The sequence below is a fragment of the Domibacillus sp. PGB-M46 genome (assembly GCF_022668875.1).
Lineage (GTDB): Bacteria > Bacillota > Bacilli > Bacillales > Domibacillaceae > Domibacillus.
Map to the genome: position 1 here is coordinate 1 of NZ_JAKGCR010000015.1, position 57671 is coordinate 57671.

56 protein-coding genes, 1 tRNA gene, 1 pseudogene and 3 riboswitches (1 of these 61 running past the window's edge) are annotated in these 57671 nt (G+C 46.6%); of the genes and pseudogenes, 42 read left to right on the forward strand and 16 right to left on the reverse strand.

Annotated features, from left to right (window positions below):
• Nucleotides 1-77 precede the first annotated feature (77 nt).
• A tRNA-Lys gene (locus L2D08_RS15760) sits at nt 78-150 on the forward strand.
• 131 nt (nt 151-281) lie between these two features.
• On the opposite strand, the gene L2D08_RS15765 is transcribed toward L2D08_RS15760, so the two are convergent.
• Nucleotides 282-431: an aspartyl-phosphate phosphatase Spo0E family protein gene (locus L2D08_RS15765; RefSeq protein WP_242235055.1), complete on the reverse strand. Its 150-nt coding sequence runs from the start codon at nt 429-431 to the stop codon at nt 282-284.
• A 154-nt stretch (nt 432-585) separates the two neighbouring features.
• Here L2D08_RS15765 and sigW point away from each other — a divergent pair, with 154 nt between their 5' ends.
• From sigW to L2D08_RS15815, 10 genes and pseudogenes are all read left to right on the forward strand, one after another.
• Nucleotides 586-1149 carry an RNA polymerase sigma factor SigW gene (gene sigW / locus L2D08_RS15770; RefSeq protein ID WP_242235058.1) on the forward strand — a complete coding sequence of 188 codons (564 nt, stop codon included), beginning with the start codon at nt 586-588 and terminating at the stop codon, nt 1147-1149.
• 18 nt (nt 1150-1167) lie between these two features.
• The gene (locus L2D08_RS15775) at nt 1168-1764 is read left to right on the forward strand and encodes a zf-HC2 domain-containing protein (RefSeq protein WP_242235060.1); all 597 of its coding nucleotides are present in this window, start codon (nt 1168-1170) and stop codon (nt 1762-1764) included.
• Nucleotides 1765-1874: 110 nt separating this feature from the next.
• Nucleotides 1875-2714, forward strand: a complete 840-nt coding sequence (cdaA, locus tag L2D08_RS15780) for a diadenylate cyclase CdaA (RefSeq protein WP_242235069.1) — start codon at nt 1875-1877, stop codon at nt 2712-2714.
• Nucleotides 2707-3672, forward strand: coding sequence for a CdaR family protein (locus L2D08_RS15785; protein ID WP_242235070.1), 966 nt, complete (start codon nt 2707-2709; stop codon nt 3670-3672). The genes cdaA and L2D08_RS15785 overlap by 8 nt, the downstream gene beginning before the upstream one ends.
• A gap of 31 nt (nt 3673-3703) precedes the next feature.
• On the forward strand, nt 3704-5053 hold the full coding sequence (glmM, locus tag L2D08_RS15790; RefSeq protein WP_242235072.1) for a phosphoglucosamine mutase: 1350 nt from the start codon (nt 3704-3706) through the stop codon (nt 5051-5053).
• Between the two features lie 151 nt (nt 5054-5204).
• Complete coding sequence (locus tag L2D08_RS15795; protein ID WP_242235074.1) at nt 5205-6410, forward strand: MFS transporter; 1206 nt, start codon at nt 5205-5207, stop codon at nt 6408-6410.
• Between the two features lie 329 nt (nt 6411-6739).
• On the forward strand, nt 6740-8542 hold the full coding sequence (glmS, locus tag L2D08_RS15800; protein WP_242235076.1) for a glutamine--fructose-6-phosphate transaminase (isomerizing): 1803 nt from the start codon (nt 6740-6742) through the stop codon (nt 8540-8542).
• A gap of 266 nt (nt 8543-8808) precedes the next feature.
• Complete coding sequence (locus L2D08_RS15805; protein WP_242235078.1) at nt 8809-10410, forward strand: amidohydrolase; 1602 nt, start codon at nt 8809-8811, stop codon at nt 10408-10410.
• A gap of 87 nt (nt 10411-10497) precedes the next feature.
• A pseudogene (locus L2D08_RS15810) lies at nt 10498-11733 on the forward strand (MFS transporter).
• 156 nt (nt 11734-11889) lie between these two features.
• Nucleotides 11890-12753 carry a PPK2 family polyphosphate kinase gene (locus tag L2D08_RS15815; RefSeq protein WP_242235080.1) on the forward strand — a complete coding sequence of 288 codons (864 nt, stop codon included), beginning with the start codon at nt 11890-11892 and terminating at the stop codon, nt 12751-12753.
• 30 nt (nt 12754-12783) lie between these two features.
• On the opposite strand, the gene L2D08_RS15820 is transcribed toward L2D08_RS15815, so the two are convergent.
• Nucleotides 12784-13545, reverse strand: a complete 762-nt coding sequence (locus L2D08_RS15820; RefSeq protein WP_242235082.1) for a MerR family transcriptional regulator — start codon at nt 13543-13545, stop codon at nt 12784-12786.
• Nucleotides 13546-13949: 404 nt separating this feature from the next.
• Here L2D08_RS15820 and L2D08_RS15825 point away from each other — a divergent pair, with 404 nt between their 5' ends.
• The 6 genes from L2D08_RS15825 (at nt 13950) to L2D08_RS15850 (ending at nt 17469) form a co-directional block, all read left to right on the forward strand.
• Nucleotides 13950-14291, forward strand: a complete 342-nt coding sequence (locus tag L2D08_RS15825) for a zinc ribbon domain-containing protein YjdM (protein WP_242235084.1) — start codon at nt 13950-13952, stop codon at nt 14289-14291.
• A 132-nt stretch (nt 14292-14423) separates the two neighbouring features.
• On the forward strand, nt 14424-14849 hold the full coding sequence (locus tag L2D08_RS15830) for a DMT family transporter (protein ID WP_242235086.1): 426 nt from the start codon (nt 14424-14426) through the stop codon (nt 14847-14849).
• An 18-nt stretch (nt 14850-14867) separates the two neighbouring features.
• Nucleotides 14868-15578 carry a Crp/Fnr family transcriptional regulator gene (locus L2D08_RS15835; protein WP_242235087.1) on the forward strand — a complete coding sequence of 237 codons (711 nt, stop codon included), beginning with the start codon at nt 14868-14870 and terminating at the stop codon, nt 15576-15578.
• 16 nt (nt 15579-15594) lie between these two features.
• A complete protein-coding gene (locus L2D08_RS15840; protein WP_242235088.1) occupies nt 15595-16065 on the forward strand; it encodes a DMT family transporter in 471 nt (156 codons plus the stop codon).
• On the forward strand, nt 16062-16766 hold the full coding sequence (locus L2D08_RS15845; RefSeq protein ID WP_242235089.1) for a YjjG family noncanonical pyrimidine nucleotidase: 705 nt from the start codon (nt 16062-16064) through the stop codon (nt 16764-16766). Before L2D08_RS15840 ends, L2D08_RS15845 begins: the two co-directional genes overlap by 4 nt.
• A gap of 241 nt (nt 16767-17007) precedes the next feature.
• Nucleotides 17008-17469, forward strand: coding sequence for a hypothetical protein (locus tag L2D08_RS15850; RefSeq protein WP_242235091.1), 462 nt, complete (start codon nt 17008-17010; stop codon nt 17467-17469).
• Nucleotides 17470-17564: 95 nt separating this feature from the next.
• Here the strand turns inward: L2D08_RS15850 and gsiB are convergent, their stop codons facing one another.
• Complete coding sequence (gene gsiB, locus L2D08_RS15855; RefSeq protein WP_242235093.1) at nt 17565-18017, reverse strand: KGG domain-containing protein; 453 nt, start codon at nt 18015-18017, stop codon at nt 17565-17567.
• A gap of 187 nt (nt 18018-18204) precedes the next feature.
• A complete protein-coding gene (locus L2D08_RS15860; protein ID WP_242235095.1) occupies nt 18205-19938 on the reverse strand; it encodes an ABC transporter ATP-binding protein in 1734 nt (577 codons plus the stop codon).
• Nucleotides 19939-20108: 170 nt separating this feature from the next.
• Between L2D08_RS15860 and cypC the strand changes: the two genes are divergently transcribed.
• The 4 genes from cypC (at nt 20109) to L2D08_RS15880 (ending at nt 25037) form a co-directional block, all read left to right on the forward strand.
• Nucleotides 20109-21368: a CYP152 family fatty-acid peroxygenase CypC gene (cypC, locus tag L2D08_RS15865; RefSeq protein WP_242235097.1), complete on the forward strand. Its 1260-nt coding sequence runs from the start codon at nt 20109-20111 to the stop codon at nt 21366-21368.
• 5 nt (nt 21369-21373) lie between these two features.
• Entirely contained in the window at nt 21374-21937 is a 564-nt protein-coding gene (locus L2D08_RS15870) for an O-acetyl-ADP-ribose deacetylase (protein ID WP_242235099.1), read from the forward strand.
• A gap of 114 nt (nt 21938-22051) precedes the next feature.
• Entirely contained in the window at nt 22052-22966 is a 915-nt protein-coding gene (locus L2D08_RS15875) for a LysR family transcriptional regulator (protein WP_242235101.1), read from the forward strand.
• A gap of 268 nt (nt 22967-23234) precedes the next feature.
• Nucleotides 23235-25037 carry an ATP-binding protein gene (locus tag L2D08_RS15880; RefSeq protein ID WP_242235103.1) on the forward strand — a complete coding sequence of 601 codons (1803 nt, stop codon included), beginning with the start codon at nt 23235-23237 and terminating at the stop codon, nt 25035-25037.
• Between the two features lie 66 nt (nt 25038-25103).
• Here the strand turns inward: L2D08_RS15880 and L2D08_RS15885 are convergent, their stop codons facing one another.
• The gene (locus L2D08_RS15885) at nt 25104-25688 is read right to left on the reverse strand and encodes an LOG family protein (protein WP_242235105.1); all 585 of its coding nucleotides are present in this window, start codon (nt 25686-25688) and stop codon (nt 25104-25106) included.
• Between the two features lie 165 nt (nt 25689-25853).
• On the opposite strand from L2D08_RS15885, the gene L2D08_RS15890 reads away from it, so the two are divergent.
• The 8 genes from L2D08_RS15890 to L2D08_RS15925 all read left to right on the forward strand — a co-directional run bounded on the left by L2D08_RS15890 (nt 25854) and on the right by L2D08_RS15925 (nt 32142).
• Entirely contained in the window at nt 25854-26342 is a 489-nt protein-coding gene (locus L2D08_RS15890; protein WP_242235106.1) for an SRPBCC family protein, read from the forward strand.
• Between the two features lie 183 nt (nt 26343-26525).
• Nucleotides 26526-27365 carry a KPN_02809 family neutral zinc metallopeptidase gene (gene ypfJ, locus L2D08_RS15895; RefSeq protein WP_242235108.1) on the forward strand — a complete coding sequence of 280 codons (840 nt, stop codon included), beginning with the start codon at nt 26526-26528 and terminating at the stop codon, nt 27363-27365.
• 222 nt (nt 27366-27587) lie between these two features.
• Nucleotides 27588-27905 (forward strand): thioredoxin family protein, encoded by a 318-nt coding sequence (locus L2D08_RS15900; protein WP_242235109.1) that lies wholly within the window; start codon nt 27588-27590, stop codon nt 27903-27905.
• Between the two features lie 165 nt (nt 27906-28070).
• Nucleotides 28071-28505, forward strand: a complete 435-nt coding sequence (locus tag L2D08_RS15905) for a MarR family winged helix-turn-helix transcriptional regulator (RefSeq protein ID WP_242235112.1) — start codon at nt 28071-28073, stop codon at nt 28503-28505.
• 136 nt (nt 28506-28641) lie between these two features.
• Complete coding sequence (locus tag L2D08_RS15910) at nt 28642-29673, forward strand: NADH:flavin oxidoreductase/NADH oxidase (protein ID WP_242235115.1); 1032 nt, start codon at nt 28642-28644, stop codon at nt 29671-29673.
• Nucleotides 29674-29803: 130 nt separating this feature from the next.
• Nucleotides 29804-30589: an enoyl-CoA hydratase-related protein gene (locus L2D08_RS15915; RefSeq protein ID WP_242235117.1), complete on the forward strand. Its 786-nt coding sequence runs from the start codon at nt 29804-29806 to the stop codon at nt 30587-30589.
• 73 nt (nt 30590-30662) lie between these two features.
• Entirely contained in the window at nt 30663-31379 is a 717-nt protein-coding gene (locus L2D08_RS15920; RefSeq protein ID WP_242235119.1) for a YebC/PmpR family DNA-binding transcriptional regulator, read from the forward strand.
• Nucleotides 31380-31512: 133 nt separating this feature from the next.
• Nucleotides 31513-32142, forward strand: a complete 630-nt coding sequence (locus L2D08_RS15925; RefSeq protein WP_242235121.1) for a LysE family translocator — start codon at nt 31513-31515, stop codon at nt 32140-32142.
• A gap of 33 nt (nt 32143-32175) precedes the next feature.
• On the opposite strand, the gene L2D08_RS15930 is transcribed toward L2D08_RS15925, so the two are convergent.
• Nucleotides 32176-32472, reverse strand: coding sequence for a hypothetical protein (locus L2D08_RS15930; RefSeq protein ID WP_242235123.1), 297 nt, complete (start codon nt 32470-32472; stop codon nt 32176-32178).
• Nucleotides 32473-32632: 160 nt separating this feature from the next.
• Here L2D08_RS15930 and L2D08_RS15935 point away from each other — a divergent pair, with 160 nt between their 5' ends.
• Entirely contained in the window at nt 32633-33067 is a 435-nt protein-coding gene (locus L2D08_RS15935; protein ID WP_242235125.1) for a DnaD domain protein, read from the forward strand.
• Between the two features lie 34 nt (nt 33068-33101).
• On the opposite strand, the gene atzF is transcribed toward L2D08_RS15935, so the two are convergent.
• The 5 genes from atzF to L2D08_RS15960 all read right to left on the reverse strand — a co-directional run bounded on the left by atzF (nt 33102) and on the right by L2D08_RS15960 (nt 41500).
• A complete protein-coding gene (gene atzF, locus L2D08_RS15940; protein ID WP_242235126.1) occupies nt 33102-34847 on the reverse strand; it encodes an allophanate hydrolase in 1746 nt (581 codons plus the stop codon).
• Nucleotides 34807-38463 (reverse strand): urea carboxylase, encoded by a 3657-nt coding sequence (gene uca / locus L2D08_RS15945; protein ID WP_242235128.1) that lies wholly within the window; start codon nt 38461-38463, stop codon nt 34807-34809. The genes atzF and uca overlap by 41 nt, the downstream gene beginning before the upstream one ends.
• A 13-nt stretch (nt 38464-38476) precedes the next feature.
• Entirely contained in the window at nt 38477-39130 is a 654-nt protein-coding gene (locus tag L2D08_RS15950) for an urea amidolyase associated protein UAAP2 (protein ID WP_242235131.1), read from the reverse strand.
• Nucleotides 39130-39858 (reverse strand): urea amidolyase associated protein UAAP1, encoded by a 729-nt coding sequence (locus L2D08_RS15955; protein ID WP_242235133.1) that lies wholly within the window; start codon nt 39856-39858, stop codon nt 39130-39132. Before L2D08_RS15955 ends, L2D08_RS15950 begins: the two co-directional genes overlap by 1 nt.
• A gap of 84 nt (nt 39859-39942) precedes the next feature.
• Nucleotides 39943-40049: riboswitch (guanidine-I (ykkC/yxkD leader) on the reverse strand.
• An 89-nt stretch (nt 40050-40138) separates the two neighbouring features.
• Nucleotides 40139-41500 (reverse strand): APC family permease, encoded by a 1362-nt coding sequence (locus tag L2D08_RS15960; protein WP_375337598.1) that lies wholly within the window; start codon nt 41498-41500, stop codon nt 40139-40141.
• Between the two features lie 65 nt (nt 41501-41565).
• Nucleotides 41566-41661, reverse strand: a riboswitch (guanidine-I (ykkC/yxkD leader).
• A 184-nt stretch (nt 41662-41845) separates the two neighbouring features.
• On the opposite strand from L2D08_RS15960, the gene L2D08_RS15965 reads away from it, so the two are divergent.
• From L2D08_RS15965 to L2D08_RS15975, 3 genes are all read left to right on the forward strand, one after another.
• Nucleotides 41846-43021 carry an MFS transporter gene (locus L2D08_RS15965; protein ID WP_242235138.1) on the forward strand — a complete coding sequence of 392 codons (1176 nt, stop codon included), beginning with the start codon at nt 41846-41848 and terminating at the stop codon, nt 43019-43021.
• A 14-nt stretch (nt 43022-43035) separates the two neighbouring features.
• Entirely contained in the window at nt 43036-43251 is a 216-nt protein-coding gene (locus L2D08_RS24320; RefSeq protein ID WP_309241382.1) for an ASCH domain-containing protein, read from the forward strand.
• 503 nt (nt 43252-43754) lie between these two features.
• Nucleotides 43755-44819, forward strand: coding sequence for an ATP-binding protein (locus tag L2D08_RS15975; protein WP_242235140.1), 1065 nt, complete (start codon nt 43755-43757; stop codon nt 44817-44819).
• A gap of 67 nt (nt 44820-44886) precedes the next feature.
• Here L2D08_RS15975 and L2D08_RS15980 read toward each other — a convergent pair whose 3' ends face one another.
• Together L2D08_RS15980 and L2D08_RS15985 are read right to left on the reverse strand one after the other, a co-directional pair.
• Nucleotides 44887-45537: a DsbA family oxidoreductase gene (locus L2D08_RS15980; RefSeq protein WP_242235142.1), complete on the reverse strand. Its 651-nt coding sequence runs from the start codon at nt 45535-45537 to the stop codon at nt 44887-44889.
• 134 nt (nt 45538-45671) lie between these two features.
• Nucleotides 45672-45938, reverse strand: a complete 267-nt coding sequence (locus tag L2D08_RS15985; protein WP_242235144.1) for a YiaA/YiaB family inner membrane protein — start codon at nt 45936-45938, stop codon at nt 45672-45674.
• A gap of 157 nt (nt 45939-46095) precedes the next feature.
• On the opposite strand from L2D08_RS15985, the gene L2D08_RS15990 reads away from it, so the two are divergent.
• The 6 genes from L2D08_RS15990 to L2D08_RS16015 all read left to right on the forward strand — a co-directional run bounded on the left by L2D08_RS15990 (nt 46096) and on the right by L2D08_RS16015 (nt 52763).
• A complete protein-coding gene (locus L2D08_RS15990; RefSeq protein WP_242235146.1) occupies nt 46096-46836 on the forward strand; it encodes a sulfite exporter TauE/SafE family protein in 741 nt (246 codons plus the stop codon).
• A gap of 58 nt (nt 46837-46894) precedes the next feature.
• Nucleotides 46895-46982: riboswitch (cyclic di-GMP riboswitch) on the forward strand.
• Nucleotides 46983-47025: 43 nt separating this feature from the next.
• A complete protein-coding gene (locus L2D08_RS15995) occupies nt 47026-47901 on the forward strand; it encodes an amidase (RefSeq protein WP_242235147.1) in 876 nt (291 codons plus the stop codon).
• A gap of 196 nt (nt 47902-48097) precedes the next feature.
• A complete protein-coding gene (locus L2D08_RS16000) occupies nt 48098-49279 on the forward strand; it encodes a galactokinase (RefSeq protein WP_242235149.1) in 1182 nt (393 codons plus the stop codon).
• Nucleotides 49276-50277 carry a UDP-glucose 4-epimerase GalE gene (gene galE, locus L2D08_RS16005; RefSeq protein ID WP_242235151.1) on the forward strand — a complete coding sequence of 334 codons (1002 nt, stop codon included), beginning with the start codon at nt 49276-49278 and terminating at the stop codon, nt 50275-50277. Before L2D08_RS16000 ends, galE begins: the two co-directional genes overlap by 4 nt.
• A complete protein-coding gene (gene galT / locus L2D08_RS16010) occupies nt 50274-51752 on the forward strand; it encodes a UDP-glucose--hexose-1-phosphate uridylyltransferase (RefSeq protein ID WP_242235153.1) in 1479 nt (492 codons plus the stop codon). The genes galE and galT overlap by 4 nt, the downstream gene beginning before the upstream one ends.
• 18 nt (nt 51753-51770) lie before the next feature.
• Complete coding sequence (locus tag L2D08_RS16015; protein ID WP_242235154.1) at nt 51771-52763, forward strand: LacI family DNA-binding transcriptional regulator; 993 nt, start codon at nt 51771-51773, stop codon at nt 52761-52763.
• Between the two features lie 33 nt (nt 52764-52796).
• On the opposite strand, the gene L2D08_RS16020 is transcribed toward L2D08_RS16015, so the two are convergent.
• Both L2D08_RS16020 and L2D08_RS16025 read right to left on the reverse strand, forming a co-directional pair.
• Nucleotides 52797-53318, reverse strand: a complete 522-nt coding sequence (locus L2D08_RS16020) for a type 1 glutamine amidotransferase domain-containing protein (protein ID WP_242235156.1) — start codon at nt 53316-53318, stop codon at nt 52797-52799.
• Nucleotides 53319-53535: 217 nt separating this feature from the next.
• Nucleotides 53536-53862, reverse strand: coding sequence for a winged helix-turn-helix transcriptional regulator (locus L2D08_RS16025; RefSeq protein WP_242235159.1), 327 nt, complete (start codon nt 53860-53862; stop codon nt 53536-53538).
• 251 nt (nt 53863-54113) lie between these two features.
• Here L2D08_RS16025 and L2D08_RS16030 point away from each other — a divergent pair, with 251 nt between their 5' ends.
• Together L2D08_RS16030 and L2D08_RS16035 are read left to right on the forward strand one after the other, a co-directional pair.
• Nucleotides 54114-55319 carry an MFS transporter gene (locus L2D08_RS16030; RefSeq protein ID WP_242235161.1) on the forward strand — a complete coding sequence of 402 codons (1206 nt, stop codon included), beginning with the start codon at nt 54114-54116 and terminating at the stop codon, nt 55317-55319.
• 58 nt (nt 55320-55377) lie between these two features.
• A complete protein-coding gene (locus L2D08_RS16035; protein ID WP_242235163.1) occupies nt 55378-56217 on the forward strand; it encodes an aldo/keto reductase in 840 nt (279 codons plus the stop codon).
• 54 nt (nt 56218-56271) lie between these two features.
• Here L2D08_RS16035 and L2D08_RS16040 read toward each other — a convergent pair whose 3' ends face one another.
• Complete coding sequence (locus L2D08_RS16040; RefSeq protein ID WP_242235166.1) at nt 56272-56574, reverse strand: DUF3817 domain-containing protein; 303 nt, start codon at nt 56572-56574, stop codon at nt 56272-56274.
• A gap of 204 nt (nt 56575-56778) precedes the next feature.
• Here L2D08_RS16040 and L2D08_RS16045 point away from each other — a divergent pair, with 204 nt between their 5' ends.
• Nucleotides 56779-57671, forward strand: partial view of an NAD(P)/FAD-dependent oxidoreductase gene (locus tag L2D08_RS16045; RefSeq protein WP_242235168.1) — the 5' portion only. 157 nt of this gene lie beyond the right edge of the window; 893 of the gene's 1050 nt are visible here — the first part of the coding sequence; it begins with the start codon at nt 56779-56781; its stop codon lies off the right edge, out of view.

Below are 57671 nucleotides of genomic sequence, written 5' to 3' on the forward strand. Positions count from 1 at the left end.
GGCTATAGCCAAGCGGTAAGGCAACGGACTTTGACTCCGTCACGCGAAGGTTCGAATCCTTCTAGCCCAGCCATTTTGAGCCATTAGCTCAGTCGGTAGAGCATCTGACTTTTAATCAGAGGGTCGAAGGTTCGAGTCCTTCATGGCTCATTTTTATGAAAAAAGGCATTTCATGTATATGCATGAAATGCCTTTTTTCGTCTATTTTTTCGTTTTTCGACAAAAAAACTGCTATAATTAGAAATAAAAGGGAGCAACGTCTAAAAAAAGAGGTTGCTTTTTTATTTACGGATGGACCATTCATTTAAAAGCTGATCCAGCTTTTGACTGATTTCAATGACTTTTTGATCATTAAAAGATGTCAGCATGGCTTGGGAGATCATTTCAGAACGGTACTGCTCAATCGTTGTTTCGAGTTGAATGGACTGCAACAGATGATACCCCCTATCCATAAATAAATTATACATACAAAAGAGTTACCCACTTAATGGAAGTGTAAACCTGAAAAAATAATTTTTATTTCTTTGAAACCTTTATGTACGTGCATCCGTATAAACACATACCGCGAGGGCGGAGGGAGAGAAAATGGATTTAATTGTACAAAGACGAATTAAACAAGTTGTAAAAGGAGACCAAAATGCATTTGGAGAAATTGTCGAGCTTTATAAGGACAAAGTATACCAAATCTGTTTTCGGATGCTCTGGGACCGCCATGAGGCAGAGGATGCGGCACAAGAAACTTTTTTGAAAGCTTTTTTGAACATTCATACGTATAATCAAAACAAAAAGTTTTCAACATGGCTGTATCGAATTGCCACCAATTTATGTATTGATAAAATCCGTAAAAAGAAACCGGATTATCATTTAGATGCAGAAATTGCCGGAACAGAAGGATTAAATATGTACTCACATCTGGCCTCAGGCGATCAGCTTCCGGAAGATGAAGTCGAGAGTCTTGAATTGCAGGCATCGATTCACAAGGCAATTTTATTGCTTCCAGAGAAGTATCGTTCCGTTGTTGTGTTGAAATATATTGAAGAACTGCCGCTGCAGGAAATAGCAGATATATTAGAACTGCCCCTTGGAACGGTAAAAACACGTGTACACAGGGGGCGTGAAGCCCTGCGAAAGCATTTGCGGCATTTGTGAGAAAGGGTGCGATGAACGATGACATCTTGTCCGAAACGGATTGTTCATTATATGCATGAGTATCTGGATGGGGATATTCAAGAAGAAGCAAAAAAAGAGTTAAAAGACCATATAGAAACGTGTAAGAACTGCAGACAGCATTTTGCTGAATTAAAGAAAACCATTGCACTTGTTCAAAGTGCTTCCCATATAGCAGCGCCGGCAGGCTTTACGGGTCGTGTAATGGCGCTGCTTCCTCGAGAAGGGAAAAAGGTCGGGATAGAGCGATGGTTTAAAAACCATCCGTTTTTAACGGCAGCAGCGTTGTTTCTGCTGTTAATGAGCGGGGGCTTTGCTTCTTTTTTCAGTCAGGAAGACAATCAGTTTGCTTTTACGAAAAATAGTGCGCTAAAAGTAGAAAATGAGACCGTCATTGTACCGGCTGGAACCGTTGTTGAAGAAGATATTGTCGTGAAAAACGGCGACATTCGAATCGAAGGCTCTGTCGATGGAAATGTCACTGTGATTAATGGAGACCGCTTTATGGCATCTGCTGGTAATGTCACAGGAGATATTGAGGAGATAGATGCATTGTTTGGTCGAATTTGGTACGAGATAAAAATGGTGTTTCAATAAGAAGCTGACGGTAATCGTCTGCTTCTTTTTCGCTTGTATGTTATAATGGACAGGTTAAGTAAGAGAGTGATTTCTTCACGGCTCCGTAATTCCAACCTGGAGGATCTAGTATGCCGTTTACGACTTATTTTCAAGATTATACGTTTATTGATTATTTATCGAATACGATTGATATACTGCTTGTTTGGTATGTGATATATAAGCTGCTTATGGTCATTAGAGGGACAAAAGCTGTCCAGTTGTTAAAAGGAATTTTTGTTATAGTCATTATACGCGCCATAGCAGGTTTTGCCGGCCTTGATACGTTAAGCTGGATTATGCAGCAGGCACTCACCTGGGGCTTCCTGGCTGTGATCATTATTTTCCAGCCGGAAGTAAGGCGTGCATTGGAGCAGCTGGGACGCGGGCGCATTTTTTCCCGCAGTGCCATACAGGAAGACGAGGAACAGCGTAAGATTATTGACGCGCTCGTTAAGTCGATCCGTTACATGGGGAAGCGCCGGATTGGTGCACTTATTTCCATTGAAAAAGAAACAGGCCTCAACGACTATATTGAAACGGGCATTCCGATGCAATCCGTCATTACATCAGAGCTGCTGATTAATATATTCATTCCCAACACGCCGCTGCATGATGGAGCTGTTATTATTCAAAAAGATCAGATTGCTGCTGCCGCCTGCTATCTACCCTTATCGGAAAACCCGTTTATTTCAAAAGAGCTGGGCACACGGCACCGGGCAGCGCTTGGTATTAGTGAGGTCACAGACAGCTTGACGATTATCGTATCGGAGGAAACAGGCGCTATTTCTGTAACCCGAAACGGTGATTTGTACCGTGATTTAACGGAAGAGGAATTTCGGGACATTTTAGAGCATCAGCTGTTGACTGGCATCAACAAAAATGAGTCTTCCAACCGCTGGATGTGGAAGGGGCGCAGAAACAATGGATAATTTTGTGGAAAGCAAATGGTTTGTACGCATTGTGGCTTTCTTACTGGCTTTTTTGCTTTACATGACAGTGAATTTTGGTGATTTTGAATCAGTTAAGCAGGCAGGAAACGGTGCACTTGATACAACCGAGGTATTGACGAACGTACCGTTGAAGACATATTATGATACAGAAAATTTATATGTGTCTGGTGTACCGGAACAGGTGAGGGTGGAGATCTCCGGTCCGAAGAGTATCATTGAATCAACAAAGCGCCTGCGTGATTTCGAGGTGAACCTCGACTTAACGGATTATGAGATTGGAAAGCACCGGGTAGCTATTACGCACAAAAACTTCTCTGACAAGCTGGATGTGTCAATTCAGCCCGCTACGGTTGATGTAAATATAGAAGAGAAAGTAACCACTACGAAAACCGTCACACCTGAATTTAATGATTCTGCGCTTGCAGAAGGCTATCAGGTCGACAACGTAACGGTTGCCCCAAGAGAAGTAAAAGTAACAGGGTCTGAGTCGGATATTGAGAAAATTGCATTTGTCCGCACAGCTCTGACCGGGGAAGACGAAATCGATGAGGAAACGACTGCAACCGCAGCGGTACAGGTACTCGATGGGAATCTAAACAAGCTTGATGTAAAAGTTGAGCCTGAAACGGTCCAAGTGTCGATCGCGGTAAAAAATCCAAGTAAAAAGGTGCCGCTCAATCCGGTAGCAAAAGGCACGCCAGCTGATAACATGAAGATTTCTTCACTCCAGCCGGATGTAGATGAAATCACGATTTATGGAAAAGAATCAGCGCTGCAGGAGTTAAAGGAATTTTCTCTTCCGGTTGATGTAAGCGGGATAACAAAGGATACAACGCTTACCGTGCCGGTGAACTTGGGAGAACAGTTTAATTTCTCATCACCGCAGGAAGTAAAAGTGAAAGTCACAGTGGAAAAATCGACGGAAAAATCTTCATAAAGCCGTTTTGATAAAAGGAGAGAAACAATAGATGGGTAAGTATTTTGGTACAGATGGCGTCAGAGGCGTGGCAAATACAGAACTGACACCGGAACTTGCGTTTAAGCTGGGCCGGTTTGGCGGATATGTGTTAACGAAAGATGCGGAGCGTCCAAAGGTATTGATTGGACGGGATACCCGCATTTCAGGTCCAATGCTTGAAGGAGCACTTGTAGCAGGACTTCTTTCTATTGGAGCGGAAGTTATGCGCCTTGGCGTCATCTCCACACCAGGAGTTGCGTATTTAACAAAAGCCATGGATGCGCAGGCAGGTGTCATGATCTCAGCCTCGCACAATCCTGTTCAAGACAACGGCATTAAATTTTTTGGTTCTGACGGTTTTAAGCTTTCTGATGAACAGGAAGCAGAAATCGAAGCACTTTTAGATCAGGCAGAGGATACACTGCCGCGTCCGGCAGGAGCAGATCTTGGCTCAGTGAGTGATTACTTCGAAGGCGGCCAAAAGTACATTCAGTACTTAAAGCAGTCTGTTGAAGAAGATTTTGATGGCATTCACGTGGCACTGGATTGTGCACACGGAGCGACCTCTTCACTTGCTGCTCACTTGTTTGCCGATCTTGAAGCAGATATTTCAACAATGGGCGCTGCGCCAAATGGCTTAAATATCAACGACGGTGTTGGATCAACCCATCCAGAAAAGCTTGCGCAATTCGTTAAAGAAAAAGAGGCGGATATCGGCCTTGCCTTTGATGGTGACGGTGACCGTTTGATCGCAGTAGACGAAAACGGCAGCATCGTGGATGGCGACCAAATTATGTTTATTTGTGCACGCTATATGAAAGAGCAGGGGCGCTTAAACAACAATACGATTGTTTCAACCGTTATGAGTAACCTGGGCTTTTACAAAGGTATCGCCGAGCACGGCATTCAAAGCGAACAAACGGCTGTCGGTGATCGATACGTAGTAGAAGCAATGAAAAAGTACAATTATAATCTTGGCGGCGAACAGTCCGGCCATATTATTTTCCTTGATTACAATACGACAGGTGACGGCCTGCTCAGCGGTCTGCAACTTGTCAACATTATGAAAGCAACAAAAAAATCGCTGTCTGAACTTGCGGCAGAGATGAGAAAATTCCCGCAGACGCTTGTCAATGTGCGTGTAACGGATAAGCATCATGTGACAGAAAATGAAAAAGTTAAAGCAGAAATCGAACGTGTGGAAGCAGAAATGGCCGGTAATGGCCGAGTTCTTGTTCGCCCATCCGGTACAGAGCCTCTCGTACGCGTGATGGTGGAAGCGGCGACAGAAGAGCAATGCCGTTCATACACAGACCGCATCGCAAAAATTGTTGACGAAGAAATGGGTCTTCGCGTATAAGAAAAAGAAGTCCGGACGCTGGTGAAATACTGGCAGGCCGGGCTTCTTTTTTTATTTGCCCCGCCCTTTCAAATCATAATAGTTGAAATGAAGAATCATCTGCACAATAATAGTCAGAAAGCGTTCACATAAAAAGGGGGCAGCTTGAAGAGTGGAAGAATACATAGAAAAGAAACAGCCCATTGTCGGGCGCCGCGATCATGCGTACTTTTTAGCAGCCGTATTTTGTTTTTGGCTGGCTACGTACATTTATGCACCCGTTTTTGGTGTGTACCTTCAGGAAATCGGCTATCGCTTTTCAGCTATTGGCATCATTTTAGGCGCGTACGGTATTACGCAGGTTTTGCTGCGTTTCCCGCTCGGCATCTTGTCGGACTTTCTGCAGAAAATCCGCAAGCATTTATTTGTGGGCGGCTTTATTGCAGCGCTTCTCAGCACCCTTATGCTTATTTTCTTTGATTCATTCGCGATGGTGCTGACGGCACGTCTTTTAGGAGGTGTAACTGCATCGATGTGGGTGATGGCGACGGTGCTTTACTCCCATTATTTCAGTGCCGGCCGTGCTTCCAAGGCGATGGGCATCATGCAGTTTGTCACAGTAGCCACACAGTTTTTCAGCATGGCTGTCAGCGGCTGGCTTGTTCACCAGTTCGGCTGGACTTTCCCTTTTTGGGCAGGGGCTGCTGCTTCTATTTTAGGTGCTTTTTTCGCATGGAGAATTAAGGAGATACAGCCATCAGAGAAACCTGCTGCCCACAGAAGTGCAGCGCTTCATATAAAAGAAACGATCCGGCTGCCGCATCTGAAAGGACTGACGTTTCTGTCCATGATCGCACATGCAGCTTTGTTTATTACGATATTTGGCTTCAGTCCTATTTACGCGGCTGCACTTGGCGTGGAGGAGCAGTCTTTTATTTGGCTGACATGTGCTTTTTTCATTCCGCATGCGGCTGCTTCGCTCGGTCTCGTCTTTTATCGTCTTGACCCGCGCTGGAACAAACCCGTACTTACGATCTGCTTCATTCTTACTGCGGTTTTTTTATTTGCGGTTCCATTTACGCATACACTTGCATCTCTTAGTAGTGTGCACATATTTATTGGTCTGGCACTTGGCTTTATTTTTCCTCTTTTACTCAGCGAAGTAGTGCTGGCCAGCCCGCCGACATTTAAAATGTCAGCCATGGGCTTTTTTCAGTCTTTTTACGCGCTGGGCATTTTTCTCGGTCCGCTTGCAGCCGGTATGATAGCAGATCAAATGGGCCTGGATGCAGTCTTTATGACTACCGGCTTTCTGTGCGTGGCTGCTGCCATTTTTGTCCTGCTGTCTGCAGGCAGAAGAAAGTCAGTTTTTGATTGACTCAAGGATGAAAACACGGTATGATTATCGTGTTTTTATTCCTAAAAAGAAAGGAGCTATAGAACGACTGTTTTACCCCAAAGCGCCTGAACTGAGCGGGACGACCATACGTTCAGTTGACGAGGAGGAGGTTTATCGATGTTTCGGCGGATACCTCCCGGCTGCTGGTACACAGCTGTTACGTTCATCCTTAAAACGAGAGGGCAACTTCTCGCACAAAGGGAGCGGACATGTGCCAATCATAAATATAAAATTTAACGAAGCGCGACGGGCAGGTGCCTTAGCCGGCGCTTGTTTGTCGGGGCCTTCAATCAGGAGGAAATCTATTTATGTGCGGAATAGTTGGATATATTGGCAGTGAAGATACAAAGGAAATTTTATTGAAGGGGCTTGAAAAGCTCGAATACCGCGGTTATGATTCAGCTGGTATTGCTGTGCGCAACGAAGAGGGTGTGCACATCTTCAAAGAAAAAGGACGTATCGCTGATTTGCGTGCGGTTGTGAACGAAGAGGTACAATCACACGTAGGAATCGGCCACACACGCTGGGCTACTCACGGTATTCCAAGCCGTTACAATGCGCATCCACATCAAAACGAAGACAGCCGCTACACACTTGTGCACAACGGCGTTATCGAAAACGACGAACAATTAAAAAGCGAATATCTTTCAAATGTTGAGCTTCAAAGCGATACAGATACAGAAGTGATTGTACAAATGATCGGCTTGTTTGCGAAAGATGGCTTGTCAACAGAGGAAGCCTTCCGCAAGACGCTTGGTCTGTTAAAAGGCTCTTACGCGCTTGCCCTTCTAGACAAACAAGATGAAAATACAATTTACGTGGCGAAAAACAAAAGCCCGCTTTTAGTTGGTCTTGGTAAAGACTTTAACGTTGTCGCATCTGATGCAATGGCAATGCTTCAAGTAACAGACCAATTTGTAGAATTGATGGACAAAGAAATGGTGATCGTGACAAAGAACGCCGTGACGATTAAAAACGCACAAGGTGAAGTGGTAGAGCGTGCGCCATACACAGCGGAGATCGACGCTGGTGATATTGAAAAAGGCACGTATCCGCACTACATGTTAAAAGAAACGGATGAGCAGCCGTTCGTTATCCGCAAAATTACACAATCGTATCAAAATGAGCAGGGAGAGCTTCATGTAGACGAGGAAATCGTGAATGCAGTAAATGAAGCAGATCGCCTGTACATCGTTGCATGCGGCACAAGCTACCATGCGGGCCTTGTCGGCAAGCAGTACTTGGAGCAAATGGCGAATATTCCGGTAGAAGTGCACGTAGCGAGCGAATTCGTTTACAACATGCCGCTTCTTTCGAAAAAGCCGCTCTTTATTTTTATTTCCCAAAGCGGAGAAACAGCGGACAGCCGTGCTGTACTTGTAAAAGTAAAAGAACTTGGCTTCAAAGCGCTGACGATTACAAACGTACCAGGCTCTACGCTTTCACGCGAAGCGGATTATACGCTGCTCTTACATGCAGGCCCAGAAATTGCCGTAGCGTCTACAAAAGCATATACAGCGCAAATCGCGGTGCTTTCTATTTTGGCAGAAGCAGCAGCGAAGAAAGCGGGCATCGACATCGGCTTTGATCTTGTACATGAGCTTGGAATTGTGGCCAATGCGATGGAAGTGCTTTGTGATGCAAAAGAAGAATTCGAGCAAATCGCCAAAGAATATCTGGCGACAACACGCAACTGCTTCTTTATCGGCCGCTCTGTTGACTATTATGTCGGCTTAGAAGGTGCCTTGAAGCTAAAAGAAATTTCTTATATCCAAGCAGAAGGCTTTGCCGGCGGCGAGTTAAAGCACGGCACAATCGCCTTGATCGAAGAAGGTACGCCGGTTATCGCTCTTGCGACGCAATCAGGTGTAAACTTGAGCATCCGCAGCAACGTGAAAGAAGTGGCAGCGCGCGGCGCCAACACATGCATCATTTCCTTGAAAGGCCTTGAGCAGGAAGGCGACCGTTTCGTTCTTCCAGCCGTTCACGAAATGCTTGCACCGCTTGCAGCTGTTGTACCATTCCAGCTGATTGCATACTACGCCGCTCTTCACCGCGACTGTGACGTGGATAAGCCGCGTAACCTTGCAAAATCTGTAACAGTAGAATAAATTGGAAAGCCGCCCGGAAATGGGCGGTTTTTTTGTTATACTATAAATAAACTGGTTAACATTAAGACTAGGTCTCCAAAGAGAAGATTCAGCTTTACGGAACGAGTTATGAAAATATGTACATAAGCAGAACTCGATTTTAGAAACCATTGTGATTATTCTTTATCCAAAATGGTTTCTTTTTAATAGCTGTTAATATGCAGCCTCACGTGTTGTTTATAAGTATCAGGATGAAACAGAATAGAAACGGCAGAAAGGATCTTTTTATGAAACAACTTTGGCACGGCGGAATGATCTATACGATGGAACGAGAAAATGAGACGGTAGAAGCGGTGTTAGTAGAAAACGGATGGATTGTCGCCACAGGCCCGGCGGATGAGTTGAGGAAAGAAGCAGCGGAAGAGATTGATTTGCAGGGAGCAGTTATGTACCCGGGCTTTGTAGACAGCCATCTGCACATGATCTTTCAAGGAGAAACGTTTGTCCGGCTTGATTTGTCGTCAGCTTCTTCAGCGGAAGAAATGCTGGAAATGGTCAAAGAAGCCGCCCGAACGACGCCTGCGGATAAATGGCTGTTTGGGGAGGGCTGGGATGAAAATACATTTTCTCATCCGCGCATCCCGACGATGGAAGAGCTCGATGCGATCCGGACAGAACCCATTCTGTTAACGAGAGTGTGTCATCACGTAGCGCTCGGCAACAGAGCCGCTCTTTTGGCTGGCAGCATTGATGAGAAAAGTGAATCTCCGGCCGGTGGTGACATTGGGCGGAGTGTGGATGGAAGGTTAACGGGGCTTCTTTATGACAAAGCCATCGATCCAGTTACGGCGGCGATTCCAAGAAAAGGAGAGGCATACATTGATTATTTAACAGATGTGCTGAACCGGACGGTGGATCAAATGCTGTCGTATGGACTAACGGGCGGCCATACAGAGGATATGCATTATTTCGGGGATTTTGCCAATCCGCTGACGGCCTTTCAGCGTGTGATTGGGGAGAAGCATCATTTCAGAGTAAACCTGCTTCGTCATCACGCTGTCTTCGAAAAGATGATGAAAGCGAATGCCGTATTTGATGAACCGTTTATTGAGCCGGGAGCAATGAAAATCTTTGCGGATGGTGCACTGGGCGGATCAACCGCTGCTCTGTCTACGCCGTATACGGACCAGCCTGATAACGAGGGGCTGCTTATTCATACGGATGAACAGCTAGAAGTATTAATCCGGCTCGCTCGTCAATATAATGAAGCGATTGCGGTGCATATCATTGGGGATGCGGCGGCGGAACAGGTTCTTCATTTTATTGAAAAATATCCGCCGCCAGAAGGCAAGAGGGACCGCCTTATTCACGGCTGCGTATTGCGCAAAGATTTAATGGAGAGAATGGCAGCATTGCCCGTCGTGGTGGATGTGCAGCCTGCTTTTGTTCCATCCGATTTTCCATGGGTAATGGACCGCCTTGGCGAAGAGCGGCTCTGTTACGCATACCCGTGGAAAACGTTGTTAGACCATGGAATTATGTGTGCAGCGGGAACGGATGCGCCGGTGGAGAATATTCATCCGCTGGCTTCCATTTATGCGGCGGTTGAACGCAAAAAGCCTGGGGAGGCGCATGAAGGGTATCTGCCTGAGCAAAAGCTTTCCCGTTTCCAGGCCATTCAAATGTACACGCTCGGCAGTGCCCAGGCGATTTGTAAAGAGCATGAGCGTGGACTCATTAAACCGAATTATGTAGCGGATTTTTCAATTTTTGACCGGGATTTGTTTGTCGGAACATCGGAAGAAATGCTGGCTGCCAAAGCAGTGCAGACAGTTGTAGCAGGACGGATTGTATACGATAGAAAGAACAAATCAAAAACAATCAAATAAACGTAATCTGAAGAGAATGGACAGGAGGAAGAGCCAATGATTCTTCAAGACGAACGTGCCAAAGAGGCAGCCCGCCATCCTGCCCGGCTGCAGCCATACCTTGATTCTCCCGAAAAGTAAAAGCAGCTATATAAGAAAACAATTTTGATTGTGATTCTTTCGCAAATCTTTGGGGGAGCAGGCCTGGCAGCAGGTATTACAGTAGGAGCCTTGCTGGCACAGGATATGTTGGGGACGGATAGTATGACCGGTTTTCCAACAGCTCTGTTCACATTAGGTTCTGCTGCATCTGCTCTTTTGGTGGGCCGGCTTTCACAGCGGTTTGGCCGGCGTACGGGTCTGGCAGCGGGATTTTGGGGCGGTGCTGCCGGAGCGGCCGGTGTGGTTGCGGCAGCCGTCACAAACAGCATCGTCCTGCTGTTTGCTTCCCTGTTCATTTATGGAGCCGGTACAGCAACAAACCTGCAGGCGCGCTATGCAGGAACGGACATGGCTGCTTCAACCCAGCGGGCTATGGCGGTCAGCCTGGCGATGGTGTCGACCACATTTGGCGCTGTGGCCGGTCCAAACTTAGTAGAGATAATGGGGGAGTTTGCCCACTCGGTCGGCATCCCCACTCTCGCCGGCCCGTTTATTTTGGCCGCGGCTGCTTTTAGTTTAGCAGGGCTGGTGCTGTTTGTTTTTCTCCGGCCGGATCCGCTTATAGTAGCAAAAGCTATCGCGGCCGAACCCAAAGAAGAGAATGCCGTACATTTGGCTGTCGAACCGGCTGTAAACAAGCGGGGAATTGTGGCTGGCGCATCTGTCATGGTGCTCACCCAGCTGGTGATGGTGGCTATTATGACAATGACGCCTGTTCATATGGGCCATCATGGCCATGAGCTTGGAGACGTTGGACTGGTAATTGGTTTTCATGTTGGAGCCATGTATCTTCCTTCCCTCATGACGGGTGTTCTCGTTGATAAAGTGGGGCGGACAGCGATGGCGGCTGCGGCCGGTGCGGTTTTGCTTGCAGCCGGTCTGGTATCTGCTTTTGCACCGGCTGACTCCATGATGCTTTTGGTGATCGCGCTCGTTTTGCTCGGGCTTGGCTGGAACTTTGGCTTGATCAGCAGCACTGCGATCATCATTGATGCCACGCGTCCGTCCAGCCGGGCGAAAACGCAGGGATCTGTTGATATGCTCGTTGCTCTGGCCGGTGCGTCTGGAGGAGTGCTGTCCGGGGTTGTCGTTGCTCATTCAAGCTATGCTGCACTGTCTCTTTCCGGCGCCGTTTTGCCCTTATTGCTTATTCCAGCGGTAATATGGTCTCGCCGAAGTTAAATCAACATCTTTAAAATACAAAATGCAGGCAGGCCCGCTGGAACGGGACCTGCTTTTTCGGTGTGTTGTCCATCTTTTCTCTCGTTTGCTCCTCGCATCAGACGGGTAAGAAAAAAGAAACCTGATTTGTGGGATTATGAAAAATAGGAGGATGGCATGGACACGGGAAAATATCTAGTAAAAGCCGATCAAGAACTGGATCTGCGACATTATGCGACATCGGAAAAAGGCGGTATCGAGGAACGAGAACTGTTGGACAATGAGATTCCTGAACGTGTGAGCCGGCTGAAGGAGCTGCACTGGAAGCTTTATGCGGAGGAGAAAAAAGGAATTTTGGTTGTACTGCAGGCGATGGACGCAGCCGGAAAAGATGAAGCCATCAGTTATATTTTCTCGAATTTAAATGCGCAAGGATTGAAAACGACGACACTGGGGAAGCCTTCTGCTGCGGAAATGAGCCATGATTATCTTTGGAGAATTCACGAAGCGCTTCCGGCGAGAGGGCAGATCGGCATTTTAAACCGGTCTCATTACGAGGAGGTCATCGCGACACGCGTTCATGATTTATTGGGAGAGGAAACCATTCCGGATCATTTAGAGAAAGAAGAAGATATTTGGCCGGTGCGGTTCCGGCAAATTAACGATTTTGAACGCTATATGGTGGAAAACGGCTTTTATGTAGTAAAGTTTTTCTTCCACGTATCGAAAGAAGAACAGCGAAAGCGGCTGCTGGAAAGGATGAAAGACCCGAAGAAAAATTGGGAATTCTCCTTCAATGATGTAAGGGAGCGGGAGCATTGGGATAACTACCAGGAGATTTTTACCGATATGCTGCGCCATACATCAACCGAGCATGCTCCGTGGTATGTTCTGCCTGCAGATGACGAATGGTATTCACGCTACATTATTACGGAAGTGATGATCGAGCTGCTGGAAAAGATCGATCCGCAATTCCCGGTTATTTCAGATGAAGACCGGCAAAAGCTGGATGAATATATTGAAAAGCTGGAAAACGAGTAAAAGAAGCCGCACATCTGTGTGGCTTCTTTCTTACTTCATCCCTGTGTAAACCAAAATTGCATCCCGTAAAAATTGGGCGCCGCCCTTTACACGGGCATCATAATAAGCTGCAAACCGTTCATCTGCAATATACATTTCAGCGAGTCCCGCATGTGCTTCTTCGGAATAGCCCGGCCAGGAATAAGTGAGCCACTCCTTATGCTTGGCAGCCAGCTTCTGCGCTTCATGTGAGGCTGGATCACCTGTAGCGGACGCTTTCTCAAGCAGGATGAAAATGTTCTCCGCAAGCTGGTTCATTGCATCAAAATCCTCTTTTGACATATTCATCAGCTTGGCGTTGCTGGTGTCAACTTTTTCATCTCCGTATCGGGCGCGAATTTCGCTTCCGTATTTTTGTTCGTTTTTCTCGACCATCTTTTCTTTCAGCCCTTCAAACTTTTCTTCATCCTGCATGAGGATATCTCCTTCTTTGCTGGCGATCGTTTTTTTTACTGTCGCCATTATTTTTTCAAGTTGGGCATGTTTTGCGGCCAGTTTTTCGTAATAGCTTTTCAGCGCAGCAACCTCATCAAAGTCCGGCTTTTGTAAAATAGCCGCAATATCATCCAGGCTGACGCCAAGCTCCCGATAAAAAAGGATGTGCTGCAGCAGATCAATTTCTTTCTGGCCGTAAAGGCGGTAACCAGATGAATTGATGCGCGCCGGTTTTAAAAGGCCAATTTGGTCATAGTAGCGGAGTGTGCGCGTGGTCACGCCGGACATTTGTGCCATTTTGTTGATGGTGTATTCCATAAGCAGCCCTCCTGATAGCTCTTATCCTACACGCTGACGCTGCGTAAAGGTCAAGCGGTTATCATTTTTTGATAAAAAATTTTTTCGGAAAATCTATTCTTTCTTTCTGACTGAGCATTTATTGTTTTGCTTCATTAAACGCTGTCACCGGAAAGAGAAGGAATGGCGTTTATATGCTTCCCAGCCAGCGGCATTAGCCTGCTTTCTTACTTTGTCTGCACTGTCAAGCTGTCTTCAAGCGAATAGATGTGTTGCTTCTGGAGGACTGAAAGCCGGATAAGCCGCTTTTGGACTGGATTACTAATAGTGACGGCCGACTCAAGTAACAATCCAGCCGTGAGCTTACGATTTTCCTGGATTCATTGTATACTGGGAAGAAACAGTGAAAGCAGGAGGAAATACGAATGACAGAACTGCCAAATTGCCCCGAATGCGGCTCGGCGTATACATATGAAGACGGAAATATGCTTGTTTGTCCGGAATGCGCACATGAATGGACGCCTGGCACAGCGGCCGAGAGCAGTGAGGATCGTAAAGTAGTAAAAGATGCGAATGGAAACATCCTGCAAGATGGAGACTCTGTTTCAGTAATTAAAGATTTAAAAGTAAAAGGCACTTCATCCGTCATTAAAATTGGCACAAAAGTAAAAAGCATTCGATTGGTGGATGGAGATCATGACATCGACTGCAAAATCGACGGGTTTGGCGCGATAAAGCTGAAGTCGGAATTTGTGAAAAAGATTTAAGAAGAGGAATTCATTTTGAAGCGCTTTTCAAAGTGAATTCTTTTCTTTTTTAATGATTGAGGACATATGTCCTTTTCAGCGTCTGCCTCTTTGTTTTTTAATAAGAAAAAACAAAGAATGAGGAGAAGCAGGATGAAAGGGATTTTTTTTGCTTTTTTAGGCGGAGCATTTATTACATTGCAGGGTGTAGCCAATACACGAATTAGTGACGCCATCGGCACATGGCAGGCCGCTTCATTGACGCAGCTGACCGGTTTTCTGGCAGCGCTGCTCGTTTTTCTGATTGTCCGGGATGGAACCTGGGGGCAGTTTAAGCAGGTAAAGCCGCTTTATTTGGCAGGCGGCGCCCTCGCTGCCATCATTATTTTCGGCAATGTGACGGCCATTCAGCATGTAGGCGTAACGTTAACGATTGCGGTACTGCTTATCGCGCAGCTTCTGTTTACCTTTATCATTGATTTGAATGGATGGTTTGGCGTCGTCAAACAGAAAGTCAGGCTGCCGCAGGTGATCGGCATTATGATGATGGTCGCTGGCGTGGTGATTTTAAAGCTTTAACCGAATGGGGGAAAAAAGGTGAAAGAGCAGACCAACCGCAAGCAGCTGAAAGATTATTTGCGTATGCATCACATTGAGTCTGTTTTTCCGGCTGAGCTGCAGCCGTATTTATCTTTATATCATTTTGATCCGGGAGAATGGGTGTGTTCTCAAGGTGAAGCACTCGAGAATGTCTACGTGCTCGTTAAAGGGAAACTGAAGGTTTATACCACTTCTGCTGAAGGAAAAACGCTCATTCTCTCATTTCAAAAGCCGCTTGCTGTTATTGGCGATATCGAGTATGTACAGGGAATAGACATCATTAACACAGTAGAAGCTGTTTCACCGGTAGTAATGATTGGTGTGCATCATCATCTGCTGAAGCGATGGGCGGGCGATCATCCGCCGCTTTTGCAATTTTTGCTTTATATCATTACAGAAAAGTTTTATATGAAGTCTACATCGTTAAACTTTCATTTTATGTATCCGGTAGACGTACGGCTGGCGAGCTATTTATTATCGGTTTCCTTTGATGAGTCTCATGCACTTTTTGAAGGAAAACTGAGTACAGCCAGTTTAAGAGACGCGGCTAACTTAATTGGCACAAGCTATCGTCATATGAACCGGGTGATTCAGTCATTTTGCGCTCAAGGGCTTGTGGAGAGAAAAAAAGGATGTATTATAGTCAAGGACCGGCAGGGGCTTCAAGCACTGGCAGGACAAAGCATTTACGAGCCGCCAGGCAGATAGGAAGGGAGAAGAAAGGATGGCAATGGGTTTATTGTTTGCACTTGTGGCCGGTACACTGGTCAGCGTGCAAAATGTCTTTAACAGTAAGGTAAATGAATGGGCAGGCCGATGGGCAACGACTACGCTTGTTCTCGGGATGGGCTTTGCGGCATCTTTTTTGATGGGTCTGCTGTTTGAAGGCGGAAAGCTTTTACAGCCTAAGCCAATGGAGCCATGGTTTTGGTTCAGCGGCTTAATCGGTGTAGGAGTGGTAACGTGCCTTGTGCAGGGGATTAAGCTTTTGGGCCCGACATATGCAGTAGCGGTTGTGCTTACTGCACAGCTGGGCTTTGCGCTTTTATGGGACTCGTTTGGCTGGCTTGGCCTTGACCGGGTACCATTTACGCTTCAGCAGCTTGTGGGGGTATTAGTCATTGTTGGCGGAATTGTGGTATTTAAGCTGGGTGGAGAACACAGTGCAGAAAAGAAAATGGAGGCATTTGAATGAAACACTACCGAACATTGTTATTTGATATTGATGACACGCTTTTAGATTTTCGCGCAGCAGAGCAGGCAGCGCTGGCTTTGCTTTTTGCCGAGCAAAATATGCAGCTCACGGATGAAATAAAAGAAAGATATAAACAAATCAATCAATGGCTGTGGAGTGAGTTTGAAGAAAGCCGCATCACGCGTGAAGAAGTTATAAACAGCCGTTTTTCTCTTTTGTTTCAAGAATACGGGTACTCAGTGGATGGAGCTGTGCTGGAAGCAAAATACCGCGGCTATCTGGAGGAAGGCCACCAGCTTATAAAGGGCGCACTGGAACTGGTGACGGGTTTGCAGCCGTACTATGACCTGTACATTGTGACAAATGGAGTATCAAAAACACAATATAAACGCCTGTTGGATTCAAAGCTTCATGCGCTTTTTAAAGGTATTTTTGTTTCTGAAGATACAGGTTTTCAAAAGCCGATGAAGGAATTTTTTGATTATGTGTTTGCACGCATTCCTCATTTCAATACAGAAGAAGCATTAATTATTGGAGATTCATTAAATGCGGATATCAAAGGGGGACAGCAGGCTGGGATTGATACGTGCTGGTTTAACCCGGGCCTGAAGCCGAAGAAAGCAGGGATTGAGCCGACTTATCAGATTCAAGCACTCGCAGATTTGTCGCACATTCTTTTGAGGGAAAAAGAGCCGGTATAAGGGAGCCACTACATTCGCAGGATAAAGAGAAGAATGAAAAGCACCGTGTTTTCCCGGTAAATGATTAGGTCTTTTATGAGGAGGAATACACGGACAGCAGGTGATTTATTTCTTTAAGTTGTTCTCATATACGAAAGAAGCCCGAATATCGTATAATAGTAAAATAACTTGATTGTTCAATTTTTAACATGTTTCCTCCGCCTATAGAGAAAAATTTAAGGATCAGGGGTAAAGAGAAAAAATGAGAGAAATGGAACTTTATAAGAGAGAAGACGGGCTTCCGGCAGTCGTTCAACACCTTCTTGACCGATCCGGCAGCAGTGTTTCTGTTGAAATTCATGATTCGGAAGGCCGCCATACGATCGCTGGCGGCAAATACAGCCTGGCTCAGCATAAAATTACGCTTTATTGGGATGGTATTCAGGAACAGTGCCGGACACTCTACGGCTCATTGAAGCCATTTGAACAGCATTTAGCCGCTGTGTTTGCCCATGAACTTGGCCATGCGGAAGACCGGGAGCTGGAAGAGCTGGCCGAACAGCTTGACCGCACGGGTGATCCGCTTGAGAAAAAACGGATCGCTCTGCGGATTGAAACAAACGCATGGAGTTACGCGAGCCGTCTTTTACAGGAACACAACAGTGAATTTTTACATTTCTTGATGCATATGTCGCTAGAACCGTATCACGATGGTGCGGCTTAAAGTATTTATACACGAAAAGCCCGCGGGCAACATCTTCAAAGAAGATATTGTCCCCGGGCTTTTTTAACGTTATTGAAGGAGCCTCAAGCATCCTTTTAACGGCGGCTTTTTTGTCCGCCTTTGCGTCCTGCTTCTTCACGGCTCATTTTGCCATCGTTGTCATCATTTTCGGAATTACGGCCTCTGGCTTCTCCGCCCTTTTGTCCGATTTCCTGATAGAACTCTTTGTCATGGCTTTCAGCGGTAGCTTCTCCGCCTTTTTGTCCGATCTCCTGGTAGAATTCTTCACCATGATTTTCAGCGGTAGCTTCTCCGCCTTTTTGTCCGATTTCCTGATAGAACTCTTTGTCATGGCTTTCAGCGGTAGCTTCTCCGCCTTTTTGCCCGATTTCCTGGTAGAATTCTTTGTCATGGCTTTCAGCGGTAGCTTCTCCGCCTTTTTGTCCAATCTCCTGGTAGAATTCTTTATCGTGATTTTTTGCTGTTGCTTCTCCACCTTTACGTCCTGCTTCTTCTCGACTCATTTTATCATTGTTATTATTAGCCATCGAAAATTCCTCCTCAGTAAATTTGGATTTTGCTTACGGTTGTATGTTACCCGGCTCTCAATCAATCAAACTGAATTTGTAAAAAAAGATCGAAAGAACTAAAAAGGCGCTTTCAAGCGCAGGAAAAAGCCTCTTCATCTATTCTTTTATTCTCAGTTCTTTATGAAAACCTTGCAGTACCTCCATGTTATGCCAGCTGCTGTTCAGCAAATTCACGGTACAATTTATGAGACTCGAGCAGCTCCTCGTGCGTTCCCATTCCCGTAACCTGCCCTTTTTCAATGAAAATAATTTGATCGGCGTTGACAATCGTAGAAAGCCTGTGAGCGATCACAAAGGTGGTTCGGCCTTCCATTAATTGCACCAGCGCTTCTTGGACAATCCCTTCTGATTGACTGTCAAGGCTGGCTGTTGCTTCATCCATCATTAAAATTTTCGGTTCCCGCAAAAAAGCGCGGGCAATCGCAATACGCTGTCTCTGGCCGCCGGACAGCTTCACACCGCGTTCGCCTACTTTTGTATCCAAACCGTTCGGAAAGCTTCTAATAAACTGGTCGGCATAAGCCATTCTCGCTACTTCCCACAGTCGTTCATCCGGAATTGTTTTGCCGCCTGCCAGCCCATAAATCAAGTTTTCCCGAATCGTGCCAGCCATCATGGCACTTTCCTGGGATACATAGCCGATTTGACTGCGCCACGAAGCCATTGATAAGTCCGTAATAGGTGTTGAGCCAATTCGAATTTCACCGGAAGACGGTTCATAAAATCGCTCAAGCAGACCGAACATCGTCGTTTTGCCGCCGCCGCTCGGTCCGGCGAAGGCAATCATATCACCTGGCTGTGCTGTAAAAGACACTCCTTTTAAAACAGGCTCTTCTTTGCCGTAGGCGAACGATACGTTGTCTACGTGGATAGGTTCGTCCTTAATATCCATGGCTATTCCATCCTGTCCAGGCTCCGGCGTCAAATCCAGAATCGTGATAATCCGTTCAGTGGCTCCTTTTGCTTTTTGAAGCTGGGTGAAAAACATCGCGAATGAGGTAATGGGCATAATAATTTGAAACAAATAAAGCAAAAAGGCGACAAGGGCACCGGTTGACATAGTTCCGTTTGACACACGTATGCCGCCGTAGCCGATAATCATCACAACGACGATCATGACAACAAGGTACATAACCGGCGCGATCAGGGCGAAAATCCGTGCTTCCTTCAATCCAAACTGAAAGAGTCTTTCAATTCCCGCTAATCCCTTCCTTTCTTCGCTTTGTTCAGCCGTTGAAGCTTTCATTAAGCGAATTTCACCGAGCGTCTGCTGCACGTGTCCGGTAAAAGCGGCTGTTTCATCCTGCAGCCCGCGCGAGATTTTCGCCATCTTTCGCCCAAGCGGAAACATAATGGCGATCGTCAGCGGCACAGAGGCGAGCATCAGCATCGTCATTTTCCAATCCATTAAAAGTAAAATGATCACAGCACCGACAATCGAAATGATGCCAGAAATAAATTGAGGAAATCGGTTAGAAATCAAGTCCTGTACGACACTTGTATCATTTACGACCCGGCTGACGGTTTCTCCGCTTGACTGCCGATCGAAATAGGAAACAGGCAGCCGGATCAGCTTCATCCACATCCGGTCACGCAGGCTTGAGACAATCTTATAACCGACAACGCTGAGCCAGTAAATCGAGAGGCCGTTAATGACAGCCTGGGCAATAAAGGCAAGGGCGATGGCAGACATGAGGGGTACACTCAAGGAAGAAAGCGAAAAGCCATCGACCAGGTTTTTGGTCAGTAAAGGAACGACCAGCCCGGCAGCTGTCGTCAGCACGCTTGCTGCCAGTCCGGCAACAAGCAGCCGCTGTGGAAACTCGGACGACAAAAGAAGAGAAACAAAAGGCTTTAAGCTGTTCGGTCGGTTTTCCACCAGAATAAACTCCTATCTATACTCGTTTTTCTTTTAGTATACTCTCTTAAGAAATAAAACAGCATGGCCAAAGCTTTGCAGGGAACGGAAGCCTTTTTACGAAAAAAAGCTATATTTCCGGCAAAAGGGGGAAAACAAAGAGGAGCATAAAACATAAAGGAGAGATGTGGATGTCCGGACAAAACGAAATGCCGCATGAAGAAGGGCTGGATCAAAGCTTAAGCCTGCTTAGAGAAGGATACATGTACATACCAAGCCGGCGCAGGTCTTTTCAATCCGATTTGTTTGAAACGCGTTTAATGGGGAAGCCGGCGATTTGTATGGGCGGCAAGGAAGCGGCTGCTTTGTTTTATGATCCGGCAAAGTTTCAGCGGGAAGGGGCAGCGCCGAAGAGAGTCGTTAAAACGCTGTTTGGAGAAGGCGGCGTTCAAACACTTGACGGGGAAGCACACCGGCAGCGCAAAGCGGCTTTTATGTCTTTAATGGCTCCGAGACACATTGCCCGGCTGAATGGCATCGCCGAAGAACAGTGGAAAGAGGCAGCAAGGAAGTGGACACAGCAAAACGAGATCGTTTTATACAGAGAAGCCAAAGAACTGCTGTGCCGGATTGCCTGCCAATGGGCCGGTGTGCCGCTTGAGGAAGAGGAAGTACAGCAGCGGACAGAGGAATTGAGTGCTTTGTTTGAATCCGCCGTTTCAGCCGGACCGGAATACTGGAAAACACGCCGATCCAGACGAAAAGCTGAAAAGTGGGTAGGCGGCCTGATTGAAGAGGTGCGGGCTGGAAAGCTTCATCCGCCGGAAGAATCAACGCTGTATGTGTTTTCTCATCATCAGGAGCTGGGTGGTGAAGTATTAGATACAAAAACAGCCGCTGTAGAAGTGGTCAATATTTTAAGGCCGATTACAGCGGTGTCCATTTACCTTGCTTTTACAGCACTGGCGCTGCATCAGTTTCCAGAGCAAAAACCAAAATTAACGCCTGCCAATGGTTCCTATACAACATGTTTTGTGCAGGAGGTCCGCCGCTTTTATCCGTTTTTTCCTTTCACGGGCGCTAAAGTGAAAAAAGATTTTGAATGGCGGGGCATGCACTTTAAGGAAGGAACGTTAGCGCTTCTCGATTTATACGGCACCAACCATGACCCGCATCTATGGGAAAATCCGGATTTGTTTCAGCCGGAACGGTTTGAAGAGTGGGACAAAAGCCCGTTCGATTTTATTCCGCAGGGCGGCGGCGACTATCATAATGGGCATCGCTGCGCAGGAGAATGGATTACGGTCGGGCTGATGAAAGTAAGTGTTGATTTTCTCGTTAACCGTTTGTCTTATGAAGTACCTGAGCAGGATATCAGTTTCAGTATGACCAGCATGCCAAGCATGCCGAAAAGCGGCTTTATCATGCGTAACATTCAATTAAAGGAGTGAAGATAATGAAAACACAAATCAATGATAATGTTCTTGAACTTATGGTCGGAGACATTACTGAGCAGGCAACAGAAGCGATCGTTAATGCCGCTAATGGGTCACTGCTTGGAGGCGGCGGGGTAGACGGAGCCATTCACCAGGCAGCAGGGCATGCACTAATGGACGAGTGCAAAAAAATCCGTACTGAACAGCTGAACGGGGAAGAGCTGGCAACAGGTAAAGCCGTTCTGACAAAAGGGTACGAGCTGCCGGCTGAATATGTGATTCACACAGTAGGCCCTGTGTGGGGCGGCGGATCAGAAGGAGAAGAAGAAAAGCTTGCTTCCTGTTACCAGAATACCTTAATGCTGGCAGCGGATAACGGGATTAAAAGCATCACATTCCCATCCATCTCGACCGGTGTATACGGTTTTCCGATCGAGCAGGCAGCGGTTGTCGCTCTCCGCACGGTCATCGATTTTCTGGAGAAGCAGGCATTTGGCTATGTAGCTTTTACATTGTTTTCAGATCACGACTACCGGATTTATGAAGCGGCTATGAACCGCGTTATGCAGGAAGAAGGCCGCTGAGCAAGCTCGGCGGTTTTTTTGTGCGTGCTATCCCTTGTTTCACAAAGCGGTCATTGTTTGGCATAATAGGGGTTTAGAAAAATAGATCAATATGTAAAGTAAAGAGGTAGAAAGATGACTCTGCAGCAGTTGAAGTATGTGATTGAAATTGTACACTGCGGTTCGATTAATGAAGCAGCACGCCGGCTTTTTTTGTCACAGCCGAGCTTGTCAAAAGCCGTAAAAGAGCTGGAGGCTGAACTTGGTATTACTATTTTTATACGGACACCAAAAGGCATTACACTGTCCACAGATGGAGCGGAATTTTTAGGCTATGCACGCCAGGTAGTCGAGCAGGCAGAACTGCTTGAGCGGCGCTATTTAGGATCCCCGCCGGCACGCCAGCTTTTCTCTGTTTCCACACAGCATTATGCATTTGCCGTCAATGCATTTGTAGAAATGATTAAAAAGCATGGAGCAGATGAGTACCAGTTTACACTGCGTGAAACGAGAACCTATGAAATTATCGAGGACGTGAAAAACCTGCGCAGCGAGATTGGGATTCTTTATATCAGTTCTTTTAATGAAAAAGTGATGGGACAGCTGCTGAAGGAAGAAGGGCTTTTGTTTCATCCTCTATTTGAAGCGAAACCGCACATTTTTGTCAGCGCTCAAAATCCACTGGCCGGCCAAGCCTCCGTTACACTTGAAGACCTGGAAGAATACCCGCGCTTGTCGTTTGAGCAGGGGGAATTCAATTCCTTTTATTATGCAGAAGAGCTGTTCAGCACGCTTCCGCGCTCTAAAAGCATTCAGGTGAGCGACCGGGCTACGCTGTTTAATTTATTGATTGGATTGAATGGATACACGATTTCTACCGGTATTTTAAGCGAGGATTTAAACGGCTCGAATATTGTGCCGGTACCGCTTGAGGCAGATGAAGCGATTACGGTCGGCTGGATCGCACATGAAAAAACACAGCTTGGCCGGATGGCGCACGTGTATCTCCAAGAGCTTCAAAATATCATCGAAGCTCATTTGGCTCCGTGATATAACTTTTATCTATAGCGGAAAATCTATTTTAACCGTTATGCTATACCTTTGTTTCATAATGATACATACAACTTAATGAACGAAGGGAATTCATACAAACGACCGCACAAATAAAAATCCTTTTAGGTTGTTGGGGGTCGAAAAAACAGGGGAGATCTTTCCCTGTTTTTTCTTTAACTTTTCTAGAGGGCTGGCGAAAAATGTTCGAAACATGAGCCGGTTTCCTGTAGGATAGAAGAAACAAGTATATTTTACAGGTGATGACATGGCATTTTTATTAATGGTCTTTTTTTCGCTTATTCCGCTTACAACGTTTGTCATTTTGTTTCGCCTTAAGTATCAGCGTATCACCTATCCGCTTGCTGTTTTTTACTTAGCGGTTTCAATGTGGCAGATGAGCATTGCTGTTCTCTACGGTGAGGACTGGCTGAATCAGGGAACGATTGAAAGCTTGTTCCGCTTTTTTAGAATGGGAACAGTTGTTTTTGCTCCGCTTTTATTTTATATGGTCTATCAGCTGCTTTTTTTTGAAGAACTGCAGTTTGATGTCCGGAAAAAGAAAATACTTCAAAAGATGATCAATCGCTTTTCCTATATTGGGATGCTCATTTGGACTATTGTCGTTTATATAATCAGCTGGACACGGCTTGGGATTGCCGGTTTTGATCGCCATTCCATCCCGCCGTTTAACGAAGAGTTTTACTATCCGGTGGCGGGCCCGCTCGGCTGGACGTTCTCGATTCATATTTTATTGATTATTGTGATGGATTTGCTCGCTATTTATTTAACATTTAAAATCGTCGACAAGCATCGCCGCACGTTCTTAAGAGTCTTTTTTGTTTCTCTTTTATTAGCGTACTCATTCGGGGTAATCAATTTATCATCGGACAGCCCTTTGTTTCAAGCGATTTTGGCTCTTATTATTTTAGTAATGGGCATTTTCACAGCATACGTAAAATTGATTTACAACAAAATGGAGGAAGTAAACGGACAGCTGTTGATTCAGCAGCTTTTTCTCCGAAGAGTCATTGATGCGAATCCGAATTTTATTTATGCAAAAGACCAGTACGGGCGCTTTACGATGGCGAACGCCGCCATTTCTGCTTTATATGGCGTTTCTTCTGAACAAATGCTTGGAAAACGGGAAAGCGATTTTTATGCAAATCCAAAGCAGGCAGAAGAGATGGCAAAGGAAGATATGTATCTGCTGGAGAAAGATGAAGCAAAGATACAAGAAAAACAGTACTTGCAAACGCCGGATAACCGTATTTACACAGTACAAATAACGAAAAAACCGCTCTTTTTTTCAGCAGGGCATAAGGAACTGCTTTGTGTAGCGACGGATATTACCGAAATGGAGCAAAAGGAAGAATATATACGAAAAACAGAAAAGTTGAATATTGTCGGTCAGCTGGCCGCCGGCGTTGCTCATGAGATTCGCAATCCGCTCACTTCCTTAAAGGGATTTATTCAGCTGATTGATCAGGAATATTCCATTGATCCGAAATATACGAAGATTATGCTTGATGAGCTTGAGCGTATTGAGTTCGTTTCGAGCGAGATGCTCGTTCTTGCTAAGCCTGAAGTCATCGTGAAACAAAGCATTACCTTGAGCCATTTAATGAGAGACGTTGTTGACCTTTTAAATATGCAGGCTATCACCCAAAGCATCAATATTCAAATGGAGCCGTTTAAGGAAGAGGTTGAGCTTGAAGGAAATGCAAATCAGCTTAAGCAGGTATTTATTAATGTGTTGAAAAATGCGGTGGAAGCCTCGCCGAAAAATAGTATCATTGCCATTGACCACGAGCAAATCTATAACAGGCTGGCCGTTTCTATAACAGACCGGGGAATGGGCATGCCAAAAGAGCGGCTGGAAAAGCTCGGGGAACCTTTTTATACGAGTAAGGAAAAAGGCACGGGACTTGGACTGATGGTCAGCATGAGAATTATAAAGGAGCACGGCGGCGATATGACATTCCAAAGCCGTGAAGGAAAAGGCACAAAGGTAACCGTTTGGCTGCCGATTAAAGCGGGTGAGAAGGAAGAGAAAAGCGCAGGCGCCTGACTTTCGTCCGAAAAAAAAGAAACCGCCCAAAAAGCATGCTTCCATAGAAAAGGAAGCATGCTATTTTTAATAGATGGTTTTTTCTTTTTTATATGTTTTCACAGCCGGCGGTTCGTACGCATGAAACGAGCGGATCAGCTGTGCTGCCGAATCATGGACTAAGAGCATGGAACGGTACTGATCCTGTAAAAATTGTTCAGTGGTCATATGATCAAAGAAGGAAACGAGCGGATCAAAATAATTCGCAGCATTCAACAGGCCGATCGGCTTTTGATGAAGGCCGATTTGCGCCCACGTAAACACTTCAAAAAACTCTTCCATCGTGCCGGCGCCGCCCGGCAGTACAATAAATGCATCAGCAAGCTCGGCCATTTTCGCTTTTCTTTCATGCATCGACTCCACAACATGCAGTTCGGTAAGCCGGGTATGGGCAATTTCCCGCTCCTTCAGCAAGGTTGGAATCACGCCGATTACTTCGCCGCCTTCCCGCAAAACCGTGTCGGCTACTGTCCCCATGAGGCCCGCGCTCGATCCGCCATAAACAAGGCTGATACCCCGCTTGGCTAGTTCTTTTCCGAGTGAAACAGCGCTGTCTGTATAGCTTATTGATGCGCCGCTTGCCGAACCGCAAAAAACTGCTATTCTCTTCATCCACTTAGCCCCGTTTCTTTTCTTTTTCTTCAAGTATACTTTGTTTGTTAGGAAAACAGAACAGCAGAGTCCCGATCTTTACAGTAGATTTACATCGGCCATGTACAATCCTCTTTATGTGACGTATAGTCAATAGAAGGACGTATTATGAAAGGGGATTGGGAGATGAACGTAGTTATTACAAAACAAGTACATGCACCGCAGGACCTTGTGTTCAGCATGTGGACAGATGGAAACCATTTGCTGCACTGGTGGGGATCGCCGGGTGTGAAGCTTGATGTTGTATCGATTAACGTGAAGCCAGGCGGGCTGTTTCACTACAAGCAGACACTGCCGGATGGACAAGTGGTGTACGGAAAATTTACATATCATAAAGTGGAATCACCGAACAAGCTTGCTTTTACCAGTTCATTTGCGGACGAACAAGGGGGGACGGTCCGTGCGCCATTCAATGAAAGCTGGCCGCTTGAAGTTTTAAATACGCTCAGTTTTTCGGAAGAAAACGGCGAGACGACGATTGAGATAGAAGGACTGCCGTTTAATGCGACAGAAGAAGAAAGAGCGGTGTTTCAATCCGCCGAAGAAGCCATTAAAAAAGGGTTTTTCGGAACATTTGCACAGCTTGAAGACTATATAGAAAATATCCGATCATAAAGAAACTTTTATAAGGGACGATTCGTTTTTTGGATGAAAAAGACGATCGGTCCCTTTTTTATATGTTATTTCCACACTTTTCTATTAACCCGCAGGCGAAAATGTCTTTTTTCACAGTCTAACGCTTCTCTCCGCTGGGTATAACACTAGTACGATCAAGGTTTTTCTGGAGGAGGAAATACAGTGAAATGGCAGGGAAGAAGAGGCAGCTCAAACGTGGAAGACCGGCGGGGCATGGGCGGAAAAGCGGTGCTTGGCGGCGGGATTGGTGGAGTTGGCTTAATTATAGTGCTTATTTTTACGCTGCTTGGCGGTGATCCGTCTCAATTACTTGGCGGTATGTCGGGCACCAATACGGTTCCTTACGAAGAAACTGAACAAGATCAGGAGCTTGCCGAGTTTGTGTCTGTTGTGCTGGCTGATACAGAAGATGTATGGACCAAAGTATTTCAGGAAGAAGGCATGGTATACGAAAAACCGGTTTTAGTCTTATATTCAGGCAGTGTAGACTCTGCCTGCGGAACCGCCACCTCAGCGGTCGGTCCTTTTTATTGTCCGGGTGACCAGAAGCTCTACATCGATTTAAGTTTTTATCAAGAACTGCAAAGCAAGTTTCAAGCACCTGGAGACTTTGCAATGGCGTATGTGATCGCCCACGAAGTCGGGCACCACGTTCAAACACTGCTGGGCACCTCTCAAAAAGTACATGCTTTGCGGGAGCAGCTGAGCGAAGAAGAGTACAACAAATATTCGGTTAAGCTGGAACTGCAGGCCGACTACTATGCGGGCGTCTGGGCTCATCATGCCCAGGGAATGGATTTGCTTGAAGAAGGTGACGTAGAAGAAGCATTGACTGCGGCAAGCGCCGTCGGAGATGATACGATTCAAAAGCGTTCACAAGGATATGCTGTACCGGACAGCTTCACGCACGGTACGTCAGAGCAGCGGAAAAAATGGTTTTACCGCGGTTTTCAATCCGGTAATTTAGAAAACGGAGACACATTCAACGCAAAGGATTTATAAAGGGCTTAGGCAAGGTTATGAATAACAGGCCGGATGATTCTGATGCATAGCCGGAAAAAGCTTTTACTGGCCCGGCAGCAGAATAACTTGGCTCATTATAAAAAATCCAGAAGAGGCACAATAAAAGAAGAGGTTTTAACGGCCGTTGAAACCTCTTCTTTTTTCTTTCGCTTAAAAAGTCGTATAATGGGTTGTACATGAAAAAAGCTGGAGGGAATCATGATGGAAAAATTGCAATCAATGGATCAATTTGAGCAGTTGAAAAAAGAAGAGCGCGTTGTTTTAATGTTTTCAGCGGACTGGTGCCCGGACTGCCGGGTCATTGAGCCGATCTTGCCGGGTATTGAAGCGGATTACCCGGAGTATCAGTTTATTTATGTAGACCGGGATGAGTTTATTGACTTGTGCGGTGAGCTGAATGTATTTGGTATTCCGAGCTTCGTCGCTTACCATAGCGGAGAAGAAGCGGGCCGATTTGTCAGCAAAGACCGGAAAACACAGGAAGAAATCGAAGCGTTCCTTAACAGTTTATCCGCTTGATTGTCTTATGCCGCTGCTCTGATTTGAGCAGTGGTTTTTTCGTGGGCGCAGCCCGGCGGTAAAAACGAAACGGCCTGCTGTTGAAGGAAGAAGCGGACATAGTATAATGAAGTATACTGCTTCATGCACAGGATGATTATTTTGCAGAAATAGGTGAACGTGAAGATGGAAAACGATCAAAAGGCGCCGCTGTTTAACGGGTGGCTCGCCTTGACTAGGATGCAGGCGGCTGTTGCTCAGGATCTGGAGGGGGCACTGCAGCAGGAGCACGGCCTTTCGCTAAATGAATGCTATGTACTGCTGTTTTTATCAGAAGCTCCTGAGAAAAAGTTAAAATTGTATCAGCTGCAGGAAATGGTCGGGTTAAGTCAAAGTGCGATGTCCCGCCTGGTAAACCGGCTGGAAGAAAAAAACTGCCAGGTTCTCAGGCGCCATAGCTGCGAGGATGACCGCCGTGCCATTTACGCTTCGCTTACAAAAGAAGGGGAAGAAAAGTTGAAAAAGGTATTAAATACTTTTTGCAAAACGCTTGAGTCCGCTTTTTCAAGCTCGGCTGTTCAAGAAAGTCTTCAGTCTGCATTTCGCCAGCTGAAAAGATAACTGTGTTTAGAAAGCTTTCCATTTGGGGAAAGCTTTTTTGTATGCAAGGCGCATTGTTTGACAGGTAAGTTTCAGTAAGAGATAATTTACATGCACGCGCATACATATAAAATGTGAAGAAAAGGAGAAGAACAGCATGGAGCATTTGTTTACACCTTACAAAATAAAGGGACTTGAATTAAAAAATCGTGTCGTGATGCCGCCAATGTGCCAATACTCGGTAGAGGCAAAAGACGGAATCGCAAATGACTGGCACTTTGTTCACTATGTCAGCCGGGCGGTTGGCGGAACAGGCTTTATTATTATTGAAATGACCGACGTAGAGCCGGATGGCCGTATTACAGACTTTGACTTAGGTTTATGGTCAGACGAGCAAATTCCAGCCCTAAAAAGAATTATTGAGGCTGTTCACCAGCACGGGGCAAAAGTGGCGGTTCAAATCGCTCATGCCGGACGCAAAGCAGAAGATGCGGAGCAGCCGGTGGCACCATCTGCCATCGCTTTTGACGAGAAGTCTAAAACACCAAGAGCATTATCGACGGAAGAAGTAAAAGAGATGGTCGAAAAATTCCGGTCTGCTGTCCGCCGGGCAGTGGAAGCAGGAGTAGACGCCATTGAGCTTCATGGAGCGCATGGCTACTTGATTCACCAATTCCAGTCTCCTCTGACAAATAAACGGACAGATGAATACGGACAAGAGCTAACAAAGTTCGGAAAAGAAGTGATTGCTGCGGCTAAAAGCGAAATGCCGGAAGACATGCCGCTTATTATGCGTATTTCTGCAAGAGAGTATGTTGAAGGCGGCTATGGCATTGAGGAAAGCATTGCCTTTGCAAAAGAGTATAAAGCAGCAGGTGTTGACATGTTCCACATTAGCGCAGGCGGCGAAGGCCCAATTGCCGCAGCTGGACGGCCGGGCACGCATGCCGCTTATCAAGTACCACTGGCGCGGGCTATTAAAGAAGCGGTCGACGTACCCGTTATTGCAGTCGGGCGCCTGGATGAGCCTGTTTTGGCCAATGCGGTGATCGGCAACGAAGAAGCTGATCTTGTGGCGGTCGGACGCGGCATGCTGAGAAATCCAAACTGGACGCTTGAAGCAGGGATTCAATTAGGAAAAGAAGCAGGCATTCCTAAACAGTACCAAATGGGCTTCCCAAGAAAATAAAATAGCAGCAGGAGCGTTTGAACAAGTTTGTTCAGACGCTTTTTTTTGTAGGTAAATAATGAATGAATACTCATTTGGGTTTTTGTACAATAAAATAAAAACAAGATGTTAACAAGGAGAGTGAATAGAAATGAAGTCTTTTTCTTTGATTCAAACAAAAGTGGAAAACAAGATCGCTTACATCATACTAAAAAACCCTCCTGTAAATGTTCTGAATGAAAGATTGCTGGAAGAGCTGGAGCAGTGTATCGAGGAGCTGAATCACAATCCGTCTGTCAGAGCCGGTATTTTAACAGGGGATGGTTCTTTCTTTGTGGCCGGGGCAGATATTAAAGAATTCACGTCTTTGTTTGGACAGGAAGAAGAAGCAAAAAAAGCTGCGCGGAAAGGCCAGGCATTATGCACAAAAATAGAGCATTCTGAAAAACCAATCATTGCCGCGATTAATGGTGCCTGCCTGGGCGGGGGGCTGGAACTGGCGATGAGCTGTCATCTGCGGATTGCGGTGCATGAAGCAAAACTCGGGCTTCCCGAAACAAAGCTCGGCTTGATTCCAGGCTACGGGGGAACGCAGCGCCTCACCCGGTTAACGAATACGGCAACAGCGCTTGAACTCATTTTAACCGGACGGTTTATAGATGGACGGGAAGCAGAACGGATCGGTTTGGTGAACCGTTCTGTCGAGGCAGACCAGCTTTTGCAGGAAGCGTCCGCAACAGCGGAGCTCATTTCACAGAAAAGCCGCTTGTCTGTAAAAGCAGCGATGCAGGCTGTATTCGCGGGTGCAGAGCTTCAACTTGGGCAAGGACTGGCGCTTGAAGCTGAACAATTCAGTGCGCTGTTTGCTTCACAAGACGTGCAGGAGGGCGTAACTGCTTTTATCGAAAAACGTCCAGCTGTATTTCGGGATCAATAAACCCTCTTTGTATGGAGCTCTACGTTTATTGTATAATAAACATAGATTGTAAAATGGAAAGCGAGTGTTCAGTGTGGGACGTAAATGGAATAACATTAAAGAAAAGAAAGCATCAAAAGATGCCAACACAAGCCGTATTTACGCCAAATTCGGCCGTGAAATCTATGTAGCAGCCAAGCAGGGCGAGCCGAATCCAGAAAGCAATCAGGCGCTTCGGATGGTGCTCGAGCGCGCGAAAACATACAGCGTGCCTAAAACGATTATAGACCGGGCGATCGAAAAAGCAAAAGGCGGAGCGGAAGAAAACTACGATGAGCTTCGCTACGAAGGATTTGGGCCAAGCGGCTCTATGGTGATCGTAGATGCTTTAACAAATAACGTGAACCGGACTGCTTCTGATGTGCGGGCTGCATTTGGGAAAAACGGCGGAAACATGGGTGTGAGCGGTTCGGTTGCTTACATGTTTGATGCAACAGCCGTGTTCGGCCTGGAAGGAAAAACAGCGGACGAAGTGCTGGAGTTGTTAATGGAAGCCGATATCGATGTACGGGATGTGCTTGAAGAAGAAGAGTCCGTGATTGTGTATGCAGAGCCGGATCAATTCCATGCTGTGCAGGAAGCGCTGAAAGCAGCGGGCGTAACAGAATTTACGGTTGCGGAGCTGACGATGCTTGCACAAAACGACGTGGCATTGTCAGAAGAAGACCAGGCACAATTCGAAAAAATGATTGATGCTATCGAAGATTTAGAGGATGTACAGCAGGTATACCACAACGTTGATTTGGGATAAGAAGAAAAAAGCAGCGCTCTGGGAGCGGCTGCTTTTTCTTTTGTCCAAAACGCTTTAGTAAGATAAACTGGATTATTTTAGGGTGTGACTGCTATGATAAAAGTAGAATAAGAAGCAAAAGTGAGGGTGCATCATGTTTGATTTTTCGACGCTGCTGACGTTTACGGCGGTTGTGATCGGCTTGTTTTTGGTTCCCGGTCCGGCTGTTTTACTAACGGCAGCACGAACGGTTCAAAACGGACGGAAAGCCGGCGTTATTACCGGCCTGGGTCTTGCAACGGGTGATTTAATTCATACTATTTTTGCGGCTGTCGGCCTGTCGGCTATTTTAATGACATCTGCTTTCGCATTTAATATGGTGAAATGGGCTGGTGCCTTTTATTTATTTTATATGGGCATCCGCGCTGTTTTTGCTAAGGCCTCTCACACGGAAATGGCCAAGGCATCGGCAGCTTCAGCCGGGCGCATTTATAGACAAGCGATTCTGGCAGAGGTACTGAATCCGAAAACAGCGCTGTTTTTTCTGGCTTTTCTGCCGCAGTTTGTGGATCCGGCGCGCGGTGCGTCTATTTTTCAATTTATGACACTCGGTCTCATTTTCGTGCTGCTCGGCGTGATATATACGACGCTGATTGCGCTGGCTATCGAACCGATCAGCGAGCGGGTAAAGCGCATTTCGTGGCTGAACCGGGGCGGCGGTAATAAAGTGATCGGTGCGATTTATATCGGCCTTGGCGTTAAAATAGTACTTCAAGGGCGTTAAAAAACAGCCTCTGGCAGGAGAGGCTGTTTTTTATTAAGCGTGTTTCCATGTTGTAGATTGTCCGGATTTGGGGCAGGATGGGAAAGTATCGCCTTGTGCAAGCTCAACTTCGTCTTTGTCTTCATCTGCATACGTACCGGCTTCTGTCACGCGGTCGCCGGTATTGTGTATATGATCTTCATGGCGCCAGGTGGTCGGTGCATTTATATTCGGGCAGACCGGAAATTGTTCCCCTTCCTTTAATTCTTCCCTTTTGCCGGCGGCACAAATGTAAGTGCCGGTTTCTTGAACGGGTTCATCTGTGTGGTGAAGATCTTTTATTGTGCTCATCGGAAAAGTCCTTTCTTTTTTCGGCTTAAAAGAGCTTTTGTGTAGTAGAATAGCCGGGAATACGGAACTTCAAACATTTTCTAAAAAAAAGAAGGCTTTAGAAAGGGGCAGGCGGGGAAAGGAAAGGAATAAGCATTCTTTAAAAAGGAGGATTCTCTCAATGACGAGCCATAACGCTGCCGCATACTTTAAAAGCATTCATCCAAGGCAGATGATCATGCATACCACTGGAAAAGATTCCGTCTCTAATATGGATCTTACTGTTATTGCTGATTTAAATAAACGGTATCACCTGCCGGACGAGGTGATTAATGTCCTTATTCAATACATACTTCTGGCTTCCTTGTCTCTCAGCCACCCGTCGCTTTTTAAAATTGCAATGCATTGGAGCAGATTAAAGGTGGAAACCGCAGAAGAAGCAATGAAGCTCGTTCAAAAAGAACATACAAAATATAAAACGCTCTGGATGACGGACATTCTTCACTCGAAGAAAAAAACCGTCCTCACGGTGGATATGATCCGCGGGGCGGCTTCCAGTAATTTAACGGATGAACAGCTTGGCGCTTATATTCGGGAGCTGTTTGCGCGCTCATAAAAAAGCTTCAGCGGCTCGATACCGCTGAAGCTTTTTAGTTTTGGCGATGTCGCCATCCGCCGAGGGAAGAGATATCTCTTCCAGCCGCTGCCGCGCTCGCTTCACATAGGAATCCCTGCGCATGTGTGCCATCTTCGAGCTTAATAGTGCCAAAACCAAGCGGCGATGGAATAAGGGAAACAAATGACCCTAATTGAGAAATAGGCATTTCCCACAATTCCAGTTCAATAGAGAAGCCATTCTCTGTTGTTCGAATGAGGCCCGGCTTTTTCGGCACGGTATCGAGCTCTACAAGCTTATATTCGGAAGCTGTTTTTGCTTCCCGGACAAAAACGGCTTCATGCTCGAGCATTTGCTTTTCAAGCGGAAATCCCTTCATATGAAGGCCACAGACAGCAACGAGCGTCGTGGATGGTTTTTCAGGCGCGCGGCGGCCGTGCAAAAACAAGCCGGCGAAGCCCGTAATCAAATGCTCATCTCTTGGTCCTGAAAACAGTGTAATGCCAAACGGCACGTTTTGGGCTGCATCTTCGGCTGGAATGTTCACAGCGGACAAATCGAGCAAATTGCAGTGATTTGTATAAAGTCCCATTTGACTGTTTGTTTGAATAGGGTTGTTGCGGACTTCTTCGCGTGTCCACGTACCGCCAGCTGTCGGCATAATCAAAACGGCGTCTTGAAGCTGCTGATGCGCTTTTTGTTTAAACGCCTGAAGCGTATGCATTGCCTTGAAAACGGAGGCTGCGTCATATTCCGGCTTATCTCCGGATCGTAACACGGCTTCTGTTGCCGGGAATACGGCGCTTTGATGTTCGTTAATAAAAGAGCCCAAATCAGCCCAGCGCTCTGCTACCCAAGGGCCGTCGTATAATACAGCAGCCGCTTCGGAAAGATAGGTGACATCGATCGGTTCAACAGGCAGACCGAGCGCATGCAGCTTTTCTAACGTATGCTGCCAGGCTTGTTTATATTGATCTGCAAATGGCCCGTAAAAAACCGGCAATTCGCCTGGTACTAATATTTTTTTCGGAAGGGCCGACGCCTGGCGTGTAATCCGTTTCGACCATGGGTCCCGGGCATCAAAGCCGCGGACTGCCTGGTCGACAAGATCCGCATCATCCAAGTTATTGGCGAAAACCGTTACACAATCAAGGCTCGCACACGCCGGAACGACGCCTTTGACCGGCCATGCACCCAGGCTCGGCTTGTAGCCGATCAGCCGGTTGAGCCCGGCTGGTACGCGTCCAGATCCTGCTGTGTCTGTGCCGAGTGAAAAAGCCGCCTGGCCGCGGGCGACGGATACGGCGGAGCCCGCGCTTGAACCGCCGCTGATTAAATCAGGGTTCAGCGCATTGTGCGTTTCGCCATACGGGCTTCTTGTTCCAACGAGTCCGGTCGCAAATTGGTCCAGGTTTGCTTTTCCGACGGGAATGGCACCGGCGTCTATCAAGCGCCCAACGACGGCTGCATGTTCATCGGGTGTGTAAGCAAATTCTGCACACCCCGCTGTTGTTGCCACACCGGCAAGGTCGATGTTGTCTTTAATGGCAAATGGAATGCCCCAAAGTGGTGCCTGGGATGGGTCGATAGTCTTTAAGCGTTCTACGTAAGGGCGGATAAAGCTCCAGGACGGCGGTGTAATCCAAATATTCATGTCCCGGTCAGCCTCAGCCCGCTCGATAATTTGCTCAATGACCATCTCCGGCTTTAAGCTGCCAGATTGGTAGCCCTCTTTTAACTCACGAATGGATAACATTTTCGGCAGGTTTATCGTCTGCATCAAAAGCACCTCGCTTTTCTTTTGTAATGGAAACAATCAACTGTCCCGCATGAACTTCATCTCCTGGCATTACATAAACAGCCTCGACAAAGCCATCACATGGAGCCGGCTGGGGAAATTCCATTTTCATGCTTTCTTCAATGATGAGCGTATCGCCTTTTTTCACTTCGTCTCCTGGAGAAACAAGAACCTTCCATACACTTCCAGGCATCGAGCAGCGGACAGCTTCCGCTCCTTCCGGAATGATTTCTTCGGCGGGCTCTGCTGCTTCATGCTCGGATACATATTCCGCAAGGCCAAGCTCGCGCCAGCTTTCCCGCTCGGCACGGAAAGCAGCCTGCTGTGTTTGGCGGAATTCCTGAGCGCTTTCTTCAATGGATTCGAGAAAAGCTAAATAGTCGCCAAGTTTAAAGGTGGTTTCCGTAATATCGATTTCAAAACGTCCGCGCAGGAAGTCTTCACGCATTTCAAGCAGTTCGTCTGCACTAACCGGATAAAATTGAATTTGGTCGAAGAAACGGAGCAGCCATGGCTTGCCAGCCTGGAAGCTTTCGGTTTCACGAAGCCGGTTCCAAACCTGTACGGTACGGCCGACAAACTGATAGCCTCCCGGTCCTTCCATGCCGTATACACACATGTAGGCACCGCCGATCCCGACCGCGTTTTCCGGCGTCCATGTACGCGCCGGATTGTATTTCGTTGTTACAAGCCTGTGGCGCGGGTCAACCGGCGTGGCGACAGGAGCACCGAGATACACATCTCCCAGGCCAAGAACAAGATAATTGGCGTCAAACACGATGCGTTTTACGTCTTCGATATCGTTTAACCCGTTGACCCGGCGGATAAATTCAAGATTGCTCGGGCACCACGGAGCGTCAGGGCGGACGTTTTTCTGATAGCGCTCGATGGCCAGCTGCGTCGCCGGATCGTCCCAGGAAAGGGGAAGACGGACAATGCGCGATGGCACTTCAATTTCTTCAAGCGGTGGAAGATTTTCATCGATCGCTGCGAGAACTTCGCAAAGCTCCGTGATCGACATTTTGGAAGCATCGATATGAACCTGCAAAGAACGGATACCTGGCGTTAAATCAAGAACTGGAATGTCAGGGCGTGCTTGAACGGCTTCCATTAAAGCGTGAACCTGAAAACGAAGCAGAAGGTCAAGCTCCATCTCCCCGTATTCAACTAGGACGTGTTCGTCGCCTGCCGCCCGGATCGTCATCGGGAAGCTGCCCGTTGCCTGTTCAATGAGAATAGGATAATCCGGTTTCAGCTGGGCCGGTTCTTTCGGCAGTGTTGGAAGCGAGGAAACCCCTTCTTGTAACCCAATGGCATTCAGGTGCTGCTCTTGTGCCTGGCGAAGAGCTTCGGCTTCCTGGAGTGTAAGCAGCCGAAAACGGATGCGGTCGCCGGCATGCAGCTGGCCAATTTTCCAAAATTCCGCGGAAGCCGTTGTGACAGGGCAGACAAATCCACCCAGGCTCGGGCCGTCCGGACCAAGTAAAATCGGCATGTCACCTGTTAAATCAAGTGTTCCGATGGCATACGCATTATCATGGATATTAGATGGATGAAGGCCGGCTTCACCGCCGTCTTCACGTGTCCAGAGCGGAGCAGGCCCAATTAAGCGGACACCGGTGCGTGAGCTGTTAAAGTGAACTTCCCAGCTTGTTTCAGTGAGCTGCTCCAAGTACTCCGGCAATAAAAATTCCGTTGTGCAATGAGGGCCAGGGATCACACCAATGATCCATTCTTTTGTTAGAGCCGGCTGTTTGTCTGCTGCAAGCGCCGCAGGAGAAGGAAGGGAAACAGGATGAACCTGCAAAACATCTCCCGTTCTCAGCGCCCGTCCGCCATGTCCGCCAAATCCGCCAAGGGTAAACGTTGCAGCGCTGCCGAGGTGAAGCGGCATATCCAATCCGCCTGCTAGGAGGAAATAAGTGCGCATGCCTGTTTCGGCTTCACCGAACGTCAGGACCTGTCCGCGTTTTGCCTGCACAACCGTATACATAGGCACTGCCTCTTCATCCAGTACCGCCTTCATGTCCGCCCCTGTCAGGCAAAAAGCAGTATCGCCGCGGAAACGGTAAGACCCGCCGCGAAGAGTCAGTTCAAGACCAGCAGCCCGGTCTTCATTTCCTAAAAGCTTATTGCCGATTCGGAACGAAAAAGGATCCATCGGTCCGCACGGAGGAACGCCTACATCCCAGTGGCCAACGCGGCCCGGCCAGTCCTGCACGGTCGTTTGAATGCCGCCATCAAGCACTTCAATCGCCTGTTCCGCTGGTGTAAAACCGTCGAGCATACGGGTATGAACGAGACCGCTTCGGCAGTCGTTTTCCTGCAGGAGCGCTTGAATGAATTGAAGGTTTGTGGTCACACCGTAAAGGCGCGTTTCACGAAGTGCTGCATGAAGCTTGTCAATGGCTTCTTCGCGCGTATCGGCATGAACAATCACTTTTGCAAGCATAGGGTCGTAAAGAGACGTCACGTTCAGCCCATCCCGCACCCATGTTTCAATGCGTACTTGTTCAGGAAAGCGGACCTGGTCGAGCTGGCCGCCGCTTGGCCGGAAGTCGTTCAAGCAGTCTTCTGCATAAATGCGGGCTTGAATGCTGTGGCCTTTTGGCGTTTCGTACAAGTGGCTGAGCCCGCGTAATTCGCCTGCTGCCTCGCGCACCATCCATTCCACTAAATCGATGCCAAGCACTTCCTCCGTTACGCCATGCTCGACTTGAAGCCGGGTGTTTACTTCAAGAAAATAAAACTGCTCTGCTTCTGGGTCGTATAAAAATTCGACGGTTCCTGCACTCCGGTAGCCGACTTTTTCTGCAAGACGCTTGGCAGAGTCAAGCATTTGTTTACGGACCACAGAAGAAAGGCAGGGAGCCGGGCTTTCTTCGACGACTTTTTGATTGCGCCGCTGAATCGAGCAGTCCCGCTCGCCAAGCGCGGCTACTTCACCGAATTCATTGCCGAAAATTTGCACTTCCACATGTCGCGCTTTTTGGATGTATTTCTCTAAAAACACACCGCCGTTGTTAAAGTTGGTCTCGGCCAGACGGCAGACTGAATCAAAGGCGTCGCGAAGCGCGGTTTCATCCCCGCAGACACGCATGCCGATGCCGCCGCCGCCCGCTGTGCTTTTCAGCATAACCGGATAGCCGATTCGCGCTGCCTCTGACAAAGCTGTTTGAAGATCTGTAATGAGTGCTGTACCGGGAAGAAGCGGGACACCCGCTTTTTCCGCCATTTCACGGGCAGAGTGCTTTAAGCCGAACAGCTCCATTTGCTCCGGTGTCGGGCCCATAAACGCAATGCCATTTTCGCGGCAGGCACGGGCAAAATCAGCATTTTCACTTAAAAATCCGTATCCGGGGTGAATGGCCTGAGCGCCTGTTTGGATAGCAGTGTTTAAAATAAGCTCGGCATTTAAATAGCTGTCTTTCGCTGCGCCTTCCCCAATTAAAATCGCTTCGTCTGCTAAATCAACATGCAGGCTGTCCTGATCTGCTTTTGTGTAGACGGCAACAGATGCGATGCCCATTTGTCGAAGGGTTCGTTCAATGCGGACAGCAATGGCTCCGCGGTTGGCAATTAATACTTTTGTAAACATGGTCATCGCTCCTTTAGTTTTGATTCCAGATCAGCAGCTGAATCGGTGTCGGGTTAAAGGCGTTGCAAGGATTATTTAACTGCGGGCAGTTGCTGATTAGGACAAGTGTCCGGTTCACTGCCTGCATTTCCACATAGTAGCCGGGAGCCGAAACACCGTCAGCAAAGGTTAAGCCGCCGTCTGGTGTGACCGGTACATTCATGAAAAAGTTGACGTTAGGAGCTAAATCCCGCTTTGTAAAGCGCGGGTCATTTTTGGAAAGCTGCAGCATAAACGTGTCACGGCAGTTATGCATCGGCAGCGTCTCGTGTGAGTAGCGCACTGTATTGCTTTGTGCCGAGCAGGCGCCGCCAAGCGTATCATGACTGCCGCACGTATCGGCCACAATTTTCACAAGTTCTTTGCCTGACTCAGATAAAAGAATAGAGCCGGTTGTTAAATACACATTGCCCTGGCGCGTAATCGTGTTGACCGCGCTGTAATGATCCGCCGGATTATCAGCATCATAAAACAATGTGTCCGCTGCTTGGTTTCCTTCCAGGTCGACAATACGAAGTACCTGTCCTGGTTCCAGCGTATACGTCCAGCCATCTCCCGCTGGGATCGTTTTATTGTAAAAAGCATCCTCTGTTTTTCGATCGCTCATAACATGATGTAATAATGCCATTATCGAACGCCTCCTTGAGTAAGCATTGTGTGGTCCCATGTATTTTCAAACGCACGCCGGTTTTCCGGGCGGTGATTCAAGCAAAGATCGTCTTCCTGCACCGGAGCTGCACCCGTAATGTCGATTTTCACCGGTATAGAAGGATAGACGGGGCTTGGGTCAAGCGGATTTGGCGTATTAGATAAAATGAGCAGAACATCTAATTCCGTCCGCAGTGTCACAGAGTCGCCTTTTTTAGAATGGCCGGAAACAAAATGCATGCGGCCGTCTTCCGTGCAGTACACTTTGGAAAACAAATTCACAACAGGGACGAGATCGCGTGTTGTCAGGCCGTTTCGGAACAGTTCAACGGCAAAGTTTTCTTCACCGCTTCGATACCAGTCGTTTCGTTTTTCCTGATAGGTTGTTCGTCCGTAGCGCTCGTCGACGATACGGCGTGAGATGTAACCGGAAATCGTATCATGCCAGCCGAGTGAGTCATCTGTAAGGCTGGCCAGTACGCGCCCGTTATCACTCATCAGCACGTTTCCAGCCGTTAAACGGGCAGTATGCTGGGCTTTTAATGTATCCGGCATATTGTAGCGCTCTGCCGTGTCTATGGCGGAATAAAGAAGAAGAGAGACGTTGGCGCCATCTTCCATCGCCGTAAATGTAATCGATTTGCCGCGGCTGATCCGGCCGGACCATTTGCCGCCAGCAGGGATATACTTTGTTAACATATCAGTCATGTAAAACAGCCTCCTTTTGAATGAACAAAGCGCAGAGCGCTCATATGGAATCATGAAAAAAGGATAAAAGCCCGGGAGATGATCGTCTCCCAGGCTTTTATCCTTCCGTGTATACAGCAGCAGCTGTACGCTCTCTCTCGGACCAGGCTTTAAAGAGAAACTCTTTAAACGGAACCCTAGACAGCTTTTTGTTTCCAACACAGTGTGGAAACCTTTATTGGTTTATGCAACCAGTATAACAATCTGAAAAAACTGAAAACAACTCTTGTGTCAGATTATCTTACATCGTTTTTTGCTGGACAATCGGTTTTGTTTGAACATCCCGCTGCTTGCTTTGAGCGGACAGCCAGGCTCTTCTAGTGGACCAGTAAATGAAGCCAATGACTAACCAGATTATTCCGTAAGCCAGTGTGTGCTTATTTAAAAGAGTAAGGAGCCAGCCGATAAACCCGGCGCCGATCAGTGGGAAAATAAGATACAAAAATGTTTCTTTCGGTGAATGCTTCTTTAGCTTTATATAGTAATGGGCAATAACAGATATATTCACGAATGTAAAAGCAGTTAAAGCGCCAAAGCTGACAAACATAACGGCTGTATCCAAATTAATAAAAACAGCGGATAAAGAAACGGCAGCGACAAACAAGATGTTTGCAACCGGTGTTTGGTATGTCGGATGAAGAGAGGTAAACAGCTTCTCCGGCAGAATCGATTCACGTCCTAAAGCGTACATAAACCGGCTGACACTAGTGACAGAGGAAACCCCTTGCGTAAACGTAGCGATGATCAATACCATAATAAATAACGAGCTTAAGAGGTTTCCGCCAACAAGCTGTACAAGGCTGTAAGCGGCATTGTCGGGATTGGTAAACGTAAAGTCAGGATAAGCAACCTGCGTTAAATACGAAATCGCAATGTACATCGCCGCAGCAATAAACACAATGAGGAAGATGGCTTTCGGGATCGTTTTATCCGCTTCGATCGTTTCTTCTGACATCGTGGTGACGGCGTCAAATCCGAGAAAGCAAAAGCAGATTAGTGCGGCACCGGAAAAAACAGCACCCAGTCCAGCATGTTCACCGAAAAACGGTGCAAGCGAAAACAGGGAGCTTGACCCGGTATCGCCAGTGACAATATCTTTTACGATCAATAAGCAGAACAACAGGATAAATCCAATTTGTACAAGAACCGAAATACCACTGACGCGTGCAGCGGACTTGATGCCGATAATATTCACGACCGCAAGCACCACATTCATCACAATAATCCAGACGAAAACCGGAATGGCTGGAAACTCGGTATTCATAAAAATGCCAAATGTTAAGACCGCAATAATGGGTGAAAAAATATAATCCATTAATAGAGCCCAGCCGACTAAAAATCCGGCTTTGGGATGGATTGCTTTTTTCGTATAGGTGTAAGCAGAACCTGAAATCGGATACGCTTTGACCATGCGGCTGTAACTGTATGCAGTAAAGAAAATAGCCAGAAAAGCAGCGATATAAGCAGCGGCCATCATCCCGCCTGCCGCTTCAAATGCAACGCCGTAAACTGTAAAGAAAATCATCGGTGTCATCCAGGCAAGCCCCATAAATACAACTTGATGCAGCTTCAGTGATTTTAAAAGTGTCGTTTTTTCAGTCATCTTCATTCACCCTCTTTTCCGAATATAGCGGAAAAATAAAAAGCCCGGGAGAATTTTATGTAAAATTCTCCCGGGCTTTTATCCCTCCGTGTATACAGTACATACTGTACGCTCCCTCTCGGACCAGACGTTTTTCAACCGGAACCCTAGGCAGCATCTTTGTTCTTGATTGCGATAATAAGAACCCCTATTTGTTTGATAATACGGAGTATAGAGAGAAAAAAGAGTGTGTTCAATGAACATGTTAGATTTTATAACAAAATATTTCGAAAACTCTTTTTTGCATTCCCTTTTTTCTTCTTTTCTTTGTACAATGGTCTGGACACAGAAAGAGGAGGACAAGAAATGAAACAGTCAAAATGGGGGGCATTAGCATGGGGCTCTATCGCTGTGTTCTTTGCGCTCAGCCTTTGGTTCAGTGCTTCCGCTGTGATCAATGATCTGACAAACCAGTGGGGATTGGCGGAAGCGGATAAACCATGGGTGTCGGCTGCCGTGCCGGCCGGGTTTGCAGCCGGCGCTTTGATAAGTGCTGTTTTAGGAATTTCTGACCGATTTCCAGCAAGAAAATTATTTATGATATCAGCCCTGGCAGGAGCGCTTGCCAACAGCCTGCTTTTGTTTGCAGATCATCCTTTTATCGGTATTTTGCTGCGTTTTGTGACCGGAGCAGCACTTGCAGGTGTTTATCCGGTAGCCGTTAAAGTATTAACGCTCTGGTTTCCGAAGCACAGGGGCCTCGCGATTGGCATTGTGATTGGTGCACTCACTCTTGGTTCGGCCCTGCCGCATTTGCTGGCAGCCCTGACGATGAAGGTAGATTGGAGAGGGGTTATTCTCTTAAGCTCCATTTTATCGGTGTTGTCGGCAGTCATTATGATTCGTTTTGTGCAGGACGCCCCCCAGCAGGGCACACCGTCTGTTTTCTCGGTCAATATGATTGGTAAAGTACTGCGTAACAAGCCGGTTATGCTCGCGAACTACGGGTATTTCGGGCACATGTGGGAGCTGTATGCCATGTGGACATGGCTGCCGCTTTTTATGGCAGAAGGCGGCTTGGCGCACGCTTCTTTTCTTTCATTTGTAACGATTGGCCTGGCTGGTGCAGCTGGGTGTGTGCTCGGCGGTTTACTCGCAGACAAGGTGGGCCGTGCCCGGCTGACTATTTGGGCCATGGGGGTGAGTGCTGTCTGTGCCTTTGTGATTGGCTTCACTTTTGAATATTCATTGCTGCTTATGATGGTAGTGGCTTCTATTTGGGGATGTTCTATTATTGCAGATTCTGCCCAGTTTTCAGCAGCCGTTTCTGAGTTTGCAGAGGGAGATTATTTGGGCACCGCACTGACATTTCAAATGAGTATCGGATTTTTGTTAACAATTATATCCATTAATCTGGTATCATGGATACAAGTGCATGCAGGCTGGGAATGGGCCTTTTTTGTTCTTGGGATTGGCCCTGTGCTGGGCATAGCGGCCATGTCCCGGCTTCGAAACTACGAAAAGGCGGCTGGAAGTGAATAAAGCAGCAAAAGCATATGGGGTTCGTTTTGGAAAGGGGAAAGCGGACCGGCATTTGTATCGGCGTGGTTGTTTGGCGCCGATTCCGGCTCGGCTTGTCATTGGAATCAAAACGGCGGCCTGTTTTCTATGAAATTGAAAAGGAACGTCTTCCTCAAAAAGGAGATTCCAGTATTCTGTTAAACAGCCGGGAGGAACCGGCAGCTATTATCCAAACAAAATCATGCCTATGAATAAAGTGCCGGCCGAATTCGCGGAAGCAGAAGGAGGGGGGACCGTTCATACATATAGCGGTGCGAAGCGCATAATAACTTTTTCACACTTGCTTTTCAAGAGTCGGACCGGGAATTTCAAGGCGATATGCTGCTCGTATGTAAGCGCCTTGTTCTTTAGATATAAAAGAAAGCGCTTTAAAAATGGCGATAAGAGTACAGCAAGCTACATAATCATAGGGATAGGCTTATTTTTTGATTTATTTTGGACGTGGGTTTGATTGGTCATAAACAGGTATGCACCAAAAAGAAGTCCTGGTTGAAGACTGATGAATCAGAAGCAAGAAAAGAGATAGTTTAAGGTGGCGTCTGCCGTTTATATTTTCTTCTTCGCCAGTGATAATGGCGGCAGTGCCCGCATAAAAATAAGGAGTGTTTTTTTGAGCCTGAAAAGGAAAAAGCCCTGCGGATATCGAATTGTAAGAAAGAAACAGGGGGAATATGGGAAAGAGGAGTGGGGGCAATTGACAGGTATCATGCCCGATCAAATCAATCAAACCATTGGTGAGCAAGAAGAAATGTATCAGAATATTATCGAATATTCGCTTGAAACAATTGTGATTCATGTTGATTATAATATTCTTTATATTAATGAATCCGGGACCGATTTTTTTCGGGCTCCAAAAGAAGCGCTTATTGGCGGTAATATTCTATCCGTGTTTCAGCCATCATCACATGACATGATCAAAAAACGGATTCAAAAAGCCATGACGGAAGGTGTATTGTCTCCGCTTATTGAAGAAAAAATCATCCGTGCAGACGGCACTGTAGTAGAAACAGAGCTTTACTGCCGGCCAGTTACCTATGGAAATCGAAAAGTGATGCAGTCGGTTTTTCGGGATATATCCGTTCGCAAAGAAGCGGAAAAAATGCTTAAAAACCGTGAAAAGCTTGCTTCAGTCGGGCAGATTGCGGCCGGTATCGTTCATGAAGTGAAAAACCCGCTGACAGCTGTAAAAGGCTTTTTACAGCTGTTGAAAGAATCTCATTCTCATCCGTATCTACAGACAATGGAAAATGAGCTTGATAAAGCGTTAATGACATTGCAAAACTTACTCCAGGTATCAAAGCCGGACTTGCAGGACGAACCGCTTACACCGATTGATTTTTGCAAAGAGCTGCAATCATTAATGCTGTTATTTCAAGACAAGTTGTACAATGTGGAAGTGGAAATGGATCTGCGTAATCCGGGAAGCCGGATTCTTGGGAAGAAAAACCTGTATTTAAAAGCGTTTTTTAATTTAATCAAAAATGCTTTAGAAGCCATTCATGAAAAGGGGAAAATAAAAATCAGCCATTACTGCGACAACCAATGGGTGTATATTAAAGTGGCAGATACAGGCGTAGGAGTGCCGGAGGAAAAGCTTTCTATGCTGGGAACGCCTTTTTTTTCAAGCAAATCAGATGGAACGGGGCTTGGCCTGACACAGGTATATACAACGATTCATGAACATGGAGGGCATATTTCGGTTGAAAGCCGCCTTGGTGAAGGAACAACTTTTTCTATTCGACTGCCTATATCCCACTGAAAAAATGAAACGCCTTTGCACAGCATGCAAAGGAATAAAAAAGCCGTCCACGTAATGGACGGCTTTTTTATTGACACCCGTTTATGCCACACGATGGTCCGTTCATAAGCAGTGTCACTTTTTTCTTTTTCGGTTTTTGTTCTTGGTTAATGAGTTGTTCAAGTGCTTCTTTTACGGGAACACCAGATAATTTCGTACAACCGGCGATAAGAGCAGGTACGCTTGTCACATCAGCTTCATTATGGGCACGGTCCAGCTCATTTTTATGTGTTTCCTCATACAGGCGCTGTTTGAGCGCTTCCTCATATGCCTGCTGATCCAGGCCAATTTCGGCAGCCAGCCGGGACAGCACTTCTACTTGGCCGATGTTTTGCTGCTCCTGAAAAAAAGCGTCCATCAGCCGGTCCGTGTATTCACGTGCTTTGCCGTGCGCCTTTGCAAAATAATATCCTTCAGATGCAAGGCGGGAACTGGGATACGGCGTTACATCCGGCAGAGTAATAGGAACACCCATTTTTTCTGCGAGCGGATAAACAGTTTCTTTCCAATACAGAATACGTTCTTCCTTTTGAAAGGTATCAGCTTGCGCAGACTGTTCGAAAGGGATCCATTGGATATCTATATCATCTTTTTCTTTAAAGGCTTCATAAAGTGACTGTTTTGCCAAAAAGCAAAGCGGGCAGACGTAATCAGAATATACGCTGATTTTTGCCGTCAAAGCAACCTTCTCCTTTCTTATCCCTTTGGGCTGATTATATAGAGTTGGAGCACGTTCGTCTAACAATCTGCATTTTGTGTATTGTTTCACGTGGAACAAAAAAAGATGCCATACAGGCATCTTTTAAACTTTCTTTATTCAGAGGGAGGCTTTATGCCGCTGCGTCTGCGCTCTTCTTCTTCCGCAATAATCTCATTGTCTTCTGCGTTATCGCGTGTTACTTTCTGCGTCAAAATGGCACCGACAGCCACAAGAATCATAACGGCAATATAATAGCCTTTTTCATTCAGCTCCATATCCGCATTAAAAAGACCGATCGAAAACAGAGCAACACCCGCAATAAAAGTAAAGTAAGCCAAAAACGTAAAAGCGGGGGTATTTCTTCTTCGGTATCGCTGCATGCTGTCTCCTCCTTTAGTTTTATTAGCACCAGATACTAACACTATACCATGATTTAAAGGAAAGAACCATGAATGGAAAATATAAACCAAAAGTTCTGTGTTAAAATAAAGAGAACAACAAAGAGATTAAAGACAAAAAAAGCTGGAGATGAAAAAATTGTTGATCATATTTACGATGCTTTTGCTTGGCATGCTGTTTGGCTTTATCGGAGCTGGCGGAGCGGGATTTGTTATTGCGGTGCTGACTCTTTTCTTCAGTGTGCCGATTCATATGGCGCTTGGGACCTCTCTTGCAGCGATGGCCTTTACAAGTGTATCTGGCGCCTACAGCCATTATCGAGAAGGAAATATTCATTTGAAAGTCGGCCTGATTGTCGGCGCCTTTGCGGCAGCTGGCTCATTTGGCGGTGCTAAAATCGCGGCTGTTATCCCGGAAGAATCTCTTCACTGGTTAACAGCGGGCATGCTGTTTTTGTCCGCTTTTTTGCTTTTTATAAAGCTGTTCTTTTTAAAAGACACGTCCAAACGGTTAGATGAGAAAAGTCATGTGATTTGGATGAAGAGTATTTTTCTCGGACTGCTTTCGGGTACTTTGTCTGGTACTTTCGGCATCGGGTCTGCTCCATTTATTCAAATTGGCTTAATGGTCCTGCTTCATTTAACGATCCGACAGTCGGTTGGAACGACAATGCTTGTGATTTTGCCGCTCGCCATCGGAGGGGGAATCGGCTATCTTTCAGAAGGCTTTATTGATTTTGCATTATTGCTGAAAGTGCTTGTCGGTACGGCTTTTGGCGCTTATATCGGAGCGAAGTTTACCAATATTTTACCTCAGCCTGTATTAAAATCTGCGGTTATTTTAACACCAACTATGGCCGCAGTTCTATTATTGTTTTGATATTTCAAAAGTACTAGTCAAAAGAGCGTGAAGATTTTATAATATATTTATAAAATATATCTGAAAAAGGCAAACTACTCCGAAAGGATAGGACGCAAAGCCGTGAGCCTCACTGCTGAAAAGCATATGGTCGTCAGGTTGCCAGGCTCTCATTCTGTGAGTCTAGGCTTACAGAATGGAGGGCTTTTTGTGTTGAAAAAAATAGTCGTCTTGTTGTCCCTTTTTGTTCTTTTGGCCGCTGGAATCCAGCAAACAAAAACGGAGGCAGCCGCTGCAGGCGATCAGGCGACGTGGCTGTGGAATCCGTGGATGATTGTCAATGATGAAGCAGGAACACTTGCTTTTTTAGAAATCAAACAGCTGAATAAAGTATACGTACAAATTGACCGTGACATTCCTGCAGGCGTGTACCGCAGTTTTATTCAAAAAGCGGCTGCAAAAGGCATGCGCATTTATGCACTGGATGGAGCACCGTCTTGGGTAGCACCGAAAGGATATACGAGCCAAAATCAGTTGATGAACTGGCTTGGGCAATATCAAAGCGGATCAACCGCTGATCAAAAATTTGCGGGCGTTCATCTAGATGTGGAACCATATCTTTACAGCGGCTGGACATCCAACCAGGTTGGAACGATTAAATCATACCAGGCACTACTACAGCGTGCGAAAACGAGCACTGCATCCTTGAAGCTTCCACTTGAAGTGGACATGCCGTTTTGGTTTGATGAAGTTCGCTACAAAAACACATATGGAGCCGGCATGCTGGCAGAGTGGGTTGTTGCAAATATAAACAGTGTAACAATTATGGCTTACCGCGATGATGCATCATCTATTATTGATGTTGTCAAAAATGAGATTGCGATGGCTCGAAAATATGGAAAAGCAATTGTGGTCGGCGTAGAAACAGGAGAAACAACCGAAGGCGACAACATCTCCTTTTTTGAAGAAGGAGATGCTTTTATGCAGCAGGAGCTGACAAAAGTACAGTCTTACTATACAAATACACCAGGGTTCAATGGAACAGCTGTTCACCATGTGGGAAGCTGGATGACGATGAATCCGTGAGATAAAAAAAGATCCGTCTTTTAAAAGACGGATCTTTTTTTTATTTGTAAAAGTTCTTGTTTATGGAGTTACTTGGATTTTTGGTTAAAAAGCGAAGGCTGAAGTTTAGAAGCACTAAATTTCTTTTTATTTTACTAAAAATTATTTTGACTTTTACTAAAAACTAATTAAAATAAAAGAAAAAGGAGGCGCTTTCATGAGGATCGAGGAAATGGGACAACAATTTGCAGACATTTTTAGCAAACCAGCTGAACGAGTCTTTTTCGCACCCGGGCGTATTAACTTGATTGGAGAACATACGGATTATAATGGCGGGCACGTATTTCCCCTTGCGATTACATTCGGGACGTATGCTCTCGCAGCCAAAAGGGAAGACCGCAGACTTCGCTTTTATTCTGCTAATTTTAGTGAACGGGGAATTGTAGAAGGGTCGCTTGATGAGCTTGACTATAAGGAAGAGGACGGATGGACCAATTACCCGAAAGGCATGACAAAGCTGATGCAGGAAGCAGGCTGTGCAATCAACACCGGATATGATGTTCTTTTTTATGGCAATATTCCGAATGGAGCCGGCCTTTCTTCTTCAGCCTCCATTGAAATGGCAACGGGTGTCATGCTAGAAGGACTGTTTAGCTTGAATATAGATCGAATCGAAATGGTCAAAATCGGCCAGAGGGTTGAAAATCATTACATTGGTGTCAACAGCGGGATTATGGATCAATTTGTGATTGGAATGGGGAAAACAGGGGCAGCGATCTGGCTTGATTGTGAAACGCTTCATTATGAGTACGCGCCAATCGAGCTTCCGAATGCAAGCATTGTTATAATGAATACGAACAAGCGCCGTGAGCTTGCTTCGTCTAAATACAATGAGCGGCGCAGTGAATGTGAGGAAGCGTTAAGGCGGCTTCAAAAACGAATGGATGTAAAGTCGCTTGGCGAGCTGACACCGGACCGGTTTGAGCAGAACAAAGCAGTCATTAGTGATGCTGTTTTAGAAAAACGTGCCCGTCACGCGGTTTATGAAAATGCGCGGACGATTGAGGCGCTGAACAAACTCAAAGAAGGAAACGTGGAAGCGGTGGGCCGGCTTATGAACCAATCGCATGCTTCGCTCGAACAAGATTACGAGGTAACAGGAAAAGAGCTTGATACGCTCGTGCACACAGCGTGGAAGCAGCCCGGCGTAATCGGTGCGCGCATGACAGGCGCCGGATTTGGCGGCTGTGCTATTGCGATTGTGAACAATGAAAACATCGAATCATTTGTTAGTGAAGTTGGAAAGCGGTATGAGGAGGAATGCGGCATTCGTGCGGAATTCTACATGGCTCATATCGGCGGCGGTGCGCGCGAACTAGTGAAGGAGGAAATAGGATGAGTATAGCTGTAATAGGTGGAGCAGGGTATGTAGGATCCCATGCGGTACGGGCTCTCTTGGCGCAAAAGCGGGATGTTGTGGTAATTGATAGTCTTGAAACAGGTCATGCGGCTTCCGTGCCGGACGGTGTTTCCTTTCATATTGGAGACATTCGGGATCGTCAATTTTTAAATGATGTATTCGAGAAAGAACAGGTTGAGCAGGTCGTTCATTTTGCTGCGAATTCACTTGTAGGGGAGTCAATGGAAAATCCGCTAAAGTATTATGATAATAATGTATTTGGCACGCAGGTGCTGCTTGAAACGATGACAAAGTACGGAGTGAAGCATATTGTTTTTTCTTCTTCCGCTGCTACATATGGAGAACAAAAAGAAATGCCCATCACGGAAAAAGCGCCGAATGATCCAACAAGCGCATACGGGGAAACAAAGCTGGCGATGGAACGGATGATGAAGTGGTGTGATGCAGCACATGGCATCAAGTTTGTTTCACTGCGATATTTTAACGTGGCCGGCGCGAGCGAATCGGGTGTGATTGGGGAAGACCATAATCCGGAAACACACTTGATTCCGGTCGTCCTGCAGGTAGCCAATGGGCAGCGGGAACATATCACGATTTTTGGACAGGATTACCCAACAGAAGACGGCACGTGTATTCGGGATTATATCCATGTGGAAGATTTAGTGGACGCGCATGTTTTAGCGCTTGATTACTTGAAAGAGGGCGGCGAGAGCAACATTTTTAACCTAGGCTCCAATCAAGGGTTTTCCGTGAAAGAAATTGTGGAAGCAGCACGTGCGGTAACCGGGCATCCTATCCCTTTGGTCATCGGCGAAAAGCGTGCGGGGGATCCGGCTGTTTTAATCGCTTCTTCCGAAAAAGCGCGGACGATACTCGGCTGGTCGCCGTCTCGGACAGATATTTCAACAATTATCCGTGACGCCTGGAATTGGCATGAGCATCATCCACATGGCTACAAAGGAGCGGCTCGTTTATGATTTTTGCTTATGTGGAGGAGCTTATCCGAAAAGCCTGGCAGGCGGGGCTGATTGAAAAGCGCGATCAGGTGTATGCAAGAAACCGGCTGCTCGCTCTGCTCAAGCAAAACGATTTTATTAAGCCGGAGGAAAACGTATCGGCACTGACCATTCCAGAGCTTGTAGAACGGCTGACAGAAGAAGCTGAAGCGAAGGGGATCGTGCCGCCGTTCCTAGAAGATAAAGAGATATTTGCAGCGGATCTTATGAATATTTTTGTATCCAAGCCATCGCAACTCGCCCATTCTTTTTGGGAACATTATTCGGATGACCCGCAGCAGGCAACGGACTTTTTCTACAGCTTGAGCGAGGCGTCCAATTACATCCAGACAAAACGGATTGCCAAAAATATTTCGTATAAAACGGAAACGGACTACGGGGAACTGGATATTACGATTAATCTATCGAAGCCGGAAAAGGATCCAGCTGAAATTGCCCGGGCGAAACTGCGTCCGGGGCCGGAAACGCCCTATCCAAAGTGTCTTTTATGCGTGGAAAACGAGGGATACGAAGGGCATACAAACCATCCAGCCCGCGCCAATCACCGGATTGTACCGGTAACGCTTGGCAGCGAGGAATGGTTTCTTCAATACTCTCCATATGTGTACTACAATGAGCACTGTATTTTGCTTTCAGGAGAGCATCGCGATATGAAGATTGACCGGGCCGGGTTTGACCGCCTGCTCGATTTTGTCCATCAATTTCCGCACTATTTTGCCGGGTCTAACGCTGACCTGCCGATTGTTGGCGGCTCGATTTTAACACACGACCATTACCAGGGCGGACGTTATGAATTCGCCATGGCAAAAGCAAAAGAGGAATACGTTTTTTCAATGAAACAGTTTCCGTCCATACAAGGAGCCACACTATATTGGCCGATGTCTGTGATCCGGCTGAAAAGCGGAGACCGCAGCGAGCTGGCAGCGGCAGCTGAATATGTACTCTCCACATGGAAAGCATATGATGATGAAGCGTGCGGCATTCGGTCATGTACGGGGGACACTCCTCACAATACGATTACACCTATCGCGCGAAAACGCAGCGCCTTCTTCGAGCTCGACCTCGTGCTGCGCAATAACCGAACGACGGAAGAGCATCCGATGGGCTTGTTTCACCCGCATGCCGACATTCACCATATTAAGCGTGAAAATATCGGACTCATTGAAGTGATGGGGCTTGCTGTGCTGCCGGCACGCTTAAAAGAGGATTTAGCCCAAGTCGCCGCGTTCGTGGCCGGCGGGTCAGAACAGGTTAAAAGTGAACACCGTGACTGGGCGAAGGAGCTCCGGTTAACGTATGACAGCCGGGTTGACGCTGAAGAATTTGTTCGTCAGGCGGTTGCGGCTAAATTTTTACGTGGCCTGGAAGACTGCGGGGTATTTAAGCAGACAAAAGAAGGGAAGGACGGGTTCAGCCGTTTCTTGAACCGACTTTAACCGATTGGAATGAAAAAAATGGCTACCATTAAAGATATTGCTGCACGGGCGGGTGTGTCGATTGCGACTGTTTCGCGTGTACTCAACTATGATCCGCACCTGTCTGTCAGCGCAGAAACAAAACAAAAAATTTTTGAAGCCGCCGAACAGCTTGATTACAAAAAGCGGCGTGTTTCAAAAAGAACCCCTCAAACGACGGCAGCGCTCGTTCACTGGTATACCGAGGAAGAAGAGCTGAATGACTTGTACTACAGGTCGATTCGTCTCGGCATTGAGAACAGCTGCCTTGAATCTGGTCTTCAGTTGCAAAAGGTGCTGTACAATGAGCTGGAGCAGCTGGACCGGGAGGAAATCGAAGGCATTATCGCAGTCGGTAAATACAGCAGCGCCCAGGTTGAGCGGCTGAGCGAGTGGTCAAGCCGAATCGTCTTTGTTGATTTTTCACCCGAAGACGAAGTGTTCGACAGCGTCATTACCGATTTCTCGCGTGTAACCGAAAAAGCGCTCACTCACCTTTGGGAGCAGGGCATCCGCCGTATCGGTTATATTGGCGGCCGGGAGCAGTTTGAAGACAAATCTGGTATGATCACGGACATGCGTGAGCAGACTTACCGTGCCTTCCTGCAGGAGAAAGGCGCTTTTGCTGAAGAAGGTATGCTGATTGGAACATACAGCGCGGATGACGGATACCGGCTGATGAAAAACTGTATTGAACAGCGCGGCGAAAACCTGTCGGAAGCCTTTTTTGCGGCAAGCGATACGCTCGCGATCGGGGCACTGCGGGCGCTGCACGAAGCACACATTCAAGTTCCGGAGCGCGTCAGCTTAGTCGGCGTGAATGACATTAGCGTATCGAAATATATGTATCCGCCGCTTACGACTGTGAAGGTGCATACAGAATGGATGGGAAAAATCGCTGTAGAGCTTTTGCTGGAGCAGCTGAACGCAAAGCGTATTTCTAAAAAAGTCGTGCTGCCGTCAGAATTGATTGTGCGGGGCACAACAAAGTGAAAAACTCCACCATCTCATGATGGTGGAGTTTTTTCATTCGGCGAGCTTGTCCGCAAAAGCTTTTACATAAGGCGGAAGATCCGGCGGACGGCGGCTTGATACGATATGGCCGTCAACTGTAACCGGCTCGTCGTACCATACAGCACCCGCATTGGTCATGTCATCTTTAATGCCAGGTGTACTTGTCACATGTTTCCCCTGCAGGATGTTAGCTGAAATCAATACCCAGCCAGCATGGCAAATTTGCCCGATCGGCTTTTGAGCTGCATCCATCGAACGGACAAATTCAAGTACTTCTGGATACCGGCGCAGCTTATCCGGTGCCCAGCCGCCCGGCACTAAAATGGCGTCGTACTCATCTGCATGAATATCTCCAAAAGCATAATCGGCTTCCGCCGGCACGCCGTATTTTCCAGTGTATGTTTTTCCTGCTTCCTTACCGACGAGGTGTACAGTCGCTCCTTCTTCCCGAAGCCGCAGAATCGGATACCAAAGCTCTAAATCTTCAAATTCTTCTTCTACAAGCGCGATGACTTTTTTGTTTTCCAGCCGCATCAAAACGCCTCCTTTTTTCTTTAGTGTAACAGAGGAATGGCGTGGGTAAAAATGAAAGCATCTATCTATCTTTGTCCATGGGAATTAAAAATCAGAAAGTCCGATAATGGCAGGAAAAAATAGCGGGCAGCTTTTGTTAGAGTCCGAGAGCAGAGTTTATATTGATAACCGGTTCTTTTTCGAAAATAAAAAACAGCCAAATAACATTGGCTGTCTTTTATTGGACAACTTCACTGCCGGTTAATTCGATATGACCTTCACCCCAGGCACACATTGCATCTAAAATAGGACGGAGCGACCAGCCATAGTCTGTTAAGGAATAAACGACCTTTGGCGGAACCTGATCAAAAACAGTCCGGTTCACAACCCCGTCTGCTTCAAGCTCGCGCAGCTGCTGCGTGAGCATTTTTTGCGTGATATTCGGCATTAACTTTTTAAGTTCGCTTGTACGTTTTTCCCCTTTGATCAAATGGCACATAATGACCACTTTCCACTTTCCGCCGATTACATCAAGTGTTGCTTCTACCGGAATATTGTAAGCCATGTGCTTTCCTCCTTTATATAGGCACTTTTAAGTACCTACATTACTTTAAAGTGCGTACTTTTCTTTTGAATTGAGTGCACCCATAATAACATACACAGGAACGAAACAAAAGATCTTAAAAGATGGTAGATACTTAAACGTTCCTACAGGATAAAAAAGTGCGTACCTTTTATTTTGATAGCTGCTATGCAAAATGGACGTACAGGGAAAACGGCTGGGCCCGCCGTTTTTAATAAAAGGAGGAAAAAAAGATGAGTCACACTGTTCAAGCGGCTGTTAAAGAGGAAGCCGCTTCAACAAACAGTCGATTTGCTTTATGGGCATTAGCCGTTAGTGCCTTTGGAATTGGAACTACTGAATTTGTTCCGGTCGGACTTTTGGCCTCTATTGCGGAAGATTTAAACATCGGAATTACGCTCGCAGGATTACTCGTTTCTGGTTATGCGGCCGGCGTAGCGATTGGCGCCCCGGTACTGACCGCTTTAACAAATCGATTAAACCGAAAAACGCTGCTTATATCTTTAATGGTGCTATTTATTACAGGTAATGTAGTGGCTGCCTTGTCCCAGTCATTTGAATTGCTGCTTGCAGCACGGTTTATTACGGCTTTTTCGCATGGTGTTTTTTTCTCGATTGGGTCAACGATTGCGGTTCAGCTCGTACCGCCACATAAAAAAGCGAGTGCCATTGCTCTCATGTTTACTGGTTTAACCGTTGCAACTGTAACAGGCGTTCCGCTTGGTACATTTATTGGGCAGTCGTTCGGCTGGCGCGCCACATTTTGGGGAGTGGCTTTGCTTGGTGTGATTGCCGTTGCCGCAAGTGCGCTGCTGATTCCGAAAAATTTAAAGCAGCCACAACCGGCAAAATTTGGGGATATGCTGCGGCTTGTTACTAATAAACGAATTTTGCTCGGCCTGGCGATTACGGCTCTTGGATACGGAGGGACATTTGTAGCTTTTACGTATTTAACACCGATTTTACAAGATGTGACGGGTTTGAAGCCCGGTCTGGTCAGCATCGTTCTGCTCGTATACGGAGCAGCTGTAGCGGTTGGAAATGCCGCCGGCGGACGTTTGGCCAATCATCATCCTATTAAAGCGTTGTTCTGGATGTTTCTTGCGCAGGCCGCTATTCTTGTGGCTCTGTCCTTTATGATTCCATTTAAAGCGGCCGGCTTGATCGGTGTTGTTTTGACGGGGCTGCTTGCATTTATGAATGTACCAGGCCTGCAGCTGTTTGTTGTCCAGCTTGCGGAAAAATATGTTCCATCCGCAGTAGATGTGGCTTCTGCCCTGAATATTGCCGCTTTTAATATCGGTATTGCGGCCGGCGCGACAATAGGCGGCTTTGTCGTGGATTCGATCGGATTGGTCCATACCCCATGGATAGGCGGCGTAATGGTGATGCTCGCCGTTTTGTTAACCGCGGTTTCATTAAAACTTGAGAAATCGTAACGTGAATGAAAATGATGAAAAGAAACGAAGAAAAGAAAAAAGACGGAGGAGAAAATAAATGAATAAACAAAGTACCTTTCAATTAAACCATGGAGAAAAACCGATGCCCTGGCTGGGCCTGGGTGTTTTTCAAGTAGAAGATGGAGAAGCCGTTGCAGCTTCTGTAGAGGAAGCCATTGTGCAAGGATATCGCCACATTGACACGGCGGCTGTTTATGAAAATGAAGAGGGAGTTGGAGAGGGAATCCGGCGTGGAATGGAACGTGCCGGCATTACCCGCGATGAGCTGTTTATTACCTCCAAGCTGTGGAATGCTGACCAGGGATATGAACGCGCGCTGGAGGCTTACCGGGAAAGTACAGCACACTTAGGGCTTGATCAGCTTGATTTGTACTTGATTCATTGGCCGGTTGAAAATAAATTTACAGAGAGCTGGCGGGCGCTTGAAGACTTGTATAAGAAAGGAAAAATCGGCGCCATCGGGGTCAGCAATTTCCAGGTTCATCATTTAGAAACATTGCTTCAAACAGCGGAGATTGTTCCGGCCATTAACCAGGTGGAACGCCATCCCCGGCTTGTGCAAACAGAATTATACAAATACCTGACAGAGAAAAACATTCATCCTGTAGCATGGGCACCGCTGGCACAGGGAGGCATTTTCAATGAACCCGTTTTAGTGGAAATGGCCGAAAGCCTGGGGAAAACGGTGGCGCAAGTTGTCCTTAAATGGCATTTGCAAACAGGATGGGCTGTGATTCCAAAGTCTGTTAAAAAGCATCGCATTGATGAAAATGCGGACTTGTATGACTTTGAACTGAATGGGGAGCAAGTGAAGATGATTAACGAAATGGACCAGCATCGCCGGGTGGGGCCGGACCCTGATAACTTTGATTTTTAAATGAACATCATACTAAAAAGCACCAGCCTGAAATGTACTCAGGCTGGTGCTTTTTTATCTGTATACTTTCTCTAAATCATGAAGCTTTCTGTCTAATATAAAATTGCCAAATGGAATAAACGCGACAATGACCGACAGAATAGGCCAGATCAGATTCCAGCGTGTTTTCAATGTTACATAAGCAATAATGACACAGTATGTAATAAACAGGGCGCCGTGGATAGAGCCGACGATACGAACGGCTTCCGGGATACCAAGCCAATATTTCATCGGCATGGCAATAAACAGGAGAATGAGCAGCGAAATGCCTTCAAAATAGCCTGCGAGCCGCAGTTTGCCAACAGATGTTTTTAACATAAAAGCCTCCTAATCTGAAGAAGATTGTTTCTTTAAAGATAACGGATACATCCTTAAATTTCATCTCTTTTTATAGATGTTCATCATATTGTCGTCTTTCCAATAAAAATAGAAGTGGAAAAGATGGAGATTGTTGAAGAAGAAAAAGTAGTGTATCCTTTTAATTAATAATGAGAATCATTATTAATTAAAAGGAGGGTCATCATGCCTCAACGTGATCTGTATGATGTGACAATTATTGGCGGAGGTCCGGCTGGGTTATACGCGGCTTTTTACAGCGGTTTAAGAGGAATGAAAACGAAAATTATTGAATATCAGCCGAAGCTGGGCGGAAAAATTCATGTGTATCCTGAAAAACTGATTTGGGACATTGGCGGCTTGACTCCTATTACCGGTGAACAGCTGATTGGGCAGTTAACGGAGCAGGCGATGACATTTGATCCGAAAGTGATCTTAAATGAAAAAGTGGAGAGCATACACAAAACGGATGACGGCTTCTTTGAGCTTACTGCTGCATCGGGAACCGTCCACTTTTCCAAAACGGTGATTGCCGCCGTTGGCAGCGGTATATTAAACCCGCAAAAGCTGCCGATCGAAGGAGCGGAGCGGTTTGAAGTCACCAATCTGCATTATGTGGTGCAGTCATTGAAAAAGTTTAAGGGGAAAACAGTAGTGGTATCAGGAGGGGGCAATTCAGCTGTCGACTGGGCAAACGAGCTGGCTGCGGTTGCAGAAAAAGTCTATGTCGTGTACAGGGGCAGTTCCTTAAAAGGACACGAAGCGCAGGTTCAGCAGCTGATCGACAGTTCAGCCATCTGCTTGATGAATGAATCGATTACGAAGCTAATAGCTGCACCTGATGGAAGCCGAATTGGCGAAGTGGAGCTGACCAACAGTGTCACGATGGCGAAGACCATTTTAGCGGCAGATGAAGTGGTCATTAATCATGGCTTTGACCGGGATGCTTCTCTTTTGCAAAACAGTACCTTAAATGTCGAGCTCAAAGATGATTTTTATGTAGCGAGCCAGCCATCAGGCGAATCTTCTGTACCGGGTTTTTTCGCAGCAGGTGATGTGCTCAAGCATGAAGGCAAGCT

Excerpts from the sequence above, each read along its gene's own strand:
- L2D08_RS15905 (WP_242235112.1), top strand. The coding sequence starts at position 28,071 with ATGGAAAACGATCAAAAGGCGCCGCTGTTTAACGGGTGGCTCGCCTTG.
- L2D08_RS16000 (WP_242235149.1), top strand. The coding sequence starts at position 48,098 with ATGAGGATCGAGGAAATGGGACAACAATTTGCAGACATTTTTAGCAAA.
- L2D08_RS15985 (WP_242235144.1), bottom strand. The coding sequence starts at position 45,938 with ATGCAGCGATACCGAAGAAGAAATACCCCCGCTTTTACGTTTTTGGCT.
- cypC (WP_242235097.1), top strand. The coding sequence starts at position 20,109 with ATGTCCGGACAAAACGAAATGCCGCATGAAGAAGGGCTGGATCAAAGC.
- atzF (WP_242235126.1), bottom strand. The coding sequence starts at position 34,847 with ATGCAGACGATAAACCTGCCGAAAATGTTATCCATTCGTGAGTTAAAA.
- L2D08_RS16015 (WP_242235154.1), top strand. The coding sequence starts at position 51,771 with ATGGCTACCATTAAAGATATTGCTGCACGGGCGGGTGTGTCGATTGCG.
- L2D08_RS15820 (WP_242235082.1), bottom strand. The coding sequence starts at position 13,545 with ATGGAATACACCATCAACAAAATGGCACAAATGTCCGGCGTGACCACG.
- L2D08_RS15775 (WP_242235060.1), top strand. The coding sequence starts at position 1,168 with ATGACATCTTGTCCGAAACGGATTGTTCATTATATGCATGAGTATCTG.
- L2D08_RS16035 (WP_242235163.1), top strand. The coding sequence starts at position 55,378 with ATGAATAAACAAAGTACCTTTCAATTAAACCATGGAGAAAAACCGATG.
- L2D08_RS15960 (WP_375337598.1), bottom strand. The coding sequence starts at position 41,500 with ATGACTGAAAAAACGACACTTTTAAAATCACTGAAGCTGCATCAAGTT.
- L2D08_RS16030 (WP_242235161.1), top strand. The coding sequence starts at position 54,114 with ATGAGTCACACTGTTCAAGCGGCTGTTAAAGAGGAAGCCGCTTCAACA.
- gsiB (WP_242235093.1), bottom strand. The coding sequence starts at position 18,017 with ATGGCTAATAATAACAATGATAAAATGAGTCGAGAAGAAGCAGGACGT.
- galT (WP_242235153.1), top strand. The coding sequence starts at position 50,274 with ATGATTTTTGCTTATGTGGAGGAGCTTATCCGAAAAGCCTGGCAGGCG.
- L2D08_RS15910 (WP_242235115.1), top strand. The coding sequence starts at position 28,642 with ATGGAGCATTTGTTTACACCTTACAAAATAAAGGGACTTGAATTAAAA.
- L2D08_RS15830 (WP_242235086.1), top strand. The coding sequence starts at position 14,424 with ATGAAAGGGATTTTTTTTGCTTTTTTAGGCGGAGCATTTATTACATTG.
- L2D08_RS16020 (WP_242235156.1), bottom strand. The coding sequence starts at position 53,318 with ATGCGGCTGGAAAACAAAAAAGTCATCGCGCTTGTAGAAGAAGAATTT.
- L2D08_RS15850 (WP_242235091.1), top strand. The coding sequence starts at position 17,008 with ATGAGAGAAATGGAACTTTATAAGAGAGAAGACGGGCTTCCGGCAGTC.
- L2D08_RS15965 (WP_242235138.1), top strand. The coding sequence starts at position 41,846 with ATGAAACAGTCAAAATGGGGGGCATTAGCATGGGGCTCTATCGCTGTG.
- L2D08_RS15915 (WP_242235117.1), top strand. The coding sequence starts at position 29,804 with ATGAAGTCTTTTTCTTTGATTCAAACAAAAGTGGAAAACAAGATCGCT.
- L2D08_RS15955 (WP_242235133.1), bottom strand. The coding sequence starts at position 39,858 with ATGACTGATATGTTAACAAAGTATATCCCTGCTGGCGGCAAATGGTCC.
- L2D08_RS15805 (WP_242235078.1), top strand. The coding sequence starts at position 8,809 with ATGAAACAACTTTGGCACGGCGGAATGATCTATACGATGGAACGAGAA.
- galE (WP_242235151.1), top strand. The coding sequence starts at position 49,276 with ATGAGTATAGCTGTAATAGGTGGAGCAGGGTATGTAGGATCCCATGCG.
- cdaA (WP_242235069.1), top strand. The coding sequence starts at position 1,875 with ATGCCGTTTACGACTTATTTTCAAGATTATACGTTTATTGATTATTTA.
- L2D08_RS15845 (WP_242235089.1), top strand. The coding sequence starts at position 16,062 with ATGAAACACTACCGAACATTGTTATTTGATATTGATGACACGCTTTTA.
- L2D08_RS15880 (WP_242235103.1), top strand. The coding sequence starts at position 23,235 with ATGGCATTTTTATTAATGGTCTTTTTTTCGCTTATTCCGCTTACAACG.
- L2D08_RS15840 (WP_242235088.1), top strand. The coding sequence starts at position 15,595 with ATGGCAATGGGTTTATTGTTTGCACTTGTGGCCGGTACACTGGTCAGC.
- glmS (WP_242235076.1), top strand. The coding sequence starts at position 6,740 with ATGTGCGGAATAGTTGGATATATTGGCAGTGAAGATACAAAGGAAATT.
- L2D08_RS24320 (WP_309241382.1), top strand. The coding sequence starts at position 43,036 with ATGGGGTTCGTTTTGGAAAGGGGAAAGCGGACCGGCATTTGTATCGGC.
- L2D08_RS15785 (WP_242235070.1), top strand. The coding sequence starts at position 2,707 with ATGGATAATTTTGTGGAAAGCAAATGGTTTGTACGCATTGTGGCTTTC.
- L2D08_RS15870 (WP_242235099.1), top strand. The coding sequence starts at position 21,374 with ATGAAAACACAAATCAATGATAATGTTCTTGAACTTATGGTCGGAGAC.
- sigW (WP_242235058.1), top strand. The coding sequence starts at position 586 with ATGGATTTAATTGTACAAAGACGAATTAAACAAGTTGTAAAAGGAGAC.
- L2D08_RS15875 (WP_242235101.1), top strand. The coding sequence starts at position 22,052 with ATGACTCTGCAGCAGTTGAAGTATGTGATTGAAATTGTACACTGCGGT.
- L2D08_RS15925 (WP_242235121.1), top strand. The coding sequence starts at position 31,513 with ATGTTTGATTTTTCGACGCTGCTGACGTTTACGGCGGTTGTGATCGGC.
- uca (WP_242235128.1), bottom strand. The coding sequence starts at position 38,463 with ATGTTTACAAAAGTATTAATTGCCAACCGCGGAGCCATTGCTGTCCGC.
- L2D08_RS15950 (WP_242235131.1), bottom strand. The coding sequence starts at position 39,130 with ATGGCATTATTACATCATGTTATGAGCGATCGAAAAACAGAGGATGCT.
- L2D08_RS15930 (WP_242235123.1), bottom strand. The coding sequence starts at position 32,472 with ATGAGCACAATAAAAGATCTTCACCACACAGATGAACCCGTTCAAGAA.
- L2D08_RS15900 (WP_242235109.1), top strand. The coding sequence starts at position 27,588 with ATGGAAAAATTGCAATCAATGGATCAATTTGAGCAGTTGAAAAAAGAA.
- L2D08_RS15890 (WP_242235106.1), top strand. The coding sequence starts at position 25,854 with ATGAACGTAGTTATTACAAAACAAGTACATGCACCGCAGGACCTTGTG.
- L2D08_RS15815 (WP_242235080.1), top strand. The coding sequence starts at position 11,890 with ATGGACACGGGAAAATATCTAGTAAAAGCCGATCAAGAACTGGATCTG.
- L2D08_RS15885 (WP_242235105.1), bottom strand. The coding sequence starts at position 25,688 with ATGAAGAGAATAGCAGTTTTTTGCGGTTCGGCAAGCGGCGCATCAATA.
- L2D08_RS15935 (WP_242235125.1), top strand. The coding sequence starts at position 32,633 with ATGACGAGCCATAACGCTGCCGCATACTTTAAAAGCATTCATCCAAGG.
- L2D08_RS16025 (WP_242235159.1), bottom strand. The coding sequence starts at position 53,862 with ATGGCTTACAATATTCCGGTAGAAGCAACACTTGATGTAATCGGCGGA.
- glmM (WP_242235072.1), top strand. The coding sequence starts at position 3,704 with ATGGGTAAGTATTTTGGTACAGATGGCGTCAGAGGCGTGGCAAATACA.
- L2D08_RS15825 (WP_242235084.1), top strand. The coding sequence starts at position 13,950 with ATGACAGAACTGCCAAATTGCCCCGAATGCGGCTCGGCGTATACATAT.
- L2D08_RS16040 (WP_242235166.1), bottom strand. The coding sequence starts at position 56,574 with ATGTTAAAAACATCTGTTGGCAAACTGCGGCTCGCAGGCTATTTTGAA.